Here is a 57,671-nt window from a genome sequence, read left to right as displayed (position 1 = left end):
CGAAGGCTTGCACAGCGTGGTGCGTAAGAAATTCGATGATGGGTATCAACGTTTTCTCGAAGTAAGCACGCAGTCCGTTAATATTCCATATGACTCTCATCCACTTCGGCATTTCTTGCAGACCTCCGATCGAAAGGGGCTATGTCATCAACTGGTGAATGACCTAAAGTTTAAATGGATTAAGAAATAGATGACGAGCTCAAAGGATTTGTACAACAGCCCTGTGGAAGTTGGTGCGCGCATTGTTCTGTTGCTTGCAGGCTTAGCCCGGCAGCTTGATCTCGACGAACTTATCTTTTTTGACTATGCCTCTATTTATAGTGGTGACTTTCAAGGGTATGCAAGCCTGCATCCAGTCCTTTTGAATCGACTTGCCGAACTTGTGCGTAGGCGAGAAATTTTCCCAGGCGCCATAAAACTATTTACCGCTAAAGGTTTGATTACTTCCCAAGTTGATGAGAAAGGTGTTCGATACTCTATCACTAGTGCGGGTAGTGTGTTTGCCGCCAAGTTGAGTACTGAATACCATGTGGATTTCAGAAGACGTGTTTCTTGGGTCGAGGCTAATGTTGATTTTCTCGCCGCTCAACGCCGCACTATTTATAAAATTGACAGGGTGGTCTGATGTATATTGAAAGCGTTGTCGTGAGTGGCCCTGACCGTGCAGACGCCGCTGTTTATTTTGAGAAGGGTGCGAACGTTGTTCAAGGCGGCTCCAACACTGGTAAGTCCTACATTGTTCAGTGCCTGAAGTTTGCCCTTGGTGCAAATACGCCTCCAAAGCCTATCAACGAGTCGCAGGGCTACACCACTCTCAAGGTTAAGTTTGTGCATGATGATGGGCGTTCCTTCACCATTGAGAGGCACCTGTCAGAAAGCTCTAAGCCTACCCTTTACGATGAAGAGGGGAAGGTTCAAACCCTGGGGGTGAAACATAACCCTACAAAGATGAATTCGATCTCCAATCAATTTCTGGATAGGTTGGGGTTGAATGGAAAGCTGTTGTTGAAAGGTACAGCCTCTCTCAATAACGCTTCGTTCTCTCTTCGTGATTTCGAAAAAGTATTTTTGATGGATGAAACGCGAATCGTGGCTGAGTACTCTCCACTGGGTACGGGTCAGAAAGATGAGCGCACTATGGAGACATCCATTCTGAAGCTGTTGCTGACGGGGAAAGACGACACCGGGGTTAAACAGGCTAAAAAGGAGTTGGCGTCAAAAGGGGCATTGAGGCACAGGGCAGCTGCTGTCGAAGACATTATCAAGCAATTCTATCCAGGTGACGACGCGGCTGAGGCGCTTGAACTCCAGAAGCTAAGTTCTTTTACGACCCAAGTTAAGCTTCGGCTGAAGGTGGCAGAAACTGAGCTGGAAGGCGCTTTTCATTCGAGTGAAGGGCTATTCACCCAAAAGGCCAGCCATATCTCCGAACTGGAAGTGGTCGAAGGAAAAATTGCTGAAGATAGGGCCCTACTGGGGCGGTTTGGCATGCTTGGCCAGAAATATGAATCAGACCGCCAGCGTCTACAGGGAATTGAGCAAGCGGCAGTCTTACTCGACGAGTCAGACGCGGTGCTTTGTCCAACCTGTGGCAATCATTTCGACTCCGAATCATGCACAACCGATGTCGATGACATCAAGAAGGGGGTTTCCTTCGAGCTGGAGCGAATTTCGAAAAACCTCCATGAGCTTGGGGAGGCACAGGGATCCCTGGCGGCAGCGATTGAACGGAATACTTCCACCGCTGAGACTACCAAAACGTCCATCGCAGCACTGGAGAAGTTGATCTCCACAGAGATTCAGAGCTCAGTGCAGCTGGTGAGCGATCTGAAGGAGCTAGCCTCATGCCTCAACCAGGATCACTCGGCGCTGGATAAGTACGTTACGAATAAGGCCAAGCTAAGAGGGGAGCTGAAAAAGCTGGGTGTATTGCTGCTTGAGGAGCAAAACAAATACACCCCTGAAAGCTTTGAGGAGTCTGCCAAGCCTTTGGTTAAAGAGATTCAGGATATCTTGCAGCGCTGGAGTTTCCCGAATCACGCCCCGGTGGAATTCAACTTCAAAGCACGGGACATCTCCATTGGTGGGAGTGCGAGAGGCAATTTTGGCAAGGGGTATCGAGCCATCGCGTCTTCTGCATTTGCTCTAGGGCTGATGAATCTACTAAAACTCTCTGGGCGCCACCCTGGCTTTGTGGTGCTTGATTCGCCACTGACGACATACAAAGAAGGGGATCCGGAGCCTGAGGAAGATGATGAGGAAGTGGCAGCGGACGTGATTTATGCGTTCTATCAGGATATTGCCGACAACTTCAAAGATTCTCAAGTGATTGTATTTGAGAACAAGGAGCCTGATATGGCGCTCATCCCTCATTTGAATTATCAGCACTTCACGAAAAGCAGAAAGAGTGGGAGATACGGCTTCTTCCCACTACGAGGCTGATCCGACTGTATAGTTTGTCGGTCACCCTTACATGGCGCGGTGATCGACTTACTAGCTTTCGGCTCTCTGTAAACACGAATGATTGGTTTGGGTGAAGGTACAGGCCAAAGCTTAAACCTTCCCGATCAGCGTCATGGGAGCCCTGAGTCTTGAGTCCCGAGTCATGGAGTCGTGGAGAGCTAATAACGCCCAAATATTAACTCGTGGGCTTGGCTTGGGCTATCCCCGTGCAGGTCAGCTAAAAAGTCAGTTTGCATGGCGGGCTGTTGAGGTCTTCTCCACAGCCCTGAGCGCATGAAATGATCAGTCGAGAAATTCTACGGTTGCATGCACGAATTGCTGGCCGTCCTCATTCCTCCAGAAGGTATGACTGCATTGCTTACACTGATGCTGAGTCATCGGTGGGTCAATTCTTTGCTGCTTGGTTTCGAGGTCATGACCATGGCATATGCTACAGAACAATTCCCAATCTAACCTGGCTGTTGCCCACTGAGATAAATTGATTTTGACGAGAGGGAGGGAGGCCTCGATGAGTGAGGCAAAGACCTGCGCCCATGCCTCGAACCGCGCCTGTTGGAATGTATGACCTTCCCACTCGCCTCGATCCAGGCCGGTGTTGTTCAGTTTCTCTTCGCTACCATGGATATACCCATTGAGCAGGTTGTAGGCATCGGAGATGGTAGTTTCCAGCTCTGTCGAAATGATCCCATCTTTTTTCAGGCGCGATAAAACTCCGTCCTTGCCACGTATCGAAGGCGCTTGGTACTCGTTAGATTTCCATTTCTTGAACAGCTCGGGCCGTCTGCAAAAATGGATTGGTAAAATGACGCTTTCGATGAATCCGCGCAGCACTTGCATGGACTGACGGTAGTACAGCGCGCCCGCCAGCTGTACAGAGCACATCAGATCAGACCGGGTTTCAAGCATGTGTGAAAGAGAAAAATATCCTGCTTCGGACAAGACGTTTCCGATGGTCTCTTGCCAAGCTATCAATGTCTTGGCTAACCGTCCGAACACAGGGTCATGCTCAAAGTCGACCATCACGGGTGCTTGGGTTCGTGCACCAGGCGCCGGCATTGAATGACTTGCGATCTCTGCAAAGTGGTCTGCCAAAGCCAGAGCTTGGTTGATCGCTCCCTCCAGCCTTTCATCTGCCTGATCTTCATAACCCGTACCTTCAAGTAGTTTGTGAATGAAGGTATGCAGGTCGTTTCCTGACGCCCAGGCTGATATGGCCTCCGGAACGAATGGCAATATTGAGAGCGCGTTTTGCGGGAAGATTTCCTCTGGGCTCGCGTCAGTAGGGAAGGTACCTTCAAAAACACTGTCCATGAATTTCGATTTCCTTGGTAGATTTTGAAAATGTGAGCCTTCGGGGGGCGAGGGTGAGCATCCCAGCGTCTCGCTGAAATTCTATCGTGATGATCAGGTCTTCCACATGGTGCCATCTGTGGATTTGGAGGAGCAATATGAATCCAGGAATAGGCCGCGAGCATCGGCGTTGATCAATTACTTCGCGGAAAGTTTTTCAGCGCTCAGGCTAAGCGATCTTCGGCTTATGGGATCAGTGAGTCACGGTGCCGGCAGCAATGAGTAACGTTCAAACAGCGAGCGATAGAATATTATCAGCACCTCCTCGGCATTAGGCTGCTGAAGCTCGTGAACACCGAAGCGATAGACCTCATACCCCACCAGCCTTAGAGCCCTGTCAGCTGCCATCATCTCGGCGTAGAGGCGGGGACTTGAGCGTCCGGTTGCATCGCAATAGTGGTGTTTGCCATCAATCTCGATTACAACCCGCACCCGGCCGGGCAATAGTAGAAGGAAGTCCATGCGCGACCTGAGCAATGCCTCCTTGCCGCGCCGTGAGACCGTCAGGGGATCCCAGTGAAACCAGACCTCGGGCAGTAAGACTGGAAGTTCAGGAATGTGTGTCGTGAAGGCCTTGAAAAAGCTGCTGAAGGCTAGCGCTTGAGGGGGCGATGATTTAGGCAAGCAGGCCTCCAGGCGCCGATATAGGCGATTTTTGGCCTGGCCTTCCTCGATGTCATAGGTTTGGGCATACCAAGCCTGTAGGTCACGCCACAAGAGGCCGGTGCTTCCGATAGGTCGGTCATAGATCAGGATATCCGTTGGGTCGGACATCACCTCTATATCGTTGTCCAAGGCGTTGCCGAGTCGCAGATCTGGCTTCGTGGTGGAGGCGAAGATCAGGTTCTTGGGGGCGGACTGCTTGGCTGATCCTACGTAAGCCAAGGAGGCCGTCAGGAAGGCATCGTCCCCCACCCCGACGACAATGTGGACTCCACACGTTTTGAGGGTATCGTTGACGATCTCAATGAATTTTCGCTGAGCGGGTTCGCTGGGCAATACCTGGGAGGAAGCCAAGGCTTCGACGAATCGGCCAAATCGGGCATGCGAGGACTGAAACGCTCCGAGATTGTCGAAGATCGTCACCGCATCCCAATCGGGATTTTCGATGTAGTGGCGGACAATTTCTTGGCGAAGTGTCGGGGTCGGTCGCAGCAAATTCACAAACGACATCGTGTCGATTTGCCAGAACTCACCGAGCACGTGTTCAAAAGCAGCCCTGTCTATGAAAAGCTCGATGGGGTTGAGCATTTCTGCCAGCTCTCTTCGGTAACGACCGGGGATGACAGGCGCTGTTCCATCGTCCCACACCAGCTCTTGAAGCTGGTCTCGCTCATGAGCCGCAAAGCCGATCAGTTCCAAGGCTGTCTGAGCGGCAGCCAACATTTGAGCATCACTCGAAGCTTCTACTGCTTTCTCAAGGTGTTGCCTTTTGGAGCTGTACTCAGTGCAATCATCCAGCCCTAGCCTGAAAAGCAATTCAGGGATCCGTGTATCCGTGTAGTGGTCTTTCTGGTTGCCCAAGATCTGACTGAAGGTATCTCGCAGGCGGGTGAGGTTTTGCTGGGTTCGAGGCATGCGCAGGGGGGGCTCCGATGTCGTTGAACGGATCGTGGTCACCCTAGTTCGATATTCGGCCCGTAGGTCAGAATATCTACCAGGCGCAGCGCTTTTCGAGCATCCGTCTTTAGGTTGGCGAATTCAGGGGCTCGCAGGGCAGTGATGAGCATTGAGCGGTCGCTGGCATCGGTCGCTGCTATGAGCAACTGGCGAGTCCAGTATTTCTTAGAGTCTGGATTCTCGGACGCATACACCGCAGGAAAAGCCTGGCCGGCAGTGAATTCGCCGGCATATAACGCGGCTAGTGGCGGCATTGCTTTCAAAGAGGCTTCACGAACAGTGCCTTCGTTGCGCTCCATCGAGTCGGGGATGCTTTCTCGTGCGGTTTCAGCCGCAGCAGATTGTGTGACGGTAAAGGTCGCAATTTCAGTAGCTGGCGGAAGTGTGCGCTCCTGTCTTTTGGCCTCAAGGGCTCTGATGGCTGCGGTACAGCGTTCTTTGAACTGTCCCTGAGCCGATACCGCCGAAGCCCTGCGAAGCTGGCCGATTAGCTGACCGATGTCGTCGACCATCGATACCAAGAACCAGTATGGGCGCTCTGTTCCTTGCTGGCTCAATGCAGTAGCCACGAAAGGCCACACCTCTTGACCGGTGAGCGTTTGCCGATCCAGAGTCTCGCGTAGCTGCTCAGGGCCTTGGAGGCACAAATCGAGCAAGAAGGACTCTGGGGGCAGATCCAGAATACCTTGATCGAGCCGTCCATTTGCATTTCCCACGTCTGCGCCAAACTGCTCACGCGCGTGGCCAAAGGCTTGGCGCATGTCCTGCAAGGCGATAGGTAACGCATTTGGGTCGTTTGGCCGGACAACTACTGGTAGTGCTTGGCCCCCTGCATTCATGCGACGGAACCTCATTGGTGCCGCGCGTTCAAGTGTTTCCAAAAGCAAAGTGATGTCAGCAGGGCGTGGCGAGACTACGGAGCGGTCAAACGCTTCAAGCCACTCCGGTGCTTCTGGGGGGACTTCGGGGAGGATCAGGAACAAAGATCGTAAGGCGTTGACCCGCTCGGTAATTGCATCGGTGCTTTGGAATTTTTGAATGAGGTCATCAATCAATACAGTCTGGTCGATGACTTCATCTGGTGGTATCGGCAACCGATCCATATAGGCGCGGATACGAGTTGACCTGGCTAGGAGCTCAAGGAAACTGTGAACCTTCACGGCTTGTTTCAGTGTCACTGTGCGAGACAAACCAAGGCCAGCATGGAGCCCGGTCGCCCGGTAGGTGAAAAGCACAGAAAATCCTTCTGACGCCTGCAGGATCGACTCGCGTTGTTGAGCGGGGTCGGCTACGCCTGCGGTCAGGAAAGAGCTGGCAGGAATGGGCGCGCGGAGTAAATCCCTCATGTCCGACAAAATCTGTCGCGCGCTTTTGTACTGGGTGGAGGACGCAGCCAGAGCCTCATCGCCCCGAACCTGAACGATAATTGCAGCCAAAGCCTGCTCAGCGGCGGCTCCGATCAATCCAATCGCGGGGGAGTATCGAGCTACCTCAACTCTCAGGCTTCCCCGATTTGGAGTGCCCAGGCAATGCAGCGCCAAGGCCAAAGATTCTTGGCTCGCTTCCAAAAGACGTATTGCGCTGTTACTGAGGTATCTGGGCATCGCGAATCCTTGCACTGCTCAATTGGTGGCTCAGCGGAGGATGGCCTGGAGAGGTCACCGTCTCTGGCTAGATCAACGCGATCGTCACTGCTTACGACGAATCAGCTCCGATGGCATGCATGACGTCCACTGTGCAGTGGACGCCATCGCTCAGACCGAAAAATTGCCGTGGTGCACTGTCGAATCGAGGTTGCCGGGGAACTATCAGGCAAACCCCCACACGGGTGAATTTATAGAGACCAAAGGGGGAAATCACAAAGGTCTGAAGGCCTGGAAAGTACAGTATGGTGCGGAAACTGTTGAGTCGTGGCTCAATTGATCCATCAGCCGCGCTAGGAGTTTTCAGCCTAACGAGACCAGGCAGCTCATGCTGCCTGTCCCAACGGACGCCACCGTCTGGCTCGCAGATCCGTAGCCCAGCAAGATTAGTGAACCGTTGATTGGGCCCATCGAATTTGCCACTTCATTGCCTGAACTACTGCTTGGTCTCTCTGTATTCGACATGCCATGGCCGGCAAGCCGACTTTCAGCGGGTCATTCTAGTGATTAGCTTGCTTGGCCAGCACAAGCATCCCGAGCAATTCGGACGTATTGCCAGCGTGCTGCTTCAGCGCATCGTCCAGCAGAGTCTCCATATCCGTTTTCGCCAGCCGAAGCGAGCCTACGGCGATGGCAGCAGCGAACTCAAGGGCTGCGTCGCCGAAGTCCTTGTCCGAACGTGCAAACACCTTCACTAACAGCTCTTTCATCACCTTGCTGAGCTCAGGGCTGAATGAGTAGTCCAACTCCGCTGGGTGGCATGCCCTCAGCATGCACGCTTGCAGGATGGCCTCGTTGAATCTGAGGAAGCACTCTGGGGCCAATACGACCGACTCGTAGCCGTTGGGGCAGAGACGCCTTTCGTGATCTTTGTGTTCCCGGGCGTTTTGGAGCACGGCTGCCATGGTGAGGTGCACCATGCTGGGCTCAACGTCAGCGTAGCGCCTGGCAATCTCGGTTTTGTTTCCGAAAAAGAGAAAACCTTCTGAGAGCCGCAGCGGGTTGCCTCGTGGCGAAAGCAAAAATCCTCGAAACGCACTTAAGGCTGCCTTTCCAGCTAGATCGAGGGACGGCAGGATGTTGGAGGTGTTGGGCAGGTGCTCAAGGCCTAGGTCATGGATGTTTTGTTCCGAATGAGCCTTGTGAGTTTCGATCAAGCGATGCCAAGAGTTGTCATTGGAGTCTTCACCAAGTGGGAGCTGTATCCAGTTGGAAAAGCCGTACTCCCTGGTCGTGGGGTTGCGAACCAAGAACATACGCAATTGGTTCCATGACGCGTTCGTCTGGGGGATACCGATCGGGGAAAGAAAATGCCTCGGAATGTACGCTTTGATGTACGAACGCAGATCGCGACTGATTTCGCGAAGCACGCCGCCATCTCGGGCGACGGTGGAAACGATCACTACGCCGGTGGCGTCTTTGCAGTTGTCCTTCTCCAGTTCGTGGTATGGAAGCACCGTAATCGACGAACCAGCAGCCAAGCGAGTGCGCAGGCGAGCCACGACGATCACTGCGAGAGCTTTGGAAGCCTCGTCATCGGCGTGGATAACGTGACTTACGGTCAGGGGGAATGACCAGTCAATTTCTGCGTCGAGCCATTTCTTAAACTCTGCGTGTTCCAGCAACTCGATGACATCAAGCTGCAGCAGCTTGCTCTTCGTTCCAACTCGGGTATTGAAAGGATGTATCGAAAAGCCAAAAAACTGATGGAAATCGGCCAAGGCTTTCGGAGTATGTGGCTGTCCGAGAACGACTGGTCGAGGAGGCTTGGCTTTTGACGAGAAATTTTCGCCGATGATCTCGATCAGGGTGCCGTCGCTGACTTTCAAGTCAGGGAATGCGACCCCCATATTATCAAGCGCGACCATTACGTCGCCGGCTCGTCCCTGGGACGTCACATCGACGATGGTGGCGATTCGCTGAGGATCCCAAACGCTGCTTGCCATCTTCTTTGCCATGCTTCCGGACGTCGAGGCGGAAACAATGCAGAAATAGGGATCTGATGGAGGATTGATCTTCTCCAACTCATCATAGGAGTGGAAGCTGACTATCTCTGCCTCGGAGCGGCACAGGGCCAGAGCGCATTTGACGTAAGCATAGATACCCATGGTATCGATGAAAACCTTGGTGCTCCCTTGCAGGGCCTGCCCGTGGCATAGCGTGATCAAGTATGCGACGACGTACAACTCTGCCTCACCTGAGGCGATTTCCCTTGCTTGGATGAAGACCTTGTTCCGGCGTTGGGAAGGGTGCTTGAACACATGGCCAGAGGGGGCCTGGTGAATGGCACTGTTCTTCTCGATAAGGCTGTTTACGCCACGGGTTATGAGAAGCTTCAGATCCACGTTGTAAGGGCCCGTATGCGCTCCAAGTGCGTGTTGATTGAAGTTTGTGCCATCCCACTCAACGAAGGTGTATTGCTTCACGAAGTCAAAGCCAGCCTTCATGCCGCGCTTGATCATGGTTTGCAGGTGCAGATTGGCCGGATCCCAGGCTGCCTTGAACGTGTTGCATTGCTCGGTAGAGCCCACGATGTACACGCAATCGGGAAGATTGGCATCACTCTTGAGGGCGGTCTCTACATCGGTATACACATTGCCTTCGGTCAGCTGGCAGCGTTTATAGCAGAGCACTAGGGCTTCAATGCTGCCGTGCGTGGGGCAGTGTTTCAGGTGCCGCCAGGAATAAAAGCGTTCCATCACTGAGCCCTCAGCGGTACGAGAATAGAAATGACCGCACCTTGAACGGGCGAAAGGTTGGTTTCAGTCCAGTCATTGAAAGCAAAGAGGTCACGGTTATCGCCAGGCGTGAAGGCGTTGAACATCGACAGCCTTCCCGTGCGGATCCTCATCAGCCCACCGATCTGCCTCAACTCTTGCAAGACCGAGGGCAAGCCTTCACCTGCTGCTGTCTGGGATTTCGACGTTGATTTGTGCTGCAGGCAACGGAGAAGCGCTCGTCGTTCATCTTCGAGTGACATCTCTTGCACGCGCTTGCCAGTGAAGCGGCTGACTAACCCTGGCCCTGAGTCAAAATAGCTGATCTCGAATGCCCGGAGGCTCTTGGCTCCGGTTTCGGTTCTAGCAGCTTCATCATTCCAGTATTTGTTCAGATCGGGGTGGCCAGAGAAATCGTCTTTGAAGGTCGACTCGTAAAACCGTGTCCAGCCCATCAGCACCCCCTCGACATGCGAGAGATACGGCCTGCCAGTATGGTCTGTGATCGCGTGCTCTTGGGTGTTTTGAATAAGCTCAGCAGAGAACAAAGCGAGCGCATCGACCAAGGACTCAGGTACTTTGGCCCTGCTTTGCTGCGTTGTACGATCCACTAGCGTGCGCATCACTGGGGCCATGCCGTCTTTCTCTTTAGCCTTGCCTCGCGAAGAAAACAGCGGCTTCAGATACTGGATTTTGGAACCTCCGACGCACAGGAGGTCTATACAGCGCCCCTTGACAAGGTCGTCAAACTCTTGAGCATCCATCGCTTGCATTCTTTTGGTCGCGAAGGTCAGAACGTCTCGGCGATCAATTTCCTTGCTACCAATCCGTATTCCCTTGGACAGCCGAACCCCTGCAATCCCGGGTGAGTAATCACAAACAGCCTGCTGAGCATCAAGTTCTTGAGCGTTTGGATGAATGTCCAGATAGTCATCTTCGAGTTTTTGGCGAGCGAGCGTAACGACCATCTGCAGTCGCGATGCGTCATGCATCGGGCTATGTCGAGCGCCGAGGGTGTCTATAGGGAAGCGAAACACGGTATCGCTGTCGGAGTACTCGATCTGGGAGATGATTTCCTCAATCTCAACCAGGCTCCGGCACTTCCCCACGTGGTTAATTGCCAAGCTATCACCTCTGAAACGTAGGGTTACTTTTGGGCCGGGAGGCTTGCCAGGAGCTGCTTGATTTGGGGCTCGGGTTTCCAGTAATTGGGGCCCTTGAGGAATTTCCCATTCTCATCGTAGATAGGCTTGCCATCGGCACCTAGCTTGCTCTCGTTGCTGTCCATGATCAGCTCCAGTACGGCTTCAAGAGGGATGCCGTACTTCATTGCCTCGGAGCGGCAATACACGATGACGTCGCCGAGAAGGTCTGCAATGGCGACCTGAACATCGATGGCATCGTCTCCTCGACGAATCTGCTCAGTAATGTCATCGATCTCGGCGACTTCGTCGAGCAGCGTCCGCTTGAATTTCAGGAGGCGATCTTCTGCATCCGGGAAGAGGTGTGGAGCCTCATGGATGGGCAGCTTGTACATCGCATTCATTGTCTGGATGCGGTCACGAAAACTTTTGCTCATTGATCCATCTCCGTTGGTGAGGCGTTAGCAGCAGACACTACGCTTCTTTTTCAGGGCAAAGCAATCCAAAACACCCTGGCCCGCCCTAGCTTCGCAGACGCTCTCATGGCGCCTCTGCCTCGTAGTTTGCATTTCATCCGGCAGAGCAAACCCAGGCGTTAGAAGCTTGGCGTTACAATTATGGTGTTAACCTCTGACCTTTCTTCACAAAGGCGTGCCACGTCTGTCAGGCACGCTCTAGGACAGCAGGGAGCCTTCAGCTAGTGGATTCACCAACGACAGACCCTAATTCCCCATCACCTCTGGCCCAGGCCGAGGCAGAAGGAAAATCGCCCGTCCCTGACAGAAGCGTGATGCCGGTAGCCTCGACAATCTTTAATTGAATGTCATGGGAGTAGCCCACCGGCTGACCGGATCTGTTGGCGATATAAGAGAAAGGAATGGACGAGTCTCGGTGACCCAGGGTAATGGTCCCCGAGGTCTTGATTTTCTTAAGCGTGCCGGTGGGTTCGACAGCCATGAGGGCAGTACTACTTAAGGCCGCAGTCAGGGTAACGCCCAGGATTGCAGGGAAGGCACGCATTGAAAGCTCCTCATGAGGGTGAGGCGAGTCTTTTTCGGACTCGCTCATCTTGGCTCGGCGAGAGGTCTCGCGGGGCCTGGCGACTTGCTTGTTGTTAGTGACGGGCCAGTCAGACGGTCTGTGCATTACAGAATTCGCGCACACCGAAATGCGACAGCTAACGGCCAAAACCGCTTTTCTTTACGCCGCCGAAAGTGACGCGTGGATCGGTTGCGCAATAGCCATGGATGAACACGCCTCCGGTTTCCAGTTCGCCGGCCAGCTTATGGGCCAGTTCGACATTGCGTGTGTAGATGGTCGAGGCGAGCCCGAATTCACTGTCATTGGCCAGTTCCAGAGCATGTGCGGCGTCCCGCGCAGTGATGATCGATGCCACGGGTCCAAACAATTTTTGTTTGAATGAGGTCATCTGGTCGGTGACATCACCGAACAGCGTAGGCTCGTAGACGTATCCTGGCCCTTCAGCCTTGGCATTGCGAGGTGATCTATCGATGCGTAATGCTACTGACAGGTTTTATAAAGCGTTTATGACTCGCTGGTTACTGGAGCGCGACTCGACGTCGGACCAACCGGTGAACGCACCTAGTTTGAGGGCCTATCATCGGCACTCTATGCATAAAAATACTGGAGCAAGAAGCGTATGGATTGGGGAAGCGCTGATACTTACGTCAGCCTGGTCTCGGGCCTTGTAGGGGCCGCTATTGGAGGGTTCTTTACGCTGAAGGGAGCAACCAATGCTCATGAGTTGGCGTTGAGAAAAGAGGCGGCGGCGGACAAGGAGAGAATGATTACGACGTTAATGCTCCTTCGCATCGAGATTTCCACTGCATGGGAGGCTTTCAATGAAGAGTGCGGCAACGAGCTGTCGGAGCAGGATGATGGCGTACCTTTTTTGAATATACTGCCGATTGGGAAAAATCCATTCCCTATTTACGATTCCGGGCCGCCAGCACTAAACCTTCTCCCGCGAGAGCTGGCAAAGGACGTTGTTCGCTTCTACATGGGCGCAAAAGGTTTGATCGCCTCGATCGAAATGAACAACCGCGATTATGAGCAGGCCCTCCAACATGCTCGGGTACATTTGCTGAGCCATTCAGAGCGTGCCCACAAGGATGGCGAAGCTTTCACTGATGAGCGACATGATCAGCTGTTTGAAGAAGGCGTAGAGTTTATGGCCGGCCAGTTAGGCATGGGCGATACCGCTGACGCGATTAGATCGCTCAGGCAAGATCTGGCACCCATTGTTGGGCGCATCACCACAAAAGTAGATGAGCTATTTTTCCCACTTTCCGACGGCCAGGAACGGACGAACTGATGGCAATACCTTCTTTTGATACGGGTCGGCGACAACAACAAAGCATCAACCCTCGCATTTTAGTGCTTGAAATCAGAGACAGAGCGTGCGTTGAAGATCCGCCGATTGGCTGGGTCATCGTCGAGCGAGAGGAAGTGTACAAACGAGACCCAAGCGGAAAAATTTGCGAGGCATCCATTCGACTGTCTTACCAAAGAATTACCACCAGAGCCTCGTCTTTTGAAAATGGCCACGGTGAATTCAATGGTAGCTATTCAAGCCATTTCAATGCGGTCTCCCTCACCTCGTCCTCAATGTCCAACGGCTCGGTGTACCTCAGTTTGCCGGAGTTAAATGGGCAACGGATCGGTACCTACTTAATGAATGTGATCGTTGAGTGGGTTCAGCAATGGCCTGACGCATCGGTTAACTCCATCCAGCTGTTGAGTGGTCAGGCACGAGGTGATAACAAAGCGCGGCGCAACAGGTTCTATGAACAATTCGGTTTGATTTTTGATTACCACGATTCGGCGCAACGTGAGGGATCATCACGTCCGATGCTGGTACAAGGTTTGTCTGTCGTCGAGACATGGCAAGAAAATATTTTCGAACACAGGATGTTTGGTTATTTAGCGGAGCAGTTGAGCGAAGCGGAATCAGCGCAATTGAAGTTGGGTACGCTTAATCACGCTTTCGCCGATTTATTGGCAGAGCAGAAAAAAGCGGAGGCCCGGCCGTTACGCTGGGCTGTTCGAAGGCTGTATGGACAGCACTCCGGGGCCGTCATCGCCGGGGGGGCGTTAGCCATTTTCGCTAGCTTGTTATGGTTCAAGATGGGGTGATGCGAGGAGCCTTTGGAGAATGCGCTCATAGGCTTCTAAAGGGATGGCCGTGCTGGGTTCGGCACCGCAAAGCGCAGTCATTTCCATGATGCATGTTCCTATCCTGCTTGTAGCACGAACTCGAATCCATTACCCATTCCCTTGAGCGTTTCGCCAACGCGACCGAAAAATATCTCGGCGTGCTCTGGTAATTAAAACCAAGAGCACGTTCAATACGGCCAGCACACTCCGTCCCGCAAGCACACCGCCAGCGCCCCAGGTCTGCGACAGGTAACCGCCTGCAAGGGGGGGGCAAGGCTTGTTCTATGAGCGAAGGCCGAGCCAGCAAAACATATTGGGTGGGCGACATGAGGGCCAATGGCGGCAGTCCTCGAACGATAGCCCGTAAACCATTACCCGCGCCATAGATCACCAGCCCCAGCGCAGTCATTTCCGGTGCGATGGTCACAAACAGCAGACCAATTGCTACGAATATCACGGAGATCAAGGTCGTCCAGATCGGGTGTCGCTTACTCGAAAACACCTGTAGAACACGTGATCCTGCCTGGCTCGGCCCCAGCAATGCGCTCAGTCCGATGGCGGCTGCAAGCGAGTAACCACGCATGCAACCGACAGTTCGGCCATGGTTGGCAGCGACAAACCGTATGCGGCGATGATGCAATTCGGTGGGGGGGCGGACTTTCCGCATCTATGGGGTGATATTCCAGCCCGACCGTTTTTACCTATGGATGCCAAAGGCAATCTGCAGTCAAAAAAAGCGGAATGCGCCATTCTAAATTTGGCATTAATCCATCTAGACTTCGCTACCGTTTTATAGCCAGACGCCTTAAGAAGATTCCCCAAATCTCCGGCGTAGGGTAGTCTATGGCCACTTGCCATGTCACGGATGAAGGAGTTCAAATGGCTCATTTTTCTTATGCTGGAAACGCAACGGCTAACAAGGCGTTGAACCAAACCATAAAGATTCTAAAAACTATTACCTGCCAAACGAATAAAACAATAAAATAGGCTGCGCTCTTCTATATGTCGCGGGACTTTCCCTTTGCCTCCCTTATGAATTTAAAATAAAACGATACTAATGGCTTCCAAGATGAAAAAAAGCTTTATTAATGAGTATGAAGCGGCTTTGAAGTTTGACCTTTCGCCGAGTCTTTTACGATGGCTCACTTCAAATGCAATTCTTGACAAAACTAAAATAAGCTACCAGGAGCGCGACGAGGTCTATTACTACGACCAAGACGAACTCGCAAGCCTAAATAAGAAAATGGAAGGAAAGTGGCCAAAAACTGCCAAGGGACAAAGGCCCAATATTCCAGAGGGAATAAAGCGTGAAATCAGGAGCGAAGCAAGAAGCTCTTGCCCGGTGTGTAACAAGAGTCACGGCGAAATAGCGCATATCGATTGCGTCTCTGCCACCCACTGCAATCATCCTAAAAATCTGATATTCCTATGCCCTGATCATCATACGGAATATGACAACGCTCGAATTCCCGCAAACATCGACAAAGAAGAAGTCCTGATTCTTAAGAAAGGTCTAAGGATATTTCAGCGGCAATTGTGGAAGGTTAAAGGTAATCTGATAGAGTCATATTTGGCAGGACTTAACGCTGCCAAATCTCTTTTGGGGATTCATAATGTCGTCCGTAAGATAATACCGGACGATGAATTCCAAAGTACCTTGGAGAGAATCGCCAGCTCCACAGAATCGTATTCCGATACCGAAATCGATCATGCTAATTTTAACAGTTCTGAATTCCTGAACTCAGAAATCGATTCATACATAGAACAAAACCAAGAGCACATATGCCCTCTCTGTGAAGGTCATGGTGCAACCCATTTTTTTGATACATGCCCCGTGTGTTTAGGCGCCGGAGATATAGATCCAGAAATTAAGGATCATATTGATCTATCTGCCTATAAGCTTATCAATTGCCATTTATGTAGTGGCTCCAGCATGCACAATGGCGCGGATTGTCCTGCATGTGGAGGTGAGGGACAGGTTTCTCAGGGTTATTACGACAACCATGATTGGTCAATGTACGATTTGGTTACGTGTAAGCTTTGCGAAGGTAGCGGTCAGCACGACGGCCATGATTGTCCACCTTGTGGTGGTGAGGGCCAAGTCTCTCAGAGTTTTTATGATTACCATGATTGGTCAGGATACGATTTAGTCGCATGCAGCCTCTGTGATGGTAGCGGCTTACATGACGGCAATAATTGCCCTCCGTGCGATGGCCAAGGCGAAGTCACTCAGGGTTTTAACGAGTATCACGATTGGTCCATGTATGATTTAGTCACATGCAGTCTCTGTGATGGTAACGGCCTACATGACGGCAATGATTGTCCTCCGTGTGACGGTAGAGGCGAAGTCACTAAGGGCTTTCACGATTATCACGATTGGTCCATGTATGATTTAGTGGCGTGTAAACTCTGTGGTGGAACCGGCTTGTATGATGGTTATGATTGTCCACCATGCCGTGGTGATGGAAAAGTAAGCGAGAGCTTCTTCTACGATCATGATTGGTCAAGATATGATACGGTAGAGTGTCAGCTATGCAAGGGCGAAGGACGTTATCATGCAAATGAGTGCATTCCATGCCGCGGAGAGGGGCGAGTCTCCCAAAAATTTAATCGAAATCATGATTGGAGACAATATAGGTAGGCTAGTTTTGCATGCAAAGATCTGAAAGATCAGAGCCCATCTTGATATGAGCGCATAGATATTACGAGTATTTTTAATATGGGTGGTCTTAGTTAAAAGTAAGCGAGGGGGTATTAACAATGCAAATCCCCCGCTTATTACTGTTCATTGAATAGAATGCGGTGCTTCATGGGTGATGACTTCGTATCCCCCCCCTCACTATTTACTGCTACGGAGTCGGTAGGGCCTATCGACAAAGGGAGTCACGCGCCGCACCACTGTTTTTTTTGACTTTTGCGGCGGATCGCAACATTACAAGCTGGCTCCACAGGACAGTCGAGCGCATAGAACCAGTGTCTAGCAAAGCACCTTGAAAGTGAGGTTTATGGACCGCTTACGACCGAAGCCCTCCATATAAAATCCAAAGTGCCACTAATTGACACTCAAACCACCCCCCCTGTCACCCTGCGCCCCGTTCAAAGGACCAGAACAAGGTGAGTGGCTACATCGCCAACCCACCCAGCGGGTAATCGAGGTGGCCGTCCTTGATCCTCGACGCTTTTGCGCTCTCTAGCCATTGACTCAGCAGCGCGCGAGGTTCGGTTAATTGATAGGGGCTTCAATCGTTCGCCGAACTATAGGTGAGTTTAAATCAGTGCCAGTCGTGGCAAGCGAGTTGTCAGGGTCGAGCACCTGGAATCGGACCTTGCCTTTGACCTGAGGTGGTTTGGGTTTGCGTTGTCGCCGCTTCTCCGATTTGGCCCAGTGGCCACGGCCACGGCCAGGGATGCCGGCCTTGCGACAAGCTTTGGCTACGGCTATGTCGGAAAAATCAATTTCGTGGGCCAGTGTGACCATGGGCGTTTGCCATGCTTTTTCGAACAGTTTCGCGACGGTGAAAGCTAACGAATGTGTACATGCGATCTGTCATCTTTGCTCGTCGCGAATTTAAGGTCATAACACGTGGTGTCGCGGATGTTAAATTCCGGGAAGCTCTGGGCGTAACCGTCTATGACGGTGCTCGCGTCTCTGGCGCCGCGTACACTGGAAAAGATAACATCGACTCGTTTGGCGTGTGCTCGTAGTTCGAGGACAGCGCCGCACTGAGCCGATCGCCCAACAGGTCCCAGGCGTTTTTCTTCTCTTCGGCATAGTCGTGATGCAGGTAATGACGCCTCACCCTAGAGCCGGCCAACACATGATTTTGGCAGCGGTCGATGACGTCCAGGCTGACCCCTAAAGCTTGCATCATGGTCGCGCCGGTACGGCGCAAGTCATGGGGCGTCCAATCACCGTTCTGGCCGTCGGCAAGCACCAGTGTATCGTCGTGACGCCGTCTGGAGAGGGCCTTACGGTTTTTGAACCGGGCCTGGCGATCGCCGACCTGTTTGCTCACCACTTTCACGTCCACATGCCCATTATCCTGCTTGTTCGGAAAGCACCATTGCGAGTCTCCCGTCAGGATTTTGAGTTCCTGAAAGAAATGCAGCGCGAAGGGGGAGAGGAAGACATGGTGGTCCTGTTTCTTGCCGCGGGTGCCTTTGACGTTTTCACTGGGGAGGAACCACGTCTGCCGGTCCAGATCGACATTTTTCCATTCGGCCTGGAGCAACTCGCCAATCCGGCACAGCGTGCCCAGGCTGATCCAGAGTGCGAGTTGGGTTTCTTTCTTTAGCGGCCGTACGCCGTCGTATTTTTGCCCGGCGGGCAGGGCGTTGTAATCGGCGGTCATGTGCTGGAAGCGGTTGTGTAGTTCCAACAGCTCCGCCGGCGAAAGGATGCGGCTTCTTTCTGCCTCGTAGTCGGCAGGGATCAGAGGGGAGATGTCAACCAGTTCCGTCGGGTCGCCCTCGACCAATAAGGCTCGCCAAGGTTGGCGCTTTCTGGCCCAGCTGAACATCTGAGTGAGGTCGGCGAAGAAGCTGATGGCTTGCCGGTGAGCGCCGCGGTTGACCACGGTGCGGATCAACGCCCGAACATCGTGTTCGGAGACGCTGCTCACTGCAGTCTTGCCGAGTGCTGGCAAAAGGTCCTTGTTAAAGCGTCTTTGCAACTCGGCATTGCCGTCTTTACGCGCGACGCCATCCAATAGCCAGGCCTTGACCAGATCCTGGACGGTCAGCGTTTTCACCTTCGTCGTGTTTACTTGTTCGGCCTCTACGTTAGCAGCAGCGTATGCCTGTGCCTTGGCGGTTTTCTTTTGCTCATTGGGATTGATCTGCTCATCAATGAGCGCCCTGGCCTGGTTACGCGCCTTGCGGATGTCCGTCAGGGATTTGCGCGGCCAGGTTCCGCAGGCGTACTCTTTGCTCTGGTCGCCCCAGCGATAACGATAGAAAAAGCTGACCGACACACCGTCCTTGCGGACTGAGATTCGACCGGCCAGATTGCCATCCTCCCGGAGGATTCGGCCGGCATCGTTGGGAGTCAGCGACTCGAGTTCTTTGATGGTGATTCTGGCCATACAATGGGTTCCCCCTACTTTTACCCCCACAAAAACGTCGGCTCTTGATGGACGTTACTGGACTCTCGTAGAGCAGAACACCGCTGGAGCTCAAGTAAATACTAGCTTAGAAAAATCCAGAGTAAAATTTTGGAAGCTTTCAAGAAGTATAAAAAAGGAGATGGGGTGCTAGGGGTCGAGTGTTCGAATCACTCCGTCCCGACCATATTCTTCTTTGAAAAAGCCCAATCTGAAAAGGTTGGGCTTTTTCATGCGTCACACTTTCAGGTGGCTTCAGCCAGCCGTGCGTTCGCGCTGTTTGAGGTAGTCCACAAACGGGGTGATGTCCGTGCTGCAGAGCAAAGGCGCGATCGCGCAGACTTCGGTTTCCGACCATTCCCACCAGGCGGATTGCTCAAGGAGCAGGCGGGTGGGTTCGTCAAAGCGCCAGCGGATATGTTTGGCGGGGTTGCCGCCGACAATGGCATACGGCGCGACATCCTTGGTGACGATCGAGCCGGCGGCAACCACGGCGCCATTGCCGATGGTTACGCCTGACAGAATCTTCGCATGCGAGCTGATCCAGCAGTCATTGCCGATGGTGACGTCACCTTTGCTGCCGCCGAAGTCGGTGATGTGGGCGAGGCTTTTAACCTTGGCCGGGAACGGGTAGCAGCTGAGCCAGTCAGTGCGATGGTGGCCACCCAAATACACTTCGACATTGCCGGCAATCGAGGTGTAGGCGCCTACTCGCAGGGTTGTGCCCTCATGCCAGTCATGAACCTTCAAGTCTCCGTAGGTGCCGATGCCAAAACTGTAATCGGGGTAACGGTTGCGCAGTTTTTGCGTAGAGCGCTCCAGCGGGGAGAGCGCGCGTAATGCCTTGCGCGCTTTATGTTCGCGCCATTTACGCAATAGCTTCATGGGGTGAGCCTTCTTGCAGAGATTGAAATCAGGCGACATCGTGAGGAATGGGTGCCGTCTATGCAAGACGAAGGTGGAGCCGTTTATTGATCTTCTGAAAATAGTCGTCGAAGGCTGTCCCTTTTTTTCACCTCGCCTGTCATTCCAGGCAAGTGAACAAAATCGAGAGCTTCCCCCAATGCCCGCAGTCTCACCCTTGCGCTTGCGCCCGTTGCTGAACCTCAGCCTGATGCTGAGCCTCTGTGCCAGCCCGTTATTTGTCCCGATCAGCTATGCCGAAGATAGCACTCAGCGCCGCAGCTATGAGGTGCCGGCCGGTAGCCTGAGCGCCGCGTTGACCCGTTTTGCCGGGCTCGCCGGGGTCAACCTGTCGGTGGACCCGGCGCTGGTCAGCGGTCGCAGCAGCGCCGGCTTGTCGGGTGAATACGCGGTGGAGGAGGGCTTTGCGCAGTTGCTGGGGGGATCGGGCCTGCAACTGCAAGCGCTGGGCGAGCAGGCGTACAGGTTGGTGCCGGTGCCGGAGGGCGGCAGCCTGCAACTGGCACCCACGTCGATCCTCGGTATGACGGGGCAGGCCGATGGGGATACCTATGCCGGCGGCCAAGTGGCGCGCCGCGGATCGCAAGGTCTGCTCGGCTCGCGTGACTTTATGGAAACGCCGTTCAGCATGACCACCTATACCGCCGAGGCGGTGAAGAACCAGCAGGCGCGCACCCTCGGCGAGCTGGTTGCCAGCGACCCGTCGGTGCGCACCACCAACCCGGCGGGCGGGCGCTACGAGCAGTTCACCATTCGCGGGTTCAGCCTGTTCAACAGCGATGTGGCCTACAACGGCCTCTATGGCGTGCTGCCGACTTACACCATCGACATGGAAATGGCCGAGCGCGTCGATATCCTCAAAGGCCCGAGCCAGTTGCTCAACGGCATCTCGCCGCGCGGCAGCGTCGGCGGCGGGATCAACGTAGTGCCCAAGCGCGCCACCGACAAGGACATCACCTCGTTGACCGGTACCTGGGCCTCCGGCAGCCAGGCCGGTGGCGCGGTGGATGTGGGACGGCGCTTTGGTGAGGACAACACATTTGGCCTGCGTTTCAATGGCGTGAAGCAGTCCGGTGATACCGAATGGGATCACCAGCGTGTCGAGCGTGAAATGGCCGTGTTGGGCCTGGATTTTCGCGGCGAGCGCCTGCGCCTTTCCACGGATATAGGCCACACCGAGCGCGACACCGACGCGCCACAAGAACGTGTACAAGTCGGCGCCAATGCCAGGGTGCCGAGCGCCAACGATGTGCGCCATAACTACGCACAGCCCTGGAGCAAAGCCCGCACCGATGACACCTTCGGCACCGTTAACGGCGAGTTTGACCTCAGTGACAACGTGATGCTCTATGGCGGTGTGGGCGCGCGTAAGAGCCACCACGACTTCCTGCGTCACGCGGTTTCCGTCACCAACAACGCCGGGGATTTCAGCGTATTGCCACGGGATTTCACCCGCGATGAAAACGTGCGCACCGCCACAGCCGGGGTGCGCAGTTGGTTGCATACCGGAGCTGTTAGCCATGAGATCAACCTGGCGGCCAGCGACTTCTACATGGATTTTGAAAACGGTGGTGCGCGGTATGCGGCGGCGCCGAGCAACCTGTATAACCCGGTAGAAACCCCAACCCCTTCACGGCCAACACGCCTGGATTCCAGGGTCTACACCGAGAACCGCTTCAGTGGCGTGGCGCTGTCGGACACCCTGGGCTTTTTCGACGAGCGTTTATTACTGACCCTCGGCGCGCGCTGGCAGCGGGTGAAGGTCGACGACTGGACCGACAACGTCAAAGGCGATACGGCGTATGACGAGGAAAAAGTCTCGCCATCGGGCGGCATCCTCTTCAAAGCCACCGACAAGTTGTCGCTGTATGCCAACTACATGGAAGGCTTGAGCCAGGGCAAAATCGCGCCTTCGACCTCGATCAATGAAGATGAAATCTTCCCGCCGTTTGTCAGCCGCCAGGTTGAAGTCGGCGCCAAGTACGACGCCGGCGCGTTTGCCGTGACGGCTGCGGTGTTCCGAATCAAGCAGCCGGCCTACGAAACCAACGCCACTACACGGGTGTTCGGCCCCAACGGCAAACGCCAGAACGACGGCGTGGAACTGAGCGTGTTCGGCGAGCCGCTCAAGGGCGTGCGCCTGCTGGGTGGCGTGATGTTTATCGACAGCGAACTCACTCATACCACCAACGGCACTTTCGACGGCAACCGCGCCCCGGCCACGCCCAAGTACAACGTCAACCTGGGCGCTGAATGGGATGTGCCGACTGTCGAAGGTTTGACCCTGACCAGCCGTGGTATCTATTCCAGCTCGCAGTACCTCGACCAGTCCAACGTCAAGGAAATCGACGCCTGGACCCGCCTTGACGTCGGTGCGCGCTATGCCTTCAAGGTCGACGATAAGCAGATCACCTTGCGCGCGAATGTCGAGAACGTCGCCGATAAACGCTACTGGAGTTCGGCCGGTGCTTCGGATGACAGTGAACCGGGCCTCACCCTGTCCACGCCGCGTACCTATTTGTTGTCGGCCACGGTGGACTTCTAAGCACCGGGGCTATGTGGACGCTGGCGCCCACATAGCCCTGGGCACACCCCAGACTCGCCGCGTTAATAAGAATGTTTTTTGATTGCATCGCCGTGATATGGAATAGTACCCGCCGTTTTCCCAGGCCTCTCCCGCCTGGGTGTTTTAACGCCGAGGTCTTTGTCATGCGAATGCTGCGCTCCATCCCGACCCTTGCCGCCTGCCTCCTGGCATTTTCCTCCAGCGTGTTGAACGCGGCCCCCATCGACCTCAATGACGGCCAGCATGCGGTGCACCTGCCGGATGCGCCCAAGCGCGTGGTGGTGCTGGAGTTTTCTTTTCTCGACAGCCTGGCTGCCGTTGACGTCACCCCAGTCGGGGCCGCCGACGATGGCGATGCCAACCGAGTGTTGCCGCGTGTGCGCCAGGCCATCGGCCAATGGACGTCAGTGGGCTTGCGTTCGCAACCGAGCATCGAGGAAATCGCCCGGCTCAAGCCGGACCTGATCGTCGCTGACCTCAATCGTCACCAGGCGCTCTACAGCGACTTGGCGAGCATCGCGCCAACCTTGTTGTTGCCATCACGCGGTGAGGATTACCAGGGCAGCCTGAAATCCGCCGAACTGATTGGCAAGGCCCTGGGTAAAAGCCCGCAGATGCAAGCGCGTATCGCGCAGAACCGTGAGCACCTGAACGCGATTGCGCAGCAGATTCCCGCCGGCGCCAGCGTACTGTTCGGCGTTGCGCGTGAGGACAGTTTTTCCGTGCACGGCCCGGACTCTTACGCCGGCAGTGTGCTGGAGGCGATTGGCTTGAAAGTGCCGTCGGTACGCGCCAAGGCTGCACCAACCGAGTTTGTCAGCCTGGAACAATTGCTCGCGCTGGACCCAGGTTGGTTGTTGGTAGGGCACTACCGTCGCCCCAGCATCGTCGATACCTGGAGCAAGCAGCCGCTGTGGCAAGTGCTCGGCGCGGTACGCAATCAGCACGTCGCTGAAGTCGATGGCGACAGCTGGGCGCGCAACCGTGGTGTATTGGCCTCGGAGCAGATCGCAGAAGACGCCCTCGCGATTCTTAAAGGCGGCCATGCCGTATTGAGCCAATAACCGTGCAGCGCAGTGTCGCGGCGATCAGTATTGTGCTGCTGGGGGCCGTGTTGTTCTGGTGCTCGCTGTACAGCTGGTCGCCGTTTGTGATCACCCCGACCGATGCCTGGAATGGTCTGGTTCACCAAGGCCACACAGGCGGCAATATGGCTTATATCGTCGCCCAGTTGCGGGTGCCGCGAGCAGTGTGTGCGGCGTTGATCGGTGCCTGCCTGGGGCTGGCCGGTGCGCTGATGCAGGGCATCACCCGTAACCGTCTGGCGTCGCCTTCGCTGTTTGGCGTGACAGCGGGCGCAGCGCTGGGGCTGGCGTTGTTTTCGACCGGATTGGTTGCACCGCCGTTCGCCGGCGGTGCGTTGTTGATGACCTGCCTGGGCGGCGCGCTGGCGTGGGTAACGGTATTCAGCCTCGGCGGTGCCTGGTCGCCGACCACTGCGCAAGGTCGGCTGGTATTGGCCGGTGTGGCCGTGGCGGCGCTGTGCGCGGCATTGACTCGGCTCACCGTGATTCTGGTCGAGGCGCAGGCGCAAAGCGTGTTGAACTGGCTGGCCGGTTCCCTGGCGAACGTCGGGGCGGCCCAGGTGCAATTGCTCTGGCCCTGCACGTTGATCGGCGGCCTGTGGGCGCTGTGGTGCGCTCCGCGCTTGAACCTGATCAACCTCGGCGAAGACGCTGCGCGCTCATTGGGCGTGGGTATCGCCAGCCTGCGCCTGCAGGTGTTTGTCGCCAGTTTGTTACTGGTGGGCGCCAGCGTCTGCGCGGTCGGCCCGATCGGTTTTGTCGGGCTGATCGCGCCGAATATCATTCGGCAATTTCTCGGTAACGACTACCGCTGGCTGATTCCGTTGAGCGCAGCATTGGGCGCGGTGATCGTGCTCGGCGCCGACCTGCTCAGTCGTGCCGTGGCCTTTCCGGTGGAAACCCCGGCGGGCGTGGTGACCGCGCTGATCGGCGCGCCGTTCTTTCTGTTCCTTGCCAGGCGTGCCCTATGAGCCGGCCACGCTTGCGCTTATGGCTGCTGCTGGGCCTGTTGCTGCTGACGCTGTTGGTGAGCCTCAGTGCCGGTACGGTGTGGCTCACGCCCGCAACCGTGCTGGATCGCCTGGTGGCCCACGACGCCCTCGATTTTGAAGTGTGGAACCACCGCCTGCCACGCAGCCTGATCGCCATCCTGGCCGGGTGTGCGTTCGGTCTGGCGGGGGCAATTGTGCAGGGGGTGATTCGCAACCCGCTGGCCTCACCGGAAATTCTCGGTGTGACGCAGGGTGCAGGGTTGGCGCTGACGGTGGCGATCATCAGCTGGCCGCAACTGCCGATAGCCTGGCTGCCGCTGGTAGCCTGCCTGGGCGGGGCGGGCGGCGCCTTGCTGTTGGCGCTGTACAACACCGGCGTGAGTTTTTCCGGGGTGCGTTTTGCGCTCTCGGGGGTGGCGATTGCGGTGACCTTATCCAGCGTCACCGAGTTTTTGATCCTGTCTCACCCGCTGGATATCAACACCGCGTTGCTCGCACTGACCGGCAGCCTGTGGAGTCGCAATTGGCACCATGTGATGTTGGTGCTGCCGTTTCTGCTGCTGATCCCGCTGGGCCTGTGCCTGGCCAAACCGCTGAACCTGATCGCCCTCGGCGACGAAGCCGCCCACAGCCTGGGCACCGCCCTCGGCCGTACGCGCTGGCTGGCGATGGCCTGCGCGGTGGTGCTCACCAGGCTGGGCGTCGGCGTGATCGGGCCGATTGGCTTTATCGGTCTGGTCGCGCCGCATATGGCGCGGCGCCTGGTCGGCGGGCATCACCACTACTTGCTGCCCGCCGCGATGCTGATTGGTGCGCTGCTGCTGGTGCTGGCCGACACCGTCGGGCGTACGTTGATCGCGCCCAGCGAAATCCCGGCGGGCATTCTCACGGCGGTGATTGGTGCGCCGTATTTTCTTTGGTTGCTGGCACGGTTCAAAGGCTGATGACATGAGTATTCTTCAGGCACGACAGCTCGACATTGGCTACGGTGCAACGCGAATCGTGCAGGGGTTGTCGTTCACACCGCCAGCGGGTCGCGTCACCGCGTTGATCGGCCCCAATGGCTGCGGCAAGTCCACCTTGCTCAAGGCGTTTGCGCGCATCCTTAAACCCACCCAAGGCGAATTGAGCCTTGATGGCCAAGCCTACGCCAGCCTGTCCGCGCGCCAGTTGGCACGGCAAATTGCGTTTTTGCCGCAGGTGCTGCCGGTGCCGGAGGGTGTCAGCGTGCGCCAGTTGGTCGCTTATGGTCGCAGCCCGCACAACTCGCTGTGGGGGCGCCTGAGCGGCAACGATCAAGCCCATGTGAGCCAAGCCATGCAACGCCTGGAACTGGACAGCCTGGCCGACCGCGCGCTGGCGGATTTGTCCGGCGGCCAGCGCCAGCGCGCCTGGCTGGCCATGGTGTTGGCGCAAAATGCGCCGGTGGTGCTGCTTGACGAGCCCACCACCTACCTCGACATCAGCCATCAGGTCGAACTGCTCGACTTGATGGGCGAACTGGCCGCCGAAGGCAAAACCGTTATCACCGTACTGCATGACATCAACCAGGCCTGCCGCTATGCCGATCATCTGGCGGTGATGCACGGCGGCAAGCTGGTTGCCGATGGCGCGCCTGCCCAGGTGATCAGTGCCGAACTGATGCGCCAGGTGTTCGATGTGCACGTGCAGGTCATGCAGGAGCCGCTGGCCGGTACGCCTATGTGCCTGGTGGAAAAAAGCACCCGTGCCCGTGCCTGATGTGATCGCAAACGCGGCAAGCGGCTTGCCCGCAAATCGCGTTGTGTTCGGCATAAATATTATTTATATGAATAATGTTTTTACAAATAATGAAATTGGAGAATATTAGCTTATTACCAAATAGCATTATATTTTTGAAATTCATTCCGTTATGTTTGATCGCAACAGCCTACCCCTGACCTCGGATGGTACCCAGCGTGATTCAGATTCTGCGCGCCATAACCGGGTAATGACCCTGCGGCAGAATCGTTGGAACGGAGTTCAACGTATGTTGCCATTTCAAAGCCCTCGCTCGCCCCACACCTAGTTACAGATCGCTTACACCTCCCTGATAACCGTGCACCTCGCGCCGTCCCGACGACGGCGTGACTGCCCGACTTCGCGATCTGGAAAGTTTGGAGTGGCCATGAAGCACGTTTTACAACCCACCACCGCACTGGCGCTGGCCCTGTTGGCCGGCGCCGCACAGGCCCAGGACGACAGCACCCTGTCCACCGTGGTGGTCACCGGCAACCGTGGCGCCGAACAGCGCACCGTCACCAGCAGCCCGGTGCCGATCGATGTGGTCAGCGCCAAGCAACTGCAAAACACCGGCAAGCCCGGCTTGATGGAAGCCTTGAGCGCGGTCATCCCGTCGCTGACCCTGCCGGAAAAAACCGGCTGGGATGCCAGCGGCATTGCCCGCGCACCCAACCTGCGCGGGTTGAGCGCCGCCGAAGTGCTGGTGCTGGTCAATGGCAAACGTCGCCACACCAGTGCCACCCTGAACATCAACGGCATCAACACCGGCGCGGCGCCGGCAGATCTCGACTTGATTCCCATCAGCGCCATCGACCATGTGGAAGTGCTGCGCGACGGTGCCGCAGCCCAATACGGTTCGGATGCGATCGCCGGGGTGATCAATGTGATCCTCAAGGCCGACACCAGTGGCACCGCCGTGACCCATATCGGGCAGGGTTACGACGGCAAGAAACAGACCGTGCAACAGAGCCTCAACAAGGGGTTTGAAATCGGCGACGGCGGCATCGTGCAGTTGGCCCTGGATGCACGCAGCCAGAATGACGACAACAAGGCCAGCGCCAACGGCTACACCTATGAGCAAGCCTACAACCAGGCCGGCAGGGCCACCTATGGCGGTTACGGTACGCCCAAGACCAACCTGCTGACCTTGGGCTACAACGCCGAGCTGCCGATCGATGACGGTCTCAGCCTGTATTCCTTCACCACGTACTCACGACGCAACGCCGAGCAGGGGCAGAACTACCGCCTGCCCACCATCACCAACACCATTACGACCGGACCGAACGGCTACCCGGCCGGTTATACGCCGACCTGGTTCATCGACGAGGATGATTTCCAGGCCGCAGTCGGCGGCAAAGGCAGCGTCGGCGCGTGGGACTGGGACGTGTCCACCACCTACGGGCGCAACGAAGCGGAGCAGGGCACCACCCACAACCAGAACCCGTCGCTGGGTGAGTACACGCCAAACAGTTTCACCTCCGGCACCTGGATTTCCACCGAGCTGACCACCAACCTCGACTTCAAGCGCGGCTTCGACGTCGGCCTGCAAAAACCGTTGGACCTGTCCTACGGCTTCGAGCACCGACGCGACACCTATGAGGTGCAGGCCGGTGACTATGCGTCTTATGCCAACGGCGGTTATTGCGTGGCACCGGGCAACTGCGCGTCATCCGGGGCCCAGGTCACCAACGGTATTTCACCGGACGAAGCTACCAGCGCTTCGCGCAACAGCCTGGCCAGCTATGTCGATGTGGGTTTCAACCCGCTGCCGGACTGGTACGTGGGCACCGCCTTGCGTTATGAGCATTACAACGAAGGCGTGGGCGCTACCCGCAGCGGCAAGCTGACCACGCGCTACGATTTCACCCCGCAATTTGCCGTGCGCGCCACGGTCAGCAATGGCTTTCGCGCGCCTTCCCTGGCCAACAACCTGTTCAGTGCGCGCTCCACCACTTATGGCGTGGTCGACGGGGTCTACCAGTCGATCAACTACGGTGTGCTGCCGGTGGGTTCGGCGGCGGCCAAGGCCCTCGGCGCTCAAGAGCTGAAACCCGAGCGCTCGACCAATTTCAGCCTGGGTTTCACCCTCACGCCCACCGACCGTTTGAACTTCACCGCCGACGCCTATGTGATCAACCTGCGCGACCGTATCACCCTGACCGGTACCTTGCTCGGGCCGCAAGTCACCCAGGTGCTGCAGAACAACGGCATTAACTCAACCTCCGGCGGCCAGTACTTCATCAACGGCGCCGACACCCGCACCAAAGGCGTGGATCTGGTCAGCAACTACAACCAGGACATTGGCCAGTACGGCTCCTTGAAGTGGACGGCGGCGTTCAATTGGAACCAGACCCGGATCCTCAACTACAAGGCGTCCACCACCATCCTGGGCACCGCCTATGACCTGATGGATCGCCAGGCGCGCAATCTGATCACCGGCGTCCAGCCCAGCACCAAGCTGATTCTCGGCGGCGACTGGAGCCTCGACCGCTTCAACCTCAACCTGGCCCTGACACGCTATGGCACCTACAAGGAAGTCAACGTCTCCGCCGACCGCAGCCTGGACCGACTCTACAGCGCCAAATGGATCACCGACCTCGACCTTGGCTACAACCTCACCAAAGCCCTGAACATCGCGGTCGGCGCCAAGAACCTGTTCGACCTCTACCCCAAGAAACAAGGCGTGCCGAGCAGCACCATGCTCGCCAGCTACGGCACCTATTCGCCCTACGGTTTTACCGGCGGGTACTACTACACCCGGCTGACTTATGCCTTCTAAGGCCGCTACCCGCGAGGAATAGAACATGCCCATTGTCGCCAAAACCTATGACCTGATCGATGAGGTCACCGACTACCCGGTTCGCCAGCGCCGTGTCTCCACGCCGATCAAGGCACTGCAGGTGGTCCCGGCCCGGCACCCCTGGCGCTGGGCGGGTTCGATCTTCGCCGCGCTGGTGTTGCTCGCCATCGTGCATTCCCTGGCCACCAACCCGCGTTGGGAATGGGCGGTGTTCGGTCAATGGTTCTTCTCGCCGTCGGTGCTGCGCGGCCTCGGCCAGACGCTGTTGCTGACGCTGCTCAGCACGGTGTTCAGCATCATCCTTGGCACTGCGCTGGCCCTGGCGCGGCTGTCCGGCTCGCCGCTGCTGGCGGCATTGGCGTGGGGCTATATCTGGTTTTTCCGCTCGATGCCGGCGCTGTTGGTGCTGATCATCCTGTACAACTTCGCCTACCTGTATGACCACATCGTGCTCGGCGTGCCGTTCACCGCTGTGGTGTTCGCCGAATGGTCGACGGTGGATGTGCTCAGCCAATTCACCGTGGCGGTGCTGGGCTTGAGCCTGATGCAAGCGGCGTATGCGGCGGAGATTATTCGCGGTGGCCTGATCGGCGTCGACGCCGGCCAGCATGAAGCCGCGGCGGCATTGGGGCTGCCGGCCTCGCGCCGGATCTTCCGCATCATCTTGCCCCAGGCCTTGCGCTCGATCCTGCCCTCGGGTTTCAACGAAATCATCGGCCTGGTCAAGGGCACGTCCATCGTCTACGTACTCGCGTTGCCGGAGCTGTTCTACACCGTGCAGGTTATCTACAACCGCACCCAGGCGGTCATTCCGTTGCTGATCGTCGCCACCGTCTGGTACCTGATCATCACCACCGTGCTGACCAGCGCCCAGTACTACGTCGAGCGCTATTTCGCCCGAGGCACTGCGCGCGTGCTGCCGCCGACACCGCTGCAACGCATAGGCCGCTGGCTCAAGGAGAAAACCCATGGGTGAAGCACGTGCCGGGCGCATCCAGATCCAGGGCGTGGGTAAGCGCTTTGGCAACCAGCAGGTGTTGAAAGACATCGACCTGACCATCGACCCGGGCAAGGTCACGGTGATTCTCGGCCCCTCCGGCTCGGGCAAATCCACCTTGCTGCGCACCATCAACCACCTGGAGAAAATCGACAGCGGGCATATCACCATCGACGGTGAATACGTCGGCTACCGCCGCAAGGGCGACCTGCTCTACGAGCTCAAGGAACGCGAGATTCTCAAGCGGCGTATCGACGTCGGTTTCGTGTTCCAGAACTTCAACCTGTTCCCGCACCTCACGGCCTGGGAAAACATCGCCGAAGCGCCGCTGGCGCACAAGCGTTGGCGCAAGGCCGAGGCTCAAGCCAAGGCGTCCGCACTGCTGGCCAAGGTCGGCCTGGCGGACAAGCTCGATGCCTACCCGCGCCAGCTGTCCGGCGGCCAGCAACAACGTGTGGCCATCGCGCGGGCCCTGGCGCTGAACCCCAAGGTGTTGCTGTTCGATGAGCCTACTTCGGCCCTCGACCCGGAGCTGGTGGGCGAGGTGCTCGACGTGATCAAGGGCCTGACCCAATTGGGCGTGACCCTGGTGATCGTCACCCACGAGATCGGGTTTGCCCGCGAGGTAGCCGACCACGTGGTGTTTCTTTGCGAAGGCCAACTGATCGAAGAGGGCCCGCCCGAACAGGTTTTTCGCCAACCCCGACATCCCCGCACCGTGGCCTTTCTCGGCAAGGTGCTTTAGTTCAAGGAGTGACTGCTCATGTTCATCAATACCGCCCGTGTGGCTTTGCTGACGCTTGCTGTCAGTGCCGCGCATACGGCTTTCGCCGCCACGCAACCCGTCGACCTCAGCCCTGACCGCGCACGCATTCATGTGCCACGCAACGAGGCGGCCATCGCGCAAATCCCGCCGGGCTTCAAGTTCGCCCAACCGGGCAAATTCACGGTGGCGGTGTCCGGCGTGGCCGGGCCACCGCTGGCACTGCTGGCCAGTGACGACAAGACCACCATCGGCAGCGAGGCCGACACCGCGCAACTGGTGGCCGACAGCCTCGGCCTGCAACTCAACGTGGTGCAGACCAGTTGGGAGGATTGGCCGCTGGGCGTCAGCTCGGGCAAATACGATGCGGTGATCAGTAACGTCACCGTGACCGAGGCGCGCAAGAAGCGCTTTGACTTCGCCACCTATCGCCAGGATGTGCTCGGCTTTTACGTCAAGAGCACCAGCAAAATCACCGAGATCAAACAGGCTTCGGACATTGCCGGGTTGAAGATCATCGTCGGCTCGGGCACCAACCAGGAAAAGGTTCTGCTGGCATGGAACGAGGCCAACGAAAAGGCCGGCATCAAGCCTGCGTTGTTGCAGTACTTCGACGATCAGGCCGCCGCGCAATTGGCGGTGCAGTCGGGGCGCAGCGATGCGCTCTTCGGGCCTAACTCGGTGTACGCCTATTCGGCGGCGATTACAGGCGGCATCAAGCGTGTCGGTACGGTCAACGGTGGTTGGCCATTGAAGGCGGATATCGCGGTGACCACGCGCAAGGACAACGGCCTGGTCCAGCCTATTCATACCGCCCTGGAGGGCGCGATTGCCGGTGGCCAATACGAACAGGTGCTGCAGCGTTGGGGCCTGGAGGTGGAGCGCGTCGACACGTCGCTGATCAACCCGCCGGGCTTGCCGGACTAGGAGAATCGAGATGGGACTGACACGACGTGAAGCGTTGTCGAGCATCGCCGCGGTCGGCGGCGAGAAGGCTGTCAAGGATGCACTGGCGGTATTGGGTTTGGGCCCCTCGTCACATCGGCGGCCGCAACCGCTGAAACTCAAGGACGGTCTGGGGCAAGGCACTCGCGTGCTGGTGTTGGGCGCCGGGATCGCCGGGTTGGTCACCGCCCTGGAGCTGACCCGCGCCGGGTTCAGCGTGCAAGTGCTGGAAGCCCGTGACCGCGTCGGCGGGCGCACCTGGACCCTGCGCCAGGGTGATCGCGTGGACTACAAGGACGGCCGCACGCAAACCGTGGCGTTTGACCCAGGCCTGTATTTCAACGCCGGCCCGGCACGCATCCCCAGCCAGCACCGCACGATTCTCGATTATTGCAGCGAGTTGGCTGTGCCGCTGGAGGTGTTGGTCAATAGCAGCCATGGCGCCCAGGTGCGCCCGGATCTGCAACAGCCGGCGTTCACCGTCGGCCAGGCGATCAACGATGCGCGTGGGCACCTCTCCGGTTTGCTGGCCAACGCCGTGCAGCGCGATGCACTCGATGATGTGTTGAGCGGCGAAGAACGCACGCGCTTGCTGGCCTTCTTGCAGGTCTACGGCGACTTGTCGCAAGAACTTGCCTATGAGGGCAGCCTGCGCGCCGGTCATCTGGATTCGCCTGCACACCCCGGCGCATTGCCCGCCAGCCGCAGCCCGCTGGCGCTGGAGCGCTTGCTGCATCCCGAGCTGTGGGGTGCCTTGCTGCACACCGAATTCCCCGAGTTCTCGGCAACCATGTTCCAACCGGTCGGCGGCATGGACCGCATCACCGACGCCTTCTACCAGCGCGTCAGCGAGCACGTGCAGTTGGGCGCTCAAGTCCGGCAGATCCGTCAGTTGGAAGATGGCGTGGCGGTGACTTACCACGACCAGCACAGCGGTTGCGAACAAGTGGTGCGCGCCGATTATTTGATCTCGACATTACCGCTGCCGCTGCTGGCCAGACTCGACACCGACTTCAGCGAGCCGGTCAAAGCCGCGTTGCTCAGCATCCGCAGCGACCAGGCGACCAAAGTCGCGTGGCAGTCCCCACGCTTCTGGGAGACCGACTACCGCACCTACGGTGGCCTGTCGTGGATAGAGCACCCGGCGCGCCTGCTGTGGTACCCGAGCAATGACCTCAACACCCGCGAAGGTTTGTTGGTGGCCGGTTACGTCACCGGCGAGGGTGCCGACGTGTTTGGCGCGCAAGCGTTCGCCCAGCAATACGCCACCTCCAAGGAGGCCGTTGAACTGCTGCATCCGGGTTACTCACGCTACCTGCGTAACCCGCTGGCGGTGTCCTGGGAACAGATTCCCTACAGCGAAGGCCCCTGGCTGCAACGCGAACACTTTCCGGCCGACGCGAGCCGCCTGCTGGAACAGGCCCATGGCCGTGTGTACTTCGCCGGTGACGGGTTGGTGCAAAGCGGCGTGGGCATCTGGCAGGAATCAGCGGCCAACTCGGCCCGCTTTGTGGTCGCTCAACTGGCTGAGCGGGTTACCCAACAACGACACATTGCGGCCGTGGCCGCGTCTTGAGGAGCAATATCATGAGCGACAGCATTCAACGCACCCGTGTCGGTGATTTCCCGATTTCGCAAACGGTCACTGTGCCGGCTTCCGCCAGTCTGGTCTTTGTCAGTGGCACCTTGCCGGACGTGGCTGACCCGAACGCACCGACCGGCACGCCGGCGGCCTATGGCAATACCGAAGTGCAGACGGTGTCGGTGTTCAACAAGCTGCGCAAGATCCTTCGTGAGCAAGACCTGGACCTGGGCGATATCGTGCAGTTGCGGGTCTTCCTGGTGGGCGCTGAAGAAACCGCCGGCAAGCTCGACTTCACTGGCTTGCAGCGTGGTTATACGCAATTCTTTGGCACGCCCGAGCAGCCGAACAAACCGGCGCGTACCGCGTTGCAAGTGGTGGCGTTGCCATTGCCGGGGGCGTTGGTCGAAGTCGAAGCCATCGCTGCCCGCACCACGTGATCTTGGCGTGAGCCGCTGGGGGGTGGCAAGCCCGCTCGTTACCCCATAAACATCATGGGGTGGCAGGAGGCTGGGCATACTTGCCGGGCAGTGGCCAGATGTGTTCGCGGTCTGTTTCCCCGAGCCACACCATGCCGTGCATAAAGGTATCGCGCTCCTGGGGTGTGGTGAGGGGGAAACTGGCGTAGTGCGTGTGCGCCATGACCCGCAGTTCTTCGGCCCATGCCTGCTTTTCCTGCTCACTGTCGAGGTTGCAGCCCTCAAGGACATCAGCCGGCATGAAGGTGCTCAGCTCCATGGGCAGCGCATCACGGGTGCCCAGGCGTGCGTTGAGGGTGGACGTGCAGATTTCTACGGTCAGCCCGGTGATCCCCTTGGCCAGGAGCTTTTTCAGCGGCTTGATCTTGTGGTTGGCGGCGAAGTTCGTCGACTTGAGCAGGGTGTTGTAGTGCGGCTTGAAGTGGTTGATCAGCGCGGCCTCCGCCAGCGTGACCACCTCATCGCGGTTCAAACGCACATTGCGCAGACGTTCGAAATGCGCCGTTTCGTCCTGATCGCTGGCAATCGGTTCGGCATTCAGGTCACCGCCATTGCTGATCATCGTCCGGCCGTGCTCAAACCGATAGAGCAAAATTGAAACCTCCAGCTCCGGGCTGTTGGTCGAGGTTTCAGCGAGGATGCGTTGCAGGGTGGTGTGGTTCAACAGCCGGTCCACCGCCGTGCGTGTGTGCACCTTGCCGATGCCCTGGCCGACATACAGCACGTTCATGTCCCGATGGTCCGCCTCCAGGGCGCTCATCGCGTTCGCCACCACGATATGCGCGGCAGTGGTCATTTGCCGTGAGGTCGACAGAATGATCAGGTGCGTACCGTTCGGCGCCACGAGAACCTGTTCGATCTCATCCTGATCATCCGGCCCGATCCGCGGGATGTCGTATCGGAAGGGCACGGATTGCACGCCTTGCTCGTCCATCACGATAAAACTGCCATAGGCTGCTCGACCGAGCAGTTGCAGGTTGTGAGGGTTGATCAGCACCCGCCGCCGGGCGGTGATCAGGTAGATATTGCTGCCGGCAATCGCTGCCCGAAAATGCGCGTCGTCCTTGGCGCGGTAGAGGTCGGCGGGCGTCAGTACCGAGGGTGGGCTTGAGTAAAGGTGGGTGGCGCCTTCGGCAGAAAACTGGCGAATGATCGAGTCCATATGGGTCATTTTTTCTTCCTTTCGGGGCTGTGCTCAGTGGCAGCGTCGCGCGGCAGTTTGCCAAAGTTGCGACGTCATGGGCACTGACTGATTGGATAGGTCGTCAGCGTTTGCTCCTGGGCGTGTGCCGATGAATGTGTTGAGGGCTTACCGCCCTTTCCAGCGGCCCTGTTTGTTCAGGGTGAGGATGATGCCTTCGCGCTTTTGGCGGATTTCTACCATCTTGTGGCGCAGTTCGCGGCAGCGGTGGCTGTTGAGGATCAGTAGGCCGATCAGAGGGCTAAGCAGAGACATGGCGTATAGAAAAAACGGGGGGCGGTACGCTATCGCGGGCAGCGATATCAGTAAGCAGGTGACGTAGATGCCGACACTGACCCATACCAAGTGGATTCGACCATAGGTGATCTGAGCCTTGGAAAAGAACAGGACAAGGCTTGTTGCAACGCTGCCGAAAAAAAAGAGTCTGACTGCACGTTCTTCCGGCAGGCTCGAGAGAAATGTCACCAACAATAGGAGGGCAGTCATCGCAATCGTAAAACAGCCGGCAAGTAGATCGACTCCAATTACTAGCGCATAGCGTCTCCTGAACTTCCGTGGATTTTCAAAGTAGCAGTAGGCGTAGGCGCGCTCCTCAGACGTCAGTGCTTTCCATGTTTGATCCTTTGCGGATTTGCCAAGGTCTTTTACCGTTTTGCGCTTGCTCACGGAGTGACTTCCTCGTAGAGACCAATAGCCCATGTCTTTATTTTTCTGGCATCGAGCTGCTGGCGAAACCCAGGGTTGCAGCCACGGCATCTCTTATGTGATTGGCGGTGGAAAGTTGCATTTCTGTCGCACTTAATCCGCAAGCGAAACTGGTGGTGCGCAAGGCGGGGGGCGCGAGCCCGGTGGAGTATCTGGTGATTACCCTGAAGGAAGTCATGGTGGTGTCCTACAGTACCAGCGCTGAAAACGGCGCCGATGTCCTGCAAGACAGTGTTGCCCTGAACTTCGCCACCGTCGACGTCAGTTACCAGCCGCAGAAAGCCGACGGAGGCAAGGACGGCGGGCCGGTAAAGTTTGGCTGGAATATCCGCCAGAACGTGAAGGCCTGAGGCCTCATCGACCGGTGTCGAGAAGGCGGGCGTATCGGCTGCACCTTAGCCTGAACTGCGCGCCCGCATTGAGCGCCCTGTACGTCAGGTGGAGGGTGCAGATGTCCGCGCCCTCAAGGCGTACACACCAGTGCCTGACGCTCATAGTTCAACGCTTTGTTCTGCTGCGGTAACGCATAGGTTGCGTTGCATTGCTGCTCGCCCCACTTGATGATCAACGTGCCCTGATCCTGTTCCACCAATGCCAGCGCATTCCCGTTCGGATCCGCAATCGCCAGTTGCTTGCCATTGGCGTCCTCCAGCGAAGCCCCGAACGACAGCGGTTTATGCTGTGCATCGTACAACTCAAACAACACCCGGCGTCCGGTACTGCCACTGTAGCGCGCCACCACGACGGCGCCACGGCGCGGTACCAGTTGCTGGGTGGCATTGGTGATTTCCACATCGCCGCCCAGGTCGCGGGTGTCCAGGCTGATCCAGTTGACCCGATAAGGTTGGGCCGTGGGGATTACCGCATAGCCGTTGTAGCCGGTTTCGACGCCGCTGTAGCTGCTGATCTTCGCCCCGGCGATGCCCGGCACCTCGGCCAGTGCGAAGGTCTCACTGACGGTTTGTCCCAGGTTGATGCCGCCCGCATGGGCCACCACGGAACCCGCAAGGTTGAGGTTCTGCGCGTTGTAGCCCTGGCCCTGGCTGTAGCCGACGCTGACATCCGCCACCGAGGTGCGGCTGTTGATATTCACCGAACCGGAGTCACCGCTGGTGTCGCTGTGGCCCGCCTGCACCGAATAGAACGTGTCGCTGGTATCGGCGACGTAGCCGTTGAGACCCGCCTGCGTCGTGGTGTCGCCATGCTGATGGCTGGTGGTGACAAACGCTCGGGGGGCGCGGGCCTGGCTGCCCAGCGGGAACGAGACGGACAAGTTCACCTGCGTGTCGCTGCTGGGCTCGCCCAAGGTGACGATTTGCTTGGTGCGCGTCACGCCAACGTTGTAGCTCATGTCGCCCCAGTTGCCGGTGTAGCCGGCGGATAAACTCTGCGACCCGCCGCGGTTCCAGTAACGCTGGTCGCTGGCATTCACATACAGGCTGCCGAGCGCATTGTTGCGTCCCAGGCTCTGGTTGATGGTCAGGTCGGTCCGGGTTTTCGAATGCCCGGTCCGCACGCGCACGTCTTCGCTCATGTCTTCCACATGGTCGGTGAGCGTGCGGTAACCCTCGGTGGAGTAGCGGTAGGCGGCCAGGGTGAAGTTGGTGTCGGTGCCGGCAAAGGTCTTGGCGTACAACGCACGCACGCTGCTGCCCTGGGTGGTTTGCCCGCGGGCTTTGCTGGACGAGTGGGTGGTATCCAGGGAAAAAGCGCCGAACGCGGTGTTCTTGCCGGCGCCGATCGACAGCGCGCTGTAGTCGTCACTGGCTTGCAGGCCGACGATACCGCTGAGGTTGCTGGTCAAGCCGTACGCCAGGGTGCTGCTGATGAACGTCGGGCTCGCCAGGCCATCGGCGTTGCTTTTGAAGGTACCCGCCGAGACGCTGTATTTGATCTGGCCTTCACGCACCATGATCGGCAAGCTGGAAAATGCCTGCATCGTCACACGCCGGCTGCCGTCGGCTTCGATCACGGTGATTTGCAAGTCGCCGTTGGAGCCGCTGGGGTAAATGTCGTTGATCTCGAACGGGCCGGGCGCAACGTTGGCGGTGTAGAGGATGTAGTCGTTCTGGCGAATCTCTACGGTCGCGTTGGTCTGCGCCACACCACGGATCACCGGTGCATAGCCGCGTTCGCTGTCGGCCCGCATGCCGTCATCGGAGGCGAGTTTCAGGCCGCGATAACGCACGCTGTCGAACAAGTCGGTGTCGGAGAAGATCTCACCGGCGCTGAACTGGCCCTTGATCGCGGTCACGTCATGCTGCACGTAGGTGCGGTTGCTGGTGAAGGTGTTCGAACGCCCGGTGCCGTTGCTCATGTTCGATTCGTTGCGCAAGCGCCAGGCACCCAGGTTGATGCCGTTGCGCAAGCCGAGGTTATTGGCGATGCGGGTTTTATAGTCACCGGCCGTGCGGCTGCTGTTGAGCTGGTAGTTGATGAAGGCGGCGGGAACGCCGTCGTCCCACAACTGCGGGTCTACATAACCGCGCAGGCCGCGCTGCATGGCCACTTGCGGAATGCTGGCGAGCAGGCGCAGGCGGCTGCTGTCGTAGCGCACGCTGGCGTCTTCAATCAACTCGGCGAGGGCGTAGCAGGCTTGTGGCTGCTGCGGGTCGAGTTTGCCTTCGGCCTGCAAACGGGTCATGTCGATACCCAACTGCTTGAGCAGGTCGAGGGTGAGGCAGGCCTCGACGCGAGCGTTTTTCGGGTTGCGCTTGAAGTCGATATCGCGCCGGCCCACCAGTACTTCGTTGCTGTACAGATCAACCCGGTAATTACCCGGCAGTACGCTGTTGGCCGAGAGCAATTGCTGCAAGTCGACCGGCGACTGCGAGCCTTGCAGGAAGGTGGTGTTGAAGGTTTCCGCAGCCTCATCGGCCATGGCCCACACGGGCAAACTGGCGGCGATCGCGAGCGACAGCGTCTTCAACTTCAGTGCGCCCCGTGCGGGCCTGTTGCTGGAAAGAAAAGACATGCGAAGACCTGTGACATCCCTGATTGGCGAACAGCCGGGCACGCAAACACGCACGCGAAGTGAGCCTGTGGGTTAGAGAAAAGGCTTAGGGTTTGAGGCGCGCTTCAGTAGCGTGCGAGGCAACGCCTGACACAGCGGCGGTGTAGTGGTTCTGCGCGCCATAGTCATTGATGCTGGAAAACGACAACTGCACTGCGCCGCTGGCGATTGGCGCACTGAGCGGGAACTGTTTTTCCTCGCCGGGCGCAATCATGGTGGAGTCGCTGGCCAGTTGCGCCTGCACTTTGATGTCCGCCATGGACACGTGGTACAGCGTCGGGTTTTTCACCTGCAACAGCGTCTGGCTGCCGTGTTTGGCCAGCGTCCATTCAAGCTGTGCAGGTGCTTGCAGCGCGCTGCCGGTGAGGCCGGCAGGGCGGTAAAAAATCTTGATGCGTTGGCGGATCGCCAACTGCAAGGTGTTCTCGGTTTCGCTGGCCTTGGGGATTTCCTGCACGTTGAGCCACACCACCGACTCACGGTCCGTGGGCATGCCTTTGCCTTCGTACAGAATGCGCAGCAGTTGTTGTTCCTTGGCGAATACCCGCGCCAGTGGCGGGGTGACGGCAAACGGCGCACGGCTGCCGCTGGCGTCGTTCATGTCGACCCAGGATTGAATCAACACATCCTGGTTACCGTTGCGCACGGTGATGTTGGCTTCCTTGTGGTCGCCATCGAATACGATACGGGTGGCATTCAGTGAAATGCTGGCGGCGGCCTGGGTAGCCATAAGCATGCCCAGCAGCCCCAGGCATGCGGCGATAGAACGAGGCAGCATGAGGGTTATCCGGTGTAGTCAAGAAAAATGGCGAGGCCGCAGGGCCTCGCACGTTCGGTGCGCGGGGCGCCGAGTTATTCGTATTGCAGGATGAACGGCAGGGTTGCGTCACCGCGACCGGCCGTGGAGGCGTTGGTTGCAGCGGTAGTGACGTAGGCGGCTGCGAAGCTCAGGGTGGCGTCGCCGCCTGCAGTGCCGGCGCCGTGCATGGTGCTTTCAATGCGCGCGGTGCTTGGCGAGCTGAGGTCGATCAGGCCGCCTTTGCTGTCGAGCAGGGCGATACCGACGTTTTGTGCAGTCGCCGAACCTGGGTTCAGGGCCAGTACTTTTTTGCCGGTGACCAGGCCCGAACCGCCGTTGTTGGCGTCGAAGATCATCGCGACTTTGGTGCCCTGGTTGCAGTTGACGTTCAGGTTGAAGTCTTTGGCGGTGACGCGACCGGCAGTTGGGTTTTCCGCGGTGCCCATGTCTTTGATCGACACGTTGCCCATGTCCACCGAAATGGTACGGTCGGAGTTCGCGCCGTCAACCGAGCACGCGTCGTTGTTGATCACGCCGGTGAAGGTGATTTTACCGCTGCCGCCCAGGGTTGGCGTCGGTGCAGGATCAGCGGCAAAAGCGCTGCCGGAAGCGGCGATAATGGCCGAGGCGATAACAGCCAGGGAAAACTTCTTCATGGTGATGTCCGTTAGTGTTAGTTGGAAAATGCTGTTGTTGAACTGCGAGGAAAGAGTAAGCGGCGAGGCGGCGGGCGCGAATAAGACGATTCTTATAAGCGTGGAGGCGGGCAGGTTAGTTACGCTTTTGAAGGGGCGGGAAGCCAGCAAATAAAGGGCGAAGCCATTATCCAGGAATGGCTTGCAAGTAAGTGGTTAGTTGAAAATGTTACGCGCCAGGCAATACGCAAGAAGGTCCTGGTCGCTGCTCACTTCAAGTTTGCGCATGGCCGATATTTTTTGCGCGCTGATGGTTTTGGAACTTCGGTTCTGGCTGCGCGCAATATCACTCACGCTCATGCCGGAAATAAATAAGCGCAGGATCTCGAACTCTTTGGGCGACAAGCTGGTGAAGCGCTCGTCGATCGCCGTCAGGGTCTCGATCACTGACGTCTTGGGCGGTTCCAGGCTGCGATAGGCGCTCTGCTGTGCAATCGCCTTGAGCGCCAATTGAATCTCGGTGTGCAACTGGCTTTTCTGAATGATGCCGACCACGCCCAGCTCCTGCAGGCGCGTGAGTATCAGGTGGTTGGAAATCATCGTCAGAATCAGGATCTGTACCTGTGGGAAATGCCGTTTGAGGTATTCCACCAGCTTCAGGCCATCGCCGTACGGCGAGTCGCCCGGCATGTTGTAATCGGTGATCACAATGTCGGCGCCCTGGCGCTGCAACAGCTCGATCAGGCCGGCCGAGCACACGGCTTCGCCGACCACTTGAAAGCGCGTGTCGCGCTCCACCAGTTCGCGAACGCCAAGCAACACGATCGGGTGATCGTCCGCGATTACCACGTTGAATTTTTTCATAAAGGGCCGTCCGTAGTGCCAGTTCAAGTAAGTGAAGTGTGCCCGGGCTGGAGAGACTCCAGAACGGCCGACAGACGCTGCATCACAGTCTTCACCTTGAGCTCAAGCGGGGTGTCGAGGCTGCCGCGGTTAAGCGCGCTTTCCAATTCGATGCAGGCCTGGGCCAGGCTCAGCGCCTGCACTGCGCCGAGGGCACCGGCGGTCGAATGCAGCAACTGGCCGAGGCCGTGGGCATCACGCTGCGCCAGCGCCACGCCGATGCGCTGCAAGTCATGCTGCACGCTACTGATGAACAGCGGGCGCATCTTGTCCGACAGCTGCACGCTGTCGTCGAATACCGCCGTGACAGGCGCGAGCGGCGGCTTGACCTTGCACAGCTTGACCAACTGGCCGCGCAGGGTTTGCAGGCTCAAGGGTTTGACGATCCAGGCGTTCATGCCCACTGCCAGGCAACGCACGCCTTCCTCGCGCATCGCATTGGCGGTCACGCCGATAATCGGCAATTGCGGGTCATGCTCGCGCAAGGTCCTGGCCAGTTCATAGCCGTTCATCAGCGGCATATTCACGTCGGTCAGCACCAGGTCGAAGGCCTGCGGTTGCCACAGTTGCAGCGCCTGTTCGCCGTTGGCGGCCAGGCTCACCGAGCAACCGAGCGCTTCCAGCTGTTCCTTGATGATCGCCTGGTTGACCGGGTTGTCCTCGGCCACCAGGATGCGCAGCCCCAACTGCCCGGCGCTTTGTGGTCGCGCTGCCGCAGGTTGCTCATGCTTGCCGTGCTGCGCCAGTGAGACGGTGGCGGCGATGCTGCGTATGTCGTGCATATCCACCACCCAGCCTTGCGCCGTATGCAGCGGCGGGCTGTGTGCACCCGGCAGGCAGAGCACACGTTGACCGGCCAAGGGTTTGGCGGACTCGTTGGGCAACAGGTCCACCAGCACCGCCTGGCGGCTGTCCTTTTCGGGGCTGGTCGCCGCCAGGGCGGCCGCAATGCCCAGGCGGTTGAGCCAGTCACTCATCGACTGCGCCAATTCGCGCACCGGTGCCTGTACATACACCGGCGTCGCGCTGGGTTCGATCTGCGGCAGGTTGGTCAGCGTGCCGCAACACCGTGGCAGGCGCATTTTCAGGGTAAAGCTGCTGCCCAGGCCGGGCTCGCTGACCACGCGGATTTCTCCGTCCATCATCTGCGCCAACCAGCGGCAAATCGGCAGGCCCAGCCCGGCGCCGCCTTCGCTCGCGGTGTCCGGCGCCTGGTAAAAAAGATCGAACAGCTTGGCTTGCTGCGCCTCGGGAATGCCGACGCCGGAGTCGGTGACTTGCCATTCCAGCTCAACGTTGTCGGCATCCAGCGCCATGACCCTGACGCGGATCACCACGCGTCCGACATCGGTGAACTTGATGGCGTTGCTCACCAGGTTATTGAGGATCTGGCGGATGCGCATCGGGTCACCCATCACGCAGTCCGGCAACTGCGCGTCGATGCAACTGTACAGTTGCAAACCCTTGCGCTGGGCGGAGGCCGTGTAAGTGTGGAGAGTGTCTTCGAGCAGGTCCAGCGGGCAGAAATCCACGGCTTCTATCGCCATTTGCCCGGACTCGATTTTCGACACGTCCAGCACATCGCTGATCAGCTGAAACAGCGTGCCCGACGAACGCTGGATGGTGTGCAGGTAGGTTTTCTGGTGCGCGTCCAGGTCCGTGAGGCCGAGCAATTCCAGGGTGCCAAGCACGCCATACAGCGGTGTGCGGATTTCATGGCTCATGGTCGCCAGGAACAGCGTCTTGGCCTTGTTGGCCGCATCGGCGGCGTGGCGCGCTTCTTCCAACGCCTGGGCGTCTTCGATATGCAGGGTGATGTCGTTGAACGCATACAGGCGCACGTTCTCGGCCTGATAGCGGGTCGACACAAAGCCGATTTGCAGGTGCCGGCCTTCGATTTCCAGGTGCGTCTCGCCACTCTCGGCGCTGTCGTGGGTACCGGCCATGGCCGCCACCAGGCGTGCGCTGCCCGGCCACTGTTGCGCGCGCTGGTTTTCGATCAGCACTTTGCCGTCACTGCGCCGCACCACGCACAGGCCGGTGGGCGCGGTGTCGATGATCACGCGGCTGAACGCGACACTTTCGGCTATGTGTTCGTGGGCCAGGCGCGCTGGGGTGATGACCTGGCGCCGGTACCAGCGGCTGCCGGCCCAGCCCAGGGCAATCAGGCTGCCGAAGAGCAGGGCCAGGGTACTCAGCGGCCACAACGCGGAGTGGAAGAAGTGCGAGTAGTTCAGGCCATACACCGCGCTCCACGGTTGCTGACCCGCTTGGGTTATCTTGAGTTCGAAGCCATTGGCGGTGATGTGCATGCCATCGCTGAGTGGCGCTTCGGTTTCTGGCCCGATCAACCGCGTGCCGTCGGGGGCAATCAGGGTGAAGCGATCAAACGCCGAGTGGTCGAGGGCGCGCTGCACATCGTCAGCCAGGGCCAGGTCGAGCAAGGTGCCGATCACCACCTGGCCCTGGCCATCCAGAGGCAGGCCGATGTACGCCAACAAGTGTTCGGACTCGGGACCGGCCTGCCAATACACGCGATCCTGCTCCAGCGGTTGCGGCGTTTGCTCCAGGGTGTTTTGCACGGCGTTGACCACCGCCACCAGGTTGCCGGTTTCCTCGGTGCTTTCCCGACGCTGGTAGCCCACGGAGGGAACGGTGATGGTGTAGTTCGCCTGGCGGTTGAGCAAAAAGGTTTGCGGCGCCTCGTACGGTGACGAGGACCAGAAGGCGCTGTAGTAGCTGGTCAGGTGCGCGCCCAGGGCAAAAATCTGCGGCCTGGCGGCGGCGCTGACTTGCTGCTCATCGAACTTGGCGCTGAATGGCACTGAAAACGAATACTTCTGGCCTTCATAGAGCGTACGGCGGTTGTCGACCATGCGGCTTTTCAGGCTGACCTGAACGTTGGTGGCACGCAGCAGTTCGGCCTGGATGCCTGGATGCGTCAGGCTCCTGAGGTACGACTCTTGCTCCTGCAGGTTTTCCATCAGCCGCGCGAAGTGAAAAAGCGTTGCGCCGTAGCGGGTTTCGATCCCCCGTTGCAGTGACCAGTAATTGGTGAGGACCAACAGCAACGCGATCCCGATCAGCACCATCAGGCCTTTGTTCAGGCGCAACGAGCTGCGGGTAAAGGCTTCGAGGATCGCGTTGTTGTGCTTCATCAGAGGTTTCCGCAGGCGCAGGATAAATCGGCACTGGATGGAGCTTACTCCTTACTATGGAACAGATAATCCATGGCCACCAGCTAGTGAGATGTCGCGGGGCCATCATTGTTCAGTAATTGCTGAAATTGGTCCGAAGAGACCGCATGGGAAATCAGGAAACCCTGTACTTGATTGCAGTCGATTTTGCGCAGCAGGGCTAATTGCTGAGGGGTCTCGACGCCTTCGGCGACCACGGTGAGCCCGAGTTTGCGGCCCAGCGCGATGATGCTCGCCAACGCCTGGGCAATGCCTTCGTTGTCGTGACTGCCCTGGACCAGCGCCTGGTCGATCTTGAGTTCGGTAAACGGCGTCGACACCAGGTTCAGGTACGAGCTGTAGCCTTTGCCGAAATCATCCTGGGACAGGCCGAAGCCCTTGATGCGCAGACGGCAGGCACCGGCATAGAAATTACTGATGTCCTGCGGCACCGAGCACTCCATCAATTCGAAACAGATCATCCCCGGGATGCCATCGTGGTGCAGCACGAACTCCAATAAACGGTCAGCCAGGTCATGACTGTTGAGCAGGTGAGTGGGCAGGTTGATGGAGACCGGAATTTCATAGCCGCGCTGGCGCCAATGCTCTTGAGCGTGGATGGCTTGTTTAAGCACCAGCCACAACAGCCGTTCCTCCAGTTCAAATGCCTTGATCGCCGGCAGGAATGCGGCAGGCAGCATCACGCCTTGCTCCGGGTGCATCCAGCGCACCAGGGCTTCGGCAGCGACAATACGGCCGTTGGCCAAGGATTTTTTCGGTTGGAACCAAGCCTGGAACTGGCCGCTGCTCATGGCCTGAACCAGCGTGTGACGGTCGATGTCCATGTGTTCGGGTAATTCGGGGGAGGGCTTGCGCACCTTGTTCCTGAGCTGTTCCACCAGGCTGCGCAAGGCATCGGCGGCAACCGGTTTGGAGATCAGCCCGATCACTTCCACGTCGAGGTTTTTCGCCACCAGGCTGGCCGCCATCAACATGCGCCGCGACGCCGCACTCATGATCGCCAGTGCCGGTTTGCAGCGCAGGCTGGCCAGGCACTGAATAAACTGCACGCCGTCCATGCCGGGCATCAGCAGGTCGGTCAGAACCAGATCGAAGTCGCGCTGGCGCAGTCGCTCCAGCGCTTCTTTGCCGTCCTCGGCGGTCTCGAGCATGAAATCCCCCAACTCACTGAGCAAGTGCTGCAGGTAGATGTGCTGCAGGGGATGGTCCTCAACAATCAAAATACTAAGGGGCTTCATGAGTGTTCCGTGCATAAGGCGCCAGGGAGTTGAATAGAGCCCGCAACGCAAAGGGTTTGACCAGACAGTGGTTCATGCCGGCGGCCAGGCACAGGTCGGCCTCGCCGCGCATGGCGTTGGCGGTGGCCCCGATAATCGGCAACGGTGAGCCCAGGCGGCGCAGTTCGCGCGCCAGTTCATAGCCGTTGATGTGGGGCATGTTCACATCGGTCAACACCACGTCGAAGTTGCCGGCGGTGTACAGCTGCAACGCTTCCTGACCATCGGCCGCCAGCTCCACGGTGCAGCCGAGTTCTTCGAGTTGGTCACGCAATATCAACTGGTTGATGATGTTGTCTTCGGCCACCAGCAGGTGCAGGTTGAGTTTGTTCAGGTCGCGCTGGCGCGTTTGTTCATCGGCACGCGCCACCCACAGCCCTTGTGCCTGGCTCACGGCCTGGTGAATCGCACCCAGATGGTTGAGGTTGACGTGCCAGGCGCCGGCTTCGGCTTCCACGGCGATAGAGGCGTTGCTGCTCACGTGTATCACCGGTCCCGGCCACTCCGGCACCAGCAACGGGTCGACGCTGCCGGGATGCACTTGCAGCAGCAGATGGTTGTCCGGCAGCGTCGGCAGACCGGTCTGGGCCCGCGCGCCCCAGCGGCGCAACCAGCCGCTGACGGAGTTCGCCAACTCTGGGATCGGCGAGGCCACGTAGATGGTCTCGGCCAGCAACGCGGGCATCGGCGTGGTGGGCGCTTCCTCCAGTGGCAGGATCAGGCTGAAGCTGCTGCCCAGGCCGAGTTCGCTGACCATACGGATATTGCCGTTCATCAATTCCGTCAGGCGCTGGCAGATCGGCAGGCCCAGGCCGGTGCCGGCGACCACGTTGGTGTTGCCTTCACTCTGGTAAAACGGTTCGAAAATCATCGCCTGGTCTTCCTGGGCGATGCCTTTGCCGGTGTCCGAAACCTGCCACAGCAGGCTGGAGCGTTCGCCATCGCGGCCCAGCACTTTGACCCGCAGCACCACGCGCCCGTAGTCGGTGAATTTCACCGCGTTGTTGAGCAGGTTGTTGAGAATCTGGCGGATACGTGTCACGTCGCCGATCAGCCGTTCCGGCAACTTCGGGTCGAAGCAGGCATACAGTTGCAGGCCCTTGCCTTGGGCGGCTGCGGCATAGCCCTGGATAATTTCGTGGACCAGGTCCAGCGGTGAGAATTCGCTCAACTCCAGGGCCAGTTGCCCGGCCTCGATCTTCGACACATCCAGCACATCGCAGATCAATTGCAGCAGGGTCGACGACGAGCCCTCAATGGCGTGCAGGTAGTCTTTCTGTTGGCTGTCGAGTTGGGTGCGCGCCAGCAGTTCCAGGGTGCCCAACACGCCATACAGCGGCGTGCGGATTTCATGGCTCATGGTTGCCAGGAACAACGTCTTTGCGGCGTTGGCGGCATCTGCCGAATGCCGCGCTTCTTCAAGCGCCGCCTCGACCTGCTTGCGCGCGCTGATGTCGCTGAACGCGCAAAACAGCACGTCCTCGCCTTTATAGCGGGTCGGTGCGCTGCTCAGGTACAGGTGGCGGCCGTCGATGGTTTCAAAGTAGTCACTGCGTTCGGACGGGCCGTTGGCAAAGGCTTGCTCGATCCAGCCGGCGCGCAATGCTTCGCGCTCCGGGCCGTTGCCCAACCACTGCTGGGCCAGGGTGTTTTCCAGCACCACCTGGCCGTCGGTGCGGCGCAGCACACAGAGCGCGACGGGCGCGGTCTGGATCACATCACGGCCGAATGCTTCGCTTTCGATCAGTGCCTGGATGCGATGGATCGAGGGAATAATGAAACGCTGGTCGACCCGGCGCATCACCAACCAGATCAGCATCAGGCTGAACAGGCAGAACAGCAGCGAACCGAGCAGCTGTTTCCATAAGCCGGTGACCACTGCGCGCAGGTCGATGGAGTACATCAGTTGCCACTCCGAAGACTTCAAGTGCTTGCGGATCACCAGGTGGTCGGGCAAGAGGCCGCTGCCGACAAAACCGAAGAAGCTCTCTTCGTCGGGTTTCAGGTGTTGCCGGCTCAGTTTCGTATCAGGGCTGTTGGTGAAGACCAGCATGCCTTGGGAGTTGAGCATCATGAACGCCCCGGCGCTCTGGTCGCTGAGGGTCAAGGACACCTCACGGCTCTCCATTTCCAGGCCGAGCCAGCCGGAATTGGCATCACGGTCGTCCAGGCGAATGAAGATGTACAGGTGCGAGTGGTGTTCGGTGTTGTCGCTCAGCCATAGCTCGTTGAGCGTGGCCGGGTCGCTGTGTTGCAGGGCCTTGAGGCGGTTGAGCATGCACTTGGAAATCGGCAATACCTGTGCAGTCGCGTCGTACAGCCGCGTCACCTGCGGGCTGGGGTCGGGGCTCACATAGAGCAGGTTCAGTTGCTTGGCCTTGAGGTAGTCACGCATGCGTGCGGTCAGCCAGATGCTCCATTGGTTGCCGGGTGAATTACCCAGCTCCAGGTGTTGTTCTTCCGGCGAGGACGGGTAAAGCCGCGACTGCTTGCGCACCGCCGACAGGCTCAGGCTTTCGAGCAAGGCCTGGCGGTTGGTGAAAAAGGTATGGGCTTCGGCGATGGCGCTGCTCATGTAGCCGCGGCGCTGGGAAATGTCGTTATTGAAGGTCGAGAGCAGAAAGGTATAGACCCCGCTCAGGATGCCGACGAGCAGCACGGTCGCAAAAATACGAAGCAGCCTTCTGGCTGCTTCGGGTCGGGAGAGGACGGGGTTGATCTGGAGCAGATAACTTTTCAATCGCATCGGCAGACTTTAAGCGCGGGCCGTTGCGCCTGGCATAAGACGATCCTTAAAAATCATCTACTTGTAGTACATATCCACCACCACGGCGGCGTCGAACGCGCCGGGTTTTGGCAGGGTGCGCCATTTCAGGTCGGCGCGGAATTCATCGTGGCTCTGGCCCAGGCCCATCAGTTGCTGCAGGGTGAACCAATCGTTGAACGGCAATGGCTGGTCGCTTTCGGCGCGGGACAACGAGATGCCCACCGAATTGTTGTTGTCCGGCACCAGCAACCCGTTGATCACGCTGCCGCCTCCCGAGGTGCTGGCGAAGCGGGCGCTCACGGTGTAGGGCGTGTCGCAGCCCTTGCGCAGGTTCAGACTGAAGTTCGCGCTGCTGGCGACTTCACCGATTGAAGCCTTGCGCGACGGTGTGGGGAATTTCACCACGTTAGGGGTGATGGTCAGTTCGGGGGTGCAAGGCACGAAGCGGATGCCGTTCATGCCGGTGACCACGTAGTTGAAGTTGCTGTTGGGCCTTGAGTTGAGCCCGCGCACGCCGTCCAGTTGGAAGACGCGGTACGAGGTCAATGTACTGGCTTGGCCACTCGGTGGCGTGGGGTCGTACTTCTCGATGAAGACACTGAAGTTGAGGGTAAAGCGCGCCTTGTCCCAACCGATGCAGTTGGAGGTGCAGCCCCGGTCGGAAAAGAACCCGGTGCCGACCTTGCCAGTGCTTTGGGTAATCGGCTGGTTGTTGTAGCGGATACCCACGCGAATGCCCGTGCCGATGCTCACGCCGGCCGGGTTGACGTAGAAATACACCTCTTCGCGGCCGACGTTGTAGTCGTCCTTGCAGATCACATTGGTCGAGCGTGGGCCCGACTCCCAGATAATGCTGCCGTTGGGGGCGTCGGCGGCGACGGCCAGCGCGGTGCCCAACGCTTCCTGGGTGATGATCGAGCCGGTGCCGTCCTCACGGCACGCCAGCGCATGGCTGGTGGCGGGCAGGGCCGCGCAGACCCACAGCAGTATTGGTAAGCAGCGTTTGGTCAGTGACATAGGTGTAAATACCCCGCGATCTATCACTTGAGCGCCGCGCTATGGCGGGCCTGCAAGCCGATATCGGTGATTTCGGTGAAATGGAGGGTGGTGCCCTTGGGCAAGGCGCTCGGTGCCGTCAGGGTTTTGCTCTCATGAGGTTTGAGCAGCAGGTAATCGCTGAGCGTCACGCTGTCGGTCTGTACGTTCACCAGCGACAGGTGAAACGCGCTGGGGTTGCGGACCGTGAGGGTGTGCCCGTTAGTGCTGCTCCAGACCAACTGCTGCACCGCCTCGGCCGAGCCGCCCTTGAGCGCTGGCGGCCGATAGAACAGCTTGAGCCGTTGGCGTATCGCAAACTGCACGCTGTCAGGGTCTTCCGGCTTGAGCGGAATCTCCATGATGTTGAGCCAGAACAGCGATTCGCGATCGGTGGGCAAGCCTTCGCCGGCATACAGGATGCGCAGTGGGTGATGCTCCCCCGCGCCCAGTTGCACCAGCGGCTCGGTGGCGGCAAACGGCACCGCGCCGCCGCTTGAGTCGTCATCGCCGGTGATCCAGGTTTGCACCACCACCTCGCGCGATGCCTGGTTGATCACGTTGATGCTGGCGGCCTTGTCCTGGCCGAAATAGATCAAGCGCGTGCCTTCGATTTTCAGTGCCGCGCTGGCGGGCGGCGGCGCGAGAACCAGCAGCCCGCAGGCGATCAGCACCATTCTGAGTAAAAACATGAGCACAGACGAATTCCATGGCAGCGTGAGAGGACGCAGGCCATGGTAGGGGCGAGGTGATGCGAGGGCTTTCAGGCGATTCTTAAAAGTGGACCGGTGCGCCCGGTGACCGTTTCAGAATCGCCTTAAAGTCAGGTTTCCCGCTGACGGTTACCGTGTTCAGCGTTGAATGATCGACGCTGATGCCCAACTGTCAGGTTTACCCTATGTCCAATAAAGCGTTACGCCTTCTGATTGCTGATGCAGACTTGTTGCAACGGATCAAGATCGAGAAAATGCTCAACCAGCTGGGCTATCACCGTATCGCCCCCTTGAGTTCGTTCGAGGAGTTGCAGGCGTTGACGCGCTCAGGTTGTGTGGCGTTCGACTTGTTGATCATCAACACAGCGCTGGTGCGATCCAGGCACGTCAACCTGTTGAAGTATTGCCATGACAACCCGCTGATTCGCCACACGCTGATCTATGACGGGCAATGCGCGCAGAGTTCGGTGGTGTCGGTATCGGTGAGCCAGACGCTGCACCTCTCGCTGTCGCAGTCGCCGGACTTCAACTCACTGCGCCGTTGCATGGAAATTGTCGACCCCGACCATAGCCTGCCGGCCGTTGAGCGTCCGGTACTGCGCGCCGTCGACAGCCGTACCCAGCCACCCTCGGTGGGCCCGCGCGCGATCCCTTTGGGCGACCCGGCGGTGGTGGCGTGCGCCGTCGGGTTATCGCCCAAGCGGTAAGCGGGTGTCAGTCACGCCAGATGGGCAGGCAATTGCTGCCCAGCGTCCAATGCGCTTGGCCGGGTGTGAGGCACACGCCTCCGACCCAGCGCGCATGGCCGGCGTGGTCGAGCCAATACGCATCCCCGTCCAGCACCTGCGCCCCCAGCGGCGTCAATAGCAGCTCGCGGCGTGGCCATTCGCGCTCGGTTCCGGTTTCGATCAGCAAGGGATTCGGCCCGTCGATTAACGGCCGCAGCAGTGCATGAAACATCATGTCGCCCAGGAATGGCAGCGGCTCGCGCTTGGCCATCAGTTCGGCAAACACTCTGCCGAAGGGCACCGGTCCAACTTCGGCGATGTACCTTAACGACAGGCGCTCGGTGAGCGACAGGCCGTCCACAAAACCTGGCAGTTCCTGCAACTGGCGCAGTAGCGCTGGCGCGAGGAACGGCAGCGATGCGTGCGGACTATGAGCCAGTTCCGCGAGCTTGACCGGTGAGCTGTCGCAGTACGCCGACCAGGCCTGTTGGGCCAACTGCACTGCCGCGTCATTGATCACGCGTCGCTGCGGCCATAGCCACGCCAGCACATCGGGTGCCAACTGGCCAATGCCGATAAAGCGCTCGACGCCGGGAATACGGTCAACTTCAATCAACTCCAGCCTGGGCGGTGCCTGCTCAAGACCGGCCAGTGCGCGGATCAGAAACAGCTGGTCGTAGGCATCCGCCTCGCACCACAGCACGCTGTGGTCGGCGCTGGCCAAGGTGTCCAGTTGGTTATATTCATCGTCAACGCGGCGCGCTGCATCCATGCAGTCCAGCGCAAACGTCTGGCTGATAAAGGCACTGCGCAAGGCGCGGAAATCTTCGCTGGGCAGGTCGCGAACCGGCCCCATGCACAACGGGTCGGTGAGCATCCGGAACTGTCCTTTGAACCCCGCCAGTTGCAGGCTGTGGGCTATGTCACTGCCACAGCGCCAGTGGGTGGTGCGGGCTTCATCGCAGGCCTCGAACATGGGGTGGCGGGCGGCGAAATCGAGGGCGTCGACATGGGTCTTGAGTTTGGGCCAGCTGCTGAAACCGAGCTGTCTGGCAACCTGCCATTGGGCCTGCGACAGGGTGGCGCCGGGGTCCTGGCTTTTCAGCTGTGCCAATAGCTCCTTGGCGCGCTTGCGCTGCTGCGCAAGGTTAATACGGCCGTCATGGGGCGAGGATACGGGGCGTGGCGACATACGATCTCCTTGTACAAACCTTTTCCGCTTTAAGGTTGGGAGTCGTAGCAATGAGGTGGTGCTTGAGTGTCTTGGGCGCAGCCCTTTCCGCGGAAGGTGGCGTAGAGAGCGCCAGGCGGGAAATATAGGCAGGATTGCTGTTCAGTGCAATTCAAAACTGTGGGAGCGGGCTTGCCCGCGATTGCGCAGTCTCAGTCACCAGATTCACTAACTGATCCACCGCTGTCGCGGGCAAGCCCGCTCCCACATTGGGATTTGCGTGACCGTTTACTTATCTTTTCTGGCATCCATGGTCTTTTGATGTTCCGCCAGGAAGGGCTGCTCCGCCGGATCAAAGCGATCAATCCCGGCGGTAAACCGATGCCAGTACGGGTACAGCGGCTGTCGGCGCGTTACGGCCTCGATACGCGAAGATTGCGCCTCGGTGAGTTTCAGCTCAGTGGCCGCAAGGTTGTCGCGCAGGTGCGCTTCGGTGCGGGCGCCGACGATCAGCGAAGTGATCCCCGGGCGATCCTTGAGCCAGGCCAGGCAGGTACGCGCCACTGACACGCCATGCTCATCACCCACGGCGGCAAGGGTCTCGATGATATCCAGCGCACGCTCCGGGTCATGCACATAGGGTTCCGGCCAGCCGCTGCCCTGGCGGGTGTTGGCCGGCGGCTTGTGCCCGCGCCGGGTCGAGCCGGTCAGCAGGCCTTCGCCCATCGGGCCCCACACCAGGGTGCCGATGGACTGGTCCAGCGCCATCGGCAGCAATTCGTACTCGGCTTCGCGAGATTCGGGGGTGTAGTAAATCTGCTGAGTGATGGGTTTGAGCATGCCGTGCAGCTCGGCTGCACCCAGGGTTTTCATCATCTGCCAGGCGGTGAAGTTGCTGGTGCCGAAGTAGCGAATTTTCCCGGAGCCCACTAACAGGCGCAGGGCTTCGAGGGTTTCCTCGATGGGCGTCACGCCGTCCCAGTTATGCAGCTGGTAGAGGTCGATATGATCGGTGCCCAGCCGCTTCAAGCTGGCTTCGCAGGCGCGGATCAGGTGGTAACGCGATGAGCCGGAGTTGTTCGGGTTTTTGTCCACGGGACTGCGGCCCTTGGTGGCCAGCAGGATGTCGTGACGTTTGTCACCCAAGGCTTTACCGACGACTTCCTCAGCCAGCCCGTGGGAATACAGGTCGGCGGTGTCGACCATATTCACCCCGGCGTCAAACGCGATGTCGAACATGCGCTTGGCCTGGGGCACATCCACCGCGCCGCATTTTGCAAATTCGGCGCGCCCCCCAAATGGCACGGTGCCGAGGATGATTTCGGATACCAGCAGGCCCGAATGGCCCAGTTGACGGTATTGCATGTCGCCTCCTGTTTTACGTTGCACGTGAACCTGTGAACGACAGGGGTGGCGATAGTTTGAATTTTTTCATGAAAACTTCCTGCGCGTGCCTCACCATGGCACCCAACACGGTTTAAGAGGAACCCCGCGTTCATGAGCGCACTGATAGAAACCCGCGGTCTTACTCGCAAGGACGAGCGCCGCCAGGTGGCGTTGCTGCAACCCACGGACTTCTGCTTGAACCGCGCCGACCGCGTGTCCATCACCGGCTCCTCGGGCTCCGGTAAAAGCGTGTTCCTGCGGGCGCTGGCATTGCTGGATGCGCCCACCAGCGGGCAGATCCTCTGGAACGGCCAGCCCATCACCGACGCGCAGATTCCCCACTATCGCAGCCACATCAGCTACCTCTCACAACGCCCCGCGCTGATCGAGGGCACGGTCGAAGACAACCTGCGTTTCCCCTTCAGCCTCAAGACGCTGCGCACGCGCAGTTTTGATCTGCCCGCGGTCACCACGCTGCTGGGGCACGCCGGTAAAACGCCGGACTTCCTGGGCAAAAACGCCGCTGACCTGTCAGGCGGTGAGTCCCAGGTCGTCTCACTGATTCGAACCCTGCAACTGAACCCCGAAGTGCTGTTGCTGGACGAACCGACCGCGGCCCTCGACCCGACATCCTCGCGTGATGTCGAAGCGCTGATCACCGCCTGGTATGCCGCCGATAGTGCTCGCGCCTATGTCTGGGTGTCCCATGACCTTGACCAGGCCCAACGCATGAGCGCCCTCCACCTGCACATGACTGCCGGTGCGCTGAGTGGAGCGGCCCAGCCATGAACTATCAAAACCTCACCGCACTGGACATGGGCATCGCCGCCTCGCTGATCCTGATCAACGGCGCGCTGTCATTGCTGCTGCGCCTGGGCCTCGGTCGCCAATTGCTCTGGGCGGCGGTGCGTACGGTGGTGCAATTGTTGGCCATCGGTTACCTGCTGGGGTGGGTATTCGAGTTCGCGTACTGGTATGTGGTGCTGCCGTTGATGTGTGCGATGACCTTGATTGCCGGGTTGTCGGCGGCGGGGCGTGGGCGCAGGACCTATCGCGGGCAGCGGGTCGACAGCATCCTGTCGGTGTGGGGCAGTTCCTGGTTGGTGACGGCGGTGGGTTTGTTTGCGGTGATCCGCATCCACCCGTGGTACGAGCCGCAGTATGCGATCCCGATTTTGGGAATGATCCTCGGCAATACACTGACCGGTGTGTCCCTGGGGATCGAGCGCATGACTCAGGAACTGACCTCGGGGCGCAACACCATCGAGATGATCCTGGCCCTGGGCGGTTCGCGTTGGGAAGCGGCGCAGGAAGCCATCCGCCAGGCGGTGCGCGCCGGGATGATCCCGACGCTGAACCAGATGACCGTGGTGGGCATCGTCAGCCTGCCGGGCATGATGACGGGCCAGGTGCTGGCCGGGGAGAGCCCGGTGGACGCGGTGCGCTACCAGATCGTCATCATGTTTTTGATCGCCGCGTCGTCGGCGCTGGGCACGGTCGGTGCGGTACTGCTCACCTACCGGCGGCTGTTCTCCAGGAGCCACCGGTTTTTGCGCGACCGATTGGAAGAGCGCTGACCGTCAGCCCGCGTCGGGCACACCAAAGTCCAGCACCACTTTCATTGCCTGAGTTTTGTCCGCGGCCAATTCAAACGCCTGCACCGCGTCGCCAAACGGCACGGTGTGGGAGATCACCGGGCGCACATCCACGATGTGGCGATTGAGCAAGTCCACCGCCTGGGCGAATTCGCTGTGGAAGCGGAAGGTGCCGCGTAATTCAATCTCGCGACTGACCAGCACATTCAGTGGCAGCGACACATCACCCCCCAGCCCGACCGTCACCAGCACACCGCGCGGGGCGATGCACTCCAGGCCGTTGCGCAGGGCCTGGGCACTGCCGGAGACTTCGAACATGACATCGAAATAGCCCTTTTCAGCGCTGTAGCGCTTGAGCGCATCGTTGCCGTCAGCCAGGTTGTGCAGGCGCGTGGCGCCCATTTTTTCGGCGCAGGCGAGGGCGCTGGCGGACAGGTCTACGGCGACGATCTCAGCGGCACCGGCGGCGCGCAGGCTGCCGATCAGCAGGTTGCCGATCGGGCCGCAGCCGGTCACCAGTATGCGTTTGCCGAACACCGTGCCGGCGCGTTGGATCGCATGCAAACCCACCGACAACGGCTCGGCCAACGCACCTTCGGCGAGGCTGACGTGGTCGGCCAGGCGATGGGCCTGATGCGTCTCGATCACCAGGCTTTGGCGAAACGCGCCCTGGATATGCGGGAACGGCATGGCGCTGCCGTAGAAGCGCATGTTCAGGCAATGGTTGGGCAGGCCTTGATGGCAATACCGGCAACCGCCGCAAGGGCGCGATGGTGAAACGGCAATGCGTTGACCGACCTTGAACGAACCGGCGTCACTGCCCACGGCGTCGATCACCGCCGACACTTCGTGGCCGAGCACCATCGGCTCGCGCAGGCGCACGCTGCCGAAGCCGCCATGCTGGTAATAATGCACATCCGAACCGCAGATACCGCCACGGGCTATGCGTACGCGCAGTTGATCGGGCGCGAGGGTTTGCGGTTCATCCTGGGGATCGACCCGCAGGTCTTTCGAGGCGTGACAGACGATAGCGTGCATAAGGTTCTCCGGTTTACAGCGAGGCGGTGATGCCACCGTCGACATACAGGATATGGCCATTGACGAAGCTGGCTGCGTCACTGGCGAGGAAGACGGCGGCGCCGGCCAGTTCGGCCACCTCACCCCAGCGGCGGCTCGGCGTGCGCTGCACCAGCCAGTCGCTGAATTCGGGGTTGGCGACCAGCTGTGCATTCAGCTCGGTCTTGAAATAGCCGGGGCCAATGCCGTTGACCGTCAACCCATGGGGGCCCCAATCGATGGCCATGCCCTTGGTGAGCATTTTCAGTGCACCTTTGCTCGCCGCATACGGTGCGATGCCCGGACGGCCCAGTTCACTTTGCACCGAGCAGATATTAATGATGCGCCCACGTTTGCGCGCGATCATCGCCCGCGCCACGGCCTGGCCCACCAGGAAAGCGCTGTCGAGGTTGGTGCTGATCAGCTCGCGCCAGTGTTGCTCGCTGTAGTCTTCCAGCGGCCCACGGCGTTGCATGCCGGCGTTGTTGACGAGGATGTCCAGCGGGCCAAGGCGCTCTTCAATATCGGCGACGGCGGCGTGGATGGCCGCGCTGTCGGTGACATCAAACGCCTGGGTGTGCACCTCCAGGCCTTCCAGCGTCAATATGGCGGCCGCCTCCGCTAAGGTGCTGCGGTTGCGCCCGTTAAGCACCACTCGCGCACCGGCCTGGGCCAGGCCACGAGCGATGGCCAAGCCGATACCGGCGCTGGAGCCGGTGATCAGGGCAAGCCGACCGTCGAGGCGGAACGTTTCCAACACGTTTTGCATGGGGTTGTCTCTCCTGGCGCGCTTATGGTGATAAGCGTTTGATCCACTGGCGCTTACTTCATCCCAGTGTAGGGTGCAGGTCCAATGTTCATTTATGATCGCCTGATCAATATCGGTGATAACCAGGAGGGCGGATGGAGCTCAAGCACTTGCGCGCGTTTGTGGTACTGGCCCAGGAGCTGCATTTCGGGCGGGCGGCGGCTCAGTTGTCGATCGTGCAACCGGCGCTGAGTATGCAAATAAAACTGCTGGAAAGTGGCCTCGGCGTGCGCCTGCTGGACCGCAACCGCCACTCGGTGACGCTGACCGACGCGGGGCGGGTGTTTCTGCCGGAAGCCCAGGCCACCTTGCACCAGGCGGCGCGGGCGGCCGATACGGCACGCGCGTCCAACCGCGGCGAAATCGGGCGGGTGCGCTTGGGGTTTGTGTCTTCGGTGTTGCCACAGTTATTGCCCGAGTTGATCCGTGCGGTGCACCAACGCTACCCGCGTATCGAACTGGAGCTCAAGGACATGCCCGGCCCTGATCAAGCGGCCGCCTTGAAGCATGGCCAGCTGGACTTCGGCCTGATGCGCCTGCCGGCCGCCCACCCCGGCGTGCACACCCGCGCGGT

Annotated in this window: 45 protein-coding genes and 5 pseudogenes (2 of these 50 cut by a window edge); 24 read left to right on the top strand and 26 right to left on the bottom strand. The window is 58.7% G+C overall.

The genetic code is table 11. The annotated features are described in order from the left end of the window. The 3 genes in view from A7D21_RS06575 to A7D21_RS06565 are tightly spaced (each overlapping or abutting the next) and all read left to right on the top strand, a layout consistent with a single transcriptional unit that may run on beyond the window. A protein-coding gene (locus A7D21_RS06575) for an ABC-three component system protein (protein WP_069551310.1) crosses the window boundary here: on the top strand, positions 1-190 show its end. Its footprint begins 881 nt before the window's first position; the window shows 190 of its 1,071 coding nt (coding positions 882-1,071); its start codon lies beyond the left edge, outside the window; it ends in the stop codon at positions 188-190. Continuing rightward, complete coding sequence (locus A7D21_RS06570; protein ID WP_069551309.1) at positions 191-625, top strand: ABC-three component system middle component 2; 435 nt, start codon at positions 191-193, stop codon at positions 623-625. Beyond that, complete coding sequence (locus tag A7D21_RS06565) at positions 625-2,442, top strand: ATP-binding protein (protein ID WP_069551308.1); 1,818 nt, start codon at positions 625-627, stop codon at positions 2,440-2,442. The genes A7D21_RS06570 and A7D21_RS06565 overlap by 1 nt, the downstream gene beginning before the upstream one ends. A gap of 303 nt (positions 2,443-2,745) precedes the next feature. Here A7D21_RS06565 and A7D21_RS06560 read toward each other — a convergent pair whose 3' ends face one another. The 3 genes from A7D21_RS06560 to A7D21_RS06550 form a co-directional block, all read right to left on the bottom strand. Further along, positions 2,746-3,774, bottom strand: a complete 1,029-nt coding sequence (locus tag A7D21_RS06560; RefSeq protein WP_069551307.1) for a hypothetical protein — start codon at positions 3,772-3,774, stop codon at positions 2,746-2,748. Positions 3,775-4,014: 240 nt separating this feature from the next. Continuing rightward, entirely contained in the window at positions 4,015-5,391 is a 1,377-nt protein-coding gene (locus A7D21_RS06555) for a hypothetical protein (protein WP_069551306.1), read from the bottom strand. A gap of 38 nt (positions 5,392-5,429) precedes the next feature. Continuing rightward, the gene (locus A7D21_RS06550; protein WP_069551305.1) at positions 5,430-7,037 is read right to left on the bottom strand and encodes a hypothetical protein; all 1,608 of its coding nucleotides are present in this window, start codon (positions 7,035-7,037) and stop codon (positions 5,430-5,432) included. Between the two features lie 211 nt (positions 7,038-7,248). On the opposite strand from A7D21_RS06550, the pseudogene A7D21_RS35170 reads away from it, so the two are divergent. Then, positions 7,249-7,356: pseudogene (locus tag A7D21_RS35170) on the top strand (transcriptional regulator); the annotation flags it as partial. A 220-nt stretch (positions 7,357-7,576) separates the two neighbouring features. Here the strand turns inward: A7D21_RS35170 and A7D21_RS06545 are convergent. The 5 genes and pseudogenes from A7D21_RS06545 to A7D21_RS06525 all read right to left on the bottom strand — a co-directional run. Beyond that, positions 7,577-9,775: a hypothetical protein gene (locus tag A7D21_RS06545; protein ID WP_069551304.1), complete on the bottom strand. Its 2,199-nt coding sequence runs from the start codon at positions 9,773-9,775 to the stop codon at positions 7,577-7,579. After that, positions 9,775-10,917, bottom strand: a complete 1,143-nt coding sequence (locus A7D21_RS06540; protein WP_008037542.1) for a hypothetical protein — start codon at positions 10,915-10,917, stop codon at positions 9,775-9,777. Before A7D21_RS06540 ends, A7D21_RS06545 begins: the two co-directional genes overlap by 1 nt. A gap of 23 nt (positions 10,918-10,940) precedes the next feature. Then, on the bottom strand, positions 10,941-11,372 hold the full coding sequence (locus tag A7D21_RS06535; RefSeq protein ID WP_008037541.1) for a hypothetical protein: 432 nt from the start codon (positions 11,370-11,372) through the stop codon (positions 10,941-10,943). 361 nt (positions 11,373-11,733) lie between these two features. Next, positions 11,734-11,955: pseudogene (locus A7D21_RS06530) on the bottom strand (amino acid ABC transporter substrate-binding protein); the annotation flags it as partial. A 160-nt stretch (positions 11,956-12,115) separates the two neighbouring features. Next, a pseudogene (locus tag A7D21_RS06525) lies at positions 12,116-12,424 on the bottom strand (aldehyde dehydrogenase family protein); the annotation flags it as partial. Between the two features lie 171 nt (positions 12,425-12,595). On the opposite strand from A7D21_RS06525, the gene A7D21_RS06520 reads away from it, so the two are divergent. Together A7D21_RS06520 and A7D21_RS06515 are read left to right on the top strand one after the other, a co-directional pair. Continuing rightward, on the top strand, positions 12,596-13,270 hold the full coding sequence (locus tag A7D21_RS06520; RefSeq protein WP_069551302.1) for a hypothetical protein: 675 nt from the start codon (positions 12,596-12,598) through the stop codon (positions 13,268-13,270). Beyond that, positions 13,270-14,091 (top strand): hypothetical protein, encoded by an 822-nt coding sequence (locus tag A7D21_RS06515; protein ID WP_069551301.1) that lies wholly within the window; start codon positions 13,270-13,272, stop codon positions 14,089-14,091. The genes A7D21_RS06520 and A7D21_RS06515 overlap by 1 nt, the downstream gene beginning before the upstream one ends. A gap of 129 nt (positions 14,092-14,220) precedes the next feature. Here A7D21_RS06515 and A7D21_RS36125 read toward each other — a convergent pair. Then, positions 14,221-14,692, bottom strand: a pseudogene (locus tag A7D21_RS36125) (MFS transporter); the annotation flags it as partial. Between the two features lie 21 nt (positions 14,693-14,713). Here A7D21_RS36125 and A7D21_RS34190 point away from each other — a divergent pair. Continuing rightward, positions 14,714-14,908, top strand: a complete 195-nt coding sequence (locus A7D21_RS34190) for a hypothetical protein (protein WP_141718201.1) — start codon at positions 14,714-14,716, stop codon at positions 14,906-14,908. Positions 14,909-15,181: 273 nt separating this feature from the next. Then, positions 15,182-16,753, top strand: coding sequence for an HNH endonuclease signature motif containing protein (locus tag A7D21_RS35165; RefSeq protein WP_171902595.1), 1,572 nt, complete (start codon positions 15,182-15,184; stop codon positions 16,751-16,753). 988 nt (positions 16,754-17,741) lie between these two features. On the opposite strand, the gene A7D21_RS06505 is transcribed toward A7D21_RS35165, so the two are convergent. Together A7D21_RS06505 and A7D21_RS06500 are read right to left on the bottom strand one after the other, a co-directional pair. Further along, on the bottom strand, positions 17,742-19,196 hold the full coding sequence (locus A7D21_RS06505; protein WP_069551300.1) for a site-specific integrase: 1,455 nt from the start codon (positions 19,194-19,196) through the stop codon (positions 17,742-17,744). Positions 19,197-19,469: 273 nt separating this feature from the next. Beyond that, a complete protein-coding gene (locus A7D21_RS06500; protein ID WP_053257050.1) occupies positions 19,470-20,099 on the bottom strand; it encodes a CatB-related O-acetyltransferase in 630 nt (209 codons plus the stop codon). Positions 20,100-20,277: 178 nt separating this feature from the next. Here A7D21_RS06500 and A7D21_RS06495 point away from each other — a divergent pair, with 178 nt between their 5' ends. From A7D21_RS06495 to A7D21_RS06445, 11 genes are all read left to right on the top strand, one after another. Then, complete coding sequence (locus A7D21_RS06495) at positions 20,278-22,683, top strand: TonB-dependent receptor (RefSeq protein WP_069551299.1); 2,406 nt, start codon at positions 20,278-20,280, stop codon at positions 22,681-22,683. Between the two features lie 170 nt (positions 22,684-22,853). Then, a complete protein-coding gene (locus A7D21_RS06490) occupies positions 22,854-23,768 on the top strand; it encodes a Fe(3+) dicitrate ABC transporter substrate-binding protein FecB (RefSeq protein ID WP_371850817.1) in 915 nt (304 codons plus the stop codon). 2 nt (positions 23,769-23,770) lie between these two features. Next, positions 23,771-24,760 carry an iron-dicitrate ABC transporter permease FecC gene (gene fecC, locus A7D21_RS06485; RefSeq protein WP_053257047.1) on the top strand — a complete coding sequence of 330 codons (990 nt, stop codon included), beginning with the start codon at positions 23,771-23,773 and terminating at the stop codon, positions 24,758-24,760. Beyond that, on the top strand, positions 24,757-25,725 hold the full coding sequence (locus A7D21_RS06480) for an iron chelate uptake ABC transporter family permease subunit (protein ID WP_069551298.1): 969 nt from the start codon (positions 24,757-24,759) through the stop codon (positions 25,723-25,725). The genes fecC and A7D21_RS06480 overlap by 4 nt, the downstream gene beginning before the upstream one ends. A 4-nt stretch (positions 25,726-25,729) precedes the next feature. Next, the gene (gene fecE, locus A7D21_RS06475) at positions 25,730-26,521 is read left to right on the top strand and encodes a Fe(3+) dicitrate ABC transporter ATP-binding protein FecE (protein WP_053257045.1); all 792 of its coding nucleotides are present in this window, start codon (positions 25,730-25,732) and stop codon (positions 26,519-26,521) included. Positions 26,522-26,927: 406 nt separating this feature from the next. Then, positions 26,928-29,321: a TonB-dependent siderophore receptor gene (locus tag A7D21_RS06470; protein ID WP_069551297.1), complete on the top strand. Its 2,394-nt coding sequence runs from the start codon at positions 26,928-26,930 to the stop codon at positions 29,319-29,321. A 25-nt stretch (positions 29,322-29,346) separates the two neighbouring features. Beyond that, the gene (locus A7D21_RS06465) at positions 29,347-30,318 is read left to right on the top strand and encodes an amino acid ABC transporter permease (protein ID WP_053257043.1); all 972 of its coding nucleotides are present in this window, start codon (positions 29,347-29,349) and stop codon (positions 30,316-30,318) included. Next, positions 30,311-31,084 carry an amino acid ABC transporter ATP-binding protein gene (locus A7D21_RS06460; RefSeq protein WP_069551296.1) on the top strand — a complete coding sequence of 258 codons (774 nt, stop codon included), beginning with the start codon at positions 30,311-30,313 and terminating at the stop codon, positions 31,082-31,084. Before A7D21_RS06465 ends, A7D21_RS06460 begins: the two co-directional genes overlap by 8 nt. An 18-nt stretch (positions 31,085-31,102) precedes the next feature. Continuing rightward, positions 31,103-32,029, top strand: a complete 927-nt coding sequence (locus tag A7D21_RS06455; protein ID WP_069551295.1) for an ABC transporter substrate-binding protein — start codon at positions 31,103-31,105, stop codon at positions 32,027-32,029. Between the two features lie 10 nt (positions 32,030-32,039). Further along, positions 32,040-33,623, top strand: coding sequence for an FAD-dependent oxidoreductase (locus A7D21_RS06450; protein WP_069551294.1), 1,584 nt, complete (start codon positions 32,040-32,042; stop codon positions 33,621-33,623). An 11-nt stretch (positions 33,624-33,634) separates the two neighbouring features. Then, on the top strand, positions 33,635-34,069 hold the full coding sequence (locus tag A7D21_RS06445; RefSeq protein ID WP_053257039.1) for a RidA family protein: 435 nt from the start codon (positions 33,635-33,637) through the stop codon (positions 34,067-34,069). 52 nt (positions 34,070-34,121) lie between these two features. Here A7D21_RS06445 and A7D21_RS06440 read toward each other — a convergent pair whose 3' ends face one another. Further along, on the bottom strand, positions 34,122-35,279 hold the full coding sequence (locus tag A7D21_RS06440; protein ID WP_069551293.1) for a hypothetical protein: 1,158 nt from the start codon (positions 35,277-35,279) through the stop codon (positions 34,122-34,124). 138 nt (positions 35,280-35,417) lie between these two features. Beyond that, positions 35,418-35,975, bottom strand: coding sequence for a hypothetical protein (locus A7D21_RS06435; RefSeq protein WP_069551292.1), 558 nt, complete (start codon positions 35,973-35,975; stop codon positions 35,418-35,420). Between the two features lie 137 nt (positions 35,976-36,112). On the opposite strand from A7D21_RS06435, the pseudogene A7D21_RS35155 reads away from it, so the two are divergent. Continuing rightward, a pseudogene (locus A7D21_RS35155) lies at positions 36,113-36,364 on the top strand (Hcp family type VI secretion system effector); the annotation flags it as partial. A gap of 113 nt (positions 36,365-36,477) precedes the next feature. On the opposite strand, the gene A7D21_RS06425 reads toward A7D21_RS35155, so the two are convergent. The 9 genes from A7D21_RS06425 to A7D21_RS06385 form a co-directional block, all read right to left on the bottom strand. Beyond that, the gene (locus tag A7D21_RS06425; protein ID WP_069551291.1) at positions 36,478-38,988 is read right to left on the bottom strand and encodes a fimbria/pilus outer membrane usher protein; all 2,511 of its coding nucleotides are present in this window, start codon (positions 38,986-38,988) and stop codon (positions 36,478-36,480) included. Between the two features lie 85 nt (positions 38,989-39,073). Continuing rightward, complete coding sequence (locus tag A7D21_RS06420; protein WP_053257035.1) at positions 39,074-39,805, bottom strand: molecular chaperone; 732 nt, start codon at positions 39,803-39,805, stop codon at positions 39,074-39,076. A gap of 74 nt (positions 39,806-39,879) precedes the next feature. Then, positions 39,880-40,482 (bottom strand): fimbrial protein, encoded by a 603-nt coding sequence (locus tag A7D21_RS06415; RefSeq protein ID WP_053257034.1) that lies wholly within the window; start codon positions 40,480-40,482, stop codon positions 39,880-39,882. Positions 40,483-40,677: 195 nt separating this feature from the next. Beyond that, entirely contained in the window at positions 40,678-41,325 is a 648-nt protein-coding gene (locus tag A7D21_RS06410) for a response regulator (protein ID WP_053257033.1), read from the bottom strand. 23 nt (positions 41,326-41,348) lie between these two features. Next, a complete protein-coding gene (locus A7D21_RS06405; protein WP_069551290.1) occupies positions 41,349-44,522 on the bottom strand; it encodes a hybrid sensor histidine kinase/response regulator in 3,174 nt (1,057 codons plus the stop codon). An 83-nt stretch (positions 44,523-44,605) separates the two neighbouring features. Further along, positions 44,606-45,799, bottom strand: coding sequence for an EAL domain-containing protein (locus tag A7D21_RS06400; protein ID WP_053257031.1), 1,194 nt, complete (start codon positions 45,797-45,799; stop codon positions 44,606-44,608). Continuing rightward, entirely contained in the window at positions 45,786-48,584 is a 2,799-nt protein-coding gene (locus A7D21_RS06395) for an ATP-binding protein (RefSeq protein WP_069551289.1), read from the bottom strand. The genes A7D21_RS06400 and A7D21_RS06395 overlap by 14 nt, the downstream gene beginning before the upstream one ends. 57 nt (positions 48,585-48,641) lie before the next feature. Then, a complete protein-coding gene (locus A7D21_RS06390) occupies positions 48,642-49,622 on the bottom strand; it encodes a fimbrial protein (RefSeq protein ID WP_053257029.1) in 981 nt (326 codons plus the stop codon). A 23-nt stretch (positions 49,623-49,645) separates the two neighbouring features. Next, positions 49,646-50,332 (bottom strand): molecular chaperone, encoded by a 687-nt coding sequence (locus A7D21_RS06385; protein WP_256556000.1) that lies wholly within the window; start codon positions 50,330-50,332, stop codon positions 49,646-49,648. A 206-nt stretch (positions 50,333-50,538) separates the two neighbouring features. On the opposite strand from A7D21_RS06385, the gene A7D21_RS06380 reads away from it, so the two are divergent. After that, a complete protein-coding gene (locus A7D21_RS06380; protein ID WP_069551287.1) occupies positions 50,539-51,060 on the top strand; it encodes a chemotaxis protein CheY in 522 nt (173 codons plus the stop codon). Positions 51,061-51,067: 7 nt separating this feature from the next. On the opposite strand, the gene A7D21_RS06375 is transcribed toward A7D21_RS06380, so the two are convergent. Then, the gene (locus A7D21_RS06375) at positions 51,068-52,273 is read right to left on the bottom strand and encodes a DUF1835 domain-containing protein (RefSeq protein ID WP_069551286.1); all 1,206 of its coding nucleotides are present in this window, start codon (positions 52,271-52,273) and stop codon (positions 51,068-51,070) included. A 267-nt stretch (positions 52,274-52,540) separates the two neighbouring features. Next, the gene (locus tag A7D21_RS06370; protein ID WP_069551285.1) at positions 52,541-53,617 is read right to left on the bottom strand and encodes an aldo/keto reductase; all 1,077 of its coding nucleotides are present in this window, start codon (positions 53,615-53,617) and stop codon (positions 52,541-52,543) included. Positions 53,618-53,749: 132 nt separating this feature from the next. On the opposite strand from A7D21_RS06370, the gene A7D21_RS06365 reads away from it, so the two are divergent. Continuing rightward, complete coding sequence (locus A7D21_RS06365) at positions 53,750-54,427, top strand: ATP-binding cassette domain-containing protein (RefSeq protein ID WP_069551284.1); 678 nt, start codon at positions 53,750-53,752, stop codon at positions 54,425-54,427. Beyond that, entirely contained in the window at positions 54,424-55,215 is a 792-nt protein-coding gene (gene fetB, locus A7D21_RS06360) for an iron export ABC transporter permease subunit FetB (protein ID WP_053257023.1), read from the top strand. The genes A7D21_RS06365 and fetB overlap by 4 nt, the downstream gene beginning before the upstream one ends. A 3-nt stretch (positions 55,216-55,218) precedes the next feature. On the opposite strand, the gene A7D21_RS06355 is transcribed toward fetB, so the two are convergent. After that, positions 55,219-56,271 carry an L-idonate 5-dehydrogenase gene (locus A7D21_RS06355; protein WP_069551283.1) on the bottom strand — a complete coding sequence of 351 codons (1,053 nt, stop codon included), beginning with the start codon at positions 56,269-56,271 and terminating at the stop codon, positions 55,219-55,221. A 13-nt stretch (positions 56,272-56,284) separates the two neighbouring features. Then, on the bottom strand, positions 56,285-57,058 hold the full coding sequence (locus A7D21_RS06350; protein WP_069551282.1) for a glucose 1-dehydrogenase: 774 nt from the start codon (positions 57,056-57,058) through the stop codon (positions 56,285-56,287). A gap of 134 nt (positions 57,059-57,192) precedes the next feature. Here A7D21_RS06350 and A7D21_RS06345 point away from each other — a divergent pair, with 134 nt between their 5' ends. Further along, positions 57,193-57,671: the 5' portion of a LysR family transcriptional regulator gene (locus A7D21_RS06345; protein WP_069551281.1), read on the top strand. It continues 394 nt past the right edge of the window; the window shows 479 of its 873 coding nt (coding positions 1-479); its start codon is at positions 57,193-57,195; its stop codon lies beyond the right edge, outside the window.

Source organism: Pseudomonas sp. AP19, from assembly GCF_001728855.1.
GTDB classification, from domain to species: Bacteria; Pseudomonadota; Gammaproteobacteria; order Pseudomonadales; family Pseudomonadaceae; genus Aquipseudomonas; species Aquipseudomonas fluorescens.
Note: the sequence above shows the minus strand (reverse complement) of the source record. Positions and strands in the feature narration are given on the sequence as shown.

Excerpts from the sequence above, each read along its gene's own strand:
- A7D21_RS06570 (WP_069551309.1), top strand. The coding sequence starts at position 191 with ATGACGAGCTCAAAGGATTTGTACAACAGCCCTGTGGAAGTTGGTGCG.
- A7D21_RS06565 (WP_069551308.1), top strand. The coding sequence starts at position 625 with ATGTATATTGAAAGCGTTGTCGTGAGTGGCCCTGACCGTGCAGACGCC.
- A7D21_RS06560 (WP_069551307.1), bottom strand. The coding sequence starts at position 3,774 with ATGGACAGTGTTTTTGAAGGTACCTTCCCTACTGACGCGAGCCCAGAG.
- A7D21_RS06555 (WP_069551306.1), bottom strand. The coding sequence starts at position 5,391 with ATGCCTCGAACCCAGCAAAACCTCACCCGCCTGCGAGATACCTTCAGT.
- A7D21_RS06550 (WP_069551305.1), bottom strand. The coding sequence starts at position 7,037 with ATGCCCAGATACCTCAGTAACAGCGCAATACGTCTTTTGGAAGCGAGC.
- A7D21_RS06545 (WP_069551304.1), bottom strand. The coding sequence starts at position 9,775 with ATGGAACGCTTTTATTCCTGGCGGCACCTGAAACACTGCCCCACGCAC.
- A7D21_RS06535 (WP_008037541.1), bottom strand. The coding sequence starts at position 11,372 with ATGAGCAAAAGTTTTCGTGACCGCATCCAGACAATGAATGCGATGTAC.
- A7D21_RS06520 (WP_069551302.1), top strand. The coding sequence starts at position 12,596 with ATGGATTGGGGAAGCGCTGATACTTACGTCAGCCTGGTCTCGGGCCTT.
- A7D21_RS06515 (WP_069551301.1), top strand. The coding sequence starts at position 13,270 with ATGGCAATACCTTCTTTTGATACGGGTCGGCGACAACAACAAAGCATC.
- A7D21_RS34190 (WP_141718201.1), top strand. The coding sequence starts at position 14,714 with ATGGTTGGCAGCGACAAACCGTATGCGGCGATGATGCAATTCGGTGGG.
- A7D21_RS35165 (WP_171902595.1), top strand. The coding sequence starts at position 15,182 with ATGAAAAAAAGCTTTATTAATGAGTATGAAGCGGCTTTGAAGTTTGAC.
- A7D21_RS06505 (WP_069551300.1), bottom strand. The coding sequence starts at position 19,196 with ATGGCCAGAATCACCATCAAAGAACTCGAGTCGCTGACTCCCAACGAT.
- A7D21_RS06500 (WP_053257050.1), bottom strand. The coding sequence starts at position 20,099 with ATGAAGCTATTGCGTAAATGGCGCGAACATAAAGCGCGCAAGGCATTA.
- A7D21_RS06495 (WP_069551299.1), top strand. The coding sequence starts at position 20,278 with ATGCCCGCAGTCTCACCCTTGCGCTTGCGCCCGTTGCTGAACCTCAGC.
- A7D21_RS06490 (WP_371850817.1), top strand. The coding sequence starts at position 22,854 with ATGCTGCGCTCCATCCCGACCCTTGCCGCCTGCCTCCTGGCATTTTCC.
- A7D21_RS06480 (WP_069551298.1), top strand. The coding sequence starts at position 24,757 with ATGAGCCGGCCACGCTTGCGCTTATGGCTGCTGCTGGGCCTGTTGCTG.
- fecE (WP_053257045.1), top strand. The coding sequence starts at position 25,730 with ATGAGTATTCTTCAGGCACGACAGCTCGACATTGGCTACGGTGCAACG.
- A7D21_RS06470 (WP_069551297.1), top strand. The coding sequence starts at position 26,928 with ATGAAGCACGTTTTACAACCCACCACCGCACTGGCGCTGGCCCTGTTG.
- A7D21_RS06465 (WP_053257043.1), top strand. The coding sequence starts at position 29,347 with ATGCCCATTGTCGCCAAAACCTATGACCTGATCGATGAGGTCACCGAC.
- A7D21_RS06460 (WP_069551296.1), top strand. The coding sequence starts at position 30,311 with ATGGGTGAAGCACGTGCCGGGCGCATCCAGATCCAGGGCGTGGGTAAG.
- A7D21_RS06455 (WP_069551295.1), top strand. The coding sequence starts at position 31,103 with ATGTTCATCAATACCGCCCGTGTGGCTTTGCTGACGCTTGCTGTCAGT.
- A7D21_RS06450 (WP_069551294.1), top strand. The coding sequence starts at position 32,040 with ATGGGACTGACACGACGTGAAGCGTTGTCGAGCATCGCCGCGGTCGGC.
- A7D21_RS06445 (WP_053257039.1), top strand. The coding sequence starts at position 33,635 with ATGAGCGACAGCATTCAACGCACCCGTGTCGGTGATTTCCCGATTTCG.
- A7D21_RS06440 (WP_069551293.1), bottom strand. The coding sequence starts at position 35,279 with ATGACCCATATGGACTCGATCATTCGCCAGTTTTCTGCCGAAGGCGCC.
- A7D21_RS06425 (WP_069551291.1), bottom strand. The coding sequence starts at position 38,988 with ATGTCTTTTCTTTCCAGCAACAGGCCCGCACGGGGCGCACTGAAGTTG.
- A7D21_RS06420 (WP_053257035.1), bottom strand. The coding sequence starts at position 39,805 with ATGCTGCCTCGTTCTATCGCCGCATGCCTGGGGCTGCTGGGCATGCTT.
- A7D21_RS06415 (WP_053257034.1), bottom strand. The coding sequence starts at position 40,482 with ATGAAGAAGTTTTCCCTGGCTGTTATCGCCTCGGCCATTATCGCCGCT.
- A7D21_RS06410 (WP_053257033.1), bottom strand. The coding sequence starts at position 41,325 with ATGAAAAAATTCAACGTGGTAATCGCGGACGATCACCCGATCGTGTTG.
- A7D21_RS06405 (WP_069551290.1), bottom strand. The coding sequence starts at position 44,522 with ATGAAGCACAACAACGCGATCCTCGAAGCCTTTACCCGCAGCTCGTTG.
- A7D21_RS06400 (WP_053257031.1), bottom strand. The coding sequence starts at position 45,799 with ATGAAGCCCCTTAGTATTTTGATTGTTGAGGACCATCCCCTGCAGCAC.
- A7D21_RS06395 (WP_069551289.1), bottom strand. The coding sequence starts at position 48,584 with ATGCGATTGAAAAGTTATCTGCTCCAGATCAACCCCGTCCTCTCCCGA.
- A7D21_RS06390 (WP_053257029.1), bottom strand. The coding sequence starts at position 49,622 with ATGTCACTGACCAAACGCTGCTTACCAATACTGCTGTGGGTCTGCGCG.
- A7D21_RS06385 (WP_256556000.1), bottom strand. The coding sequence starts at position 50,332 with ATGTTTTTACTCAGAATGGTGCTGATCGCCTGCGGGCTGCTGGTTCTC.
- A7D21_RS06380 (WP_069551287.1), top strand. The coding sequence starts at position 50,539 with ATGTCCAATAAAGCGTTACGCCTTCTGATTGCTGATGCAGACTTGTTG.
- A7D21_RS06375 (WP_069551286.1), bottom strand. The coding sequence starts at position 52,273 with ATGTCGCCACGCCCCGTATCCTCGCCCCATGACGGCCGTATTAACCTT.
- A7D21_RS06370 (WP_069551285.1), bottom strand. The coding sequence starts at position 53,617 with ATGCAATACCGTCAACTGGGCCATTCGGGCCTGCTGGTATCCGAAATC.
- A7D21_RS06365 (WP_069551284.1), top strand. The coding sequence starts at position 53,750 with ATGAGCGCACTGATAGAAACCCGCGGTCTTACTCGCAAGGACGAGCGC.
- fetB (WP_053257023.1), top strand. The coding sequence starts at position 54,424 with ATGAACTATCAAAACCTCACCGCACTGGACATGGGCATCGCCGCCTCG.
- A7D21_RS06355 (WP_069551283.1), bottom strand. The coding sequence starts at position 56,271 with ATGCACGCTATCGTCTGTCACGCCTCGAAAGACCTGCGGGTCGATCCC.
- A7D21_RS06350 (WP_069551282.1), bottom strand. The coding sequence starts at position 57,058 with ATGCAAAACGTGTTGGAAACGTTCCGCCTCGACGGTCGGCTTGCCCTG.